The organism is Streptomyces sp. NPDC047706 (assembly GCF_043204795.1).
GTDB lineage: Bacteria > Actinomycetota > Actinomycetes > Streptomycetales > Streptomycetaceae > Streptomyces.
This window is the reverse complement of the sequence record NZ_JBIDCW010000007.1, coordinates 225,424-281,804: the sequence shown is the minus strand read 5'-3', so window position 1 is coordinate 281,804 and position 56,381 is coordinate 225,424. Positions and strand designations below refer to the sequence as shown.

General features: G+C 71.1%; 50 protein-coding genes (1 of these 50 running past the window's edge). 17 read left to right on the top strand and 33 right to left on the bottom strand.

Annotation, left to right across the window (positions count from 1 at the left end):
- Nucleotides 1-665: 665 nt before the first annotated feature.
- The 9 genes from ACGF8A_RS11555 to ACGF8A_RS11515 all read right to left on the bottom strand — a co-directional run bounded on the left by ACGF8A_RS11555 (nt 666) and on the right by ACGF8A_RS11515 (nt 12,511).
- Nucleotides 666-1,544, bottom strand: a complete 879-nt coding sequence (locus tag ACGF8A_RS11555) for a phosphate ABC transporter ATP-binding protein (protein WP_393106742.1) — start codon at nt 1,542-1,544, stop codon at nt 666-668.
- Nucleotides 1,545-1,573: 29 nt separating this feature from the next.
- Complete coding sequence (locus ACGF8A_RS11550; RefSeq protein WP_393106701.1) at nt 1,574-2,515, bottom strand: sortase; 942 nt, start codon at nt 2,513-2,515, stop codon at nt 1,574-1,576.
- An 88-nt stretch (nt 2,516-2,603) separates the two neighbouring features.
- On the bottom strand, nt 2,604-4,058 hold the full coding sequence (locus ACGF8A_RS11545; protein WP_393106699.1) for an Ig-like domain-containing protein: 1,455 nt from the start codon (nt 4,056-4,058) through the stop codon (nt 2,604-2,606).
- A gap of 112 nt (nt 4,059-4,170) precedes the next feature.
- Complete coding sequence (locus ACGF8A_RS11540) at nt 4,171-5,214, bottom strand: hypothetical protein (protein WP_393106697.1); 1,044 nt, start codon at nt 5,212-5,214, stop codon at nt 4,171-4,173.
- Nucleotides 5,215-5,381: 167 nt separating this feature from the next.
- Nucleotides 5,382-7,814 (bottom strand): hypothetical protein, encoded by a 2,433-nt coding sequence (locus tag ACGF8A_RS11535; protein ID WP_393106695.1) that lies wholly within the window; start codon nt 7,812-7,814, stop codon nt 5,382-5,384.
- Nucleotides 7,811-9,562, bottom strand: a complete 1,752-nt coding sequence (locus ACGF8A_RS11530; RefSeq protein WP_393106693.1) for a phosphate ABC transporter substrate-binding protein PstS — start codon at nt 9,560-9,562, stop codon at nt 7,811-7,813. Before ACGF8A_RS11530 ends, ACGF8A_RS11535 begins: the two co-directional genes overlap by 4 nt.
- Nucleotides 9,559-10,860: a phosphate ABC transporter permease PstA gene (pstA, locus tag ACGF8A_RS11525; RefSeq protein WP_393106691.1), complete on the bottom strand. Its 1,302-nt coding sequence runs from the start codon at nt 10,858-10,860 to the stop codon at nt 9,559-9,561. The genes ACGF8A_RS11530 and pstA overlap by 4 nt, the downstream gene beginning before the upstream one ends.
- A gap of 14 nt (nt 10,861-10,874) precedes the next feature.
- Complete coding sequence (gene pstC / locus ACGF8A_RS11520; RefSeq protein WP_393106689.1) at nt 10,875-11,864, bottom strand: phosphate ABC transporter permease subunit PstC; 990 nt, start codon at nt 11,862-11,864, stop codon at nt 10,875-10,877.
- A gap of 260 nt (nt 11,865-12,124) precedes the next feature.
- Nucleotides 12,125-12,511 carry a hypothetical protein gene (locus ACGF8A_RS11515; protein WP_393106687.1) on the bottom strand — a complete coding sequence of 129 codons (387 nt, stop codon included), beginning with the start codon at nt 12,509-12,511 and terminating at the stop codon, nt 12,125-12,127.
- Between the two features lie 497 nt (nt 12,512-13,008).
- Between ACGF8A_RS11515 and ACGF8A_RS11510 the strand changes: the two genes are divergently transcribed.
- Nucleotides 13,009-13,767, top strand: coding sequence for a DUF5707 domain-containing protein (locus tag ACGF8A_RS11510; RefSeq protein ID WP_393106685.1), 759 nt, complete (start codon nt 13,009-13,011; stop codon nt 13,765-13,767).
- A gap of 85 nt (nt 13,768-13,852) precedes the next feature.
- On the opposite strand, the gene ACGF8A_RS11505 is transcribed toward ACGF8A_RS11510, so the two are convergent.
- Genes ACGF8A_RS11505 through deoC form a run of 3 tightly spaced genes read right to left on the bottom strand, consistent with a single transcriptional unit; the run spans nt 13,853 to nt 17,122 of the window.
- The gene (locus tag ACGF8A_RS11505; RefSeq protein WP_393106683.1) at nt 13,853-14,740 is read right to left on the bottom strand and encodes an aldehyde dehydrogenase family protein; all 888 of its coding nucleotides are present in this window, start codon (nt 14,738-14,740) and stop codon (nt 13,853-13,855) included.
- On the bottom strand, nt 14,733-16,169 hold the full coding sequence (locus ACGF8A_RS11500) for an aldehyde dehydrogenase family protein (protein ID WP_393106681.1): 1,437 nt from the start codon (nt 16,167-16,169) through the stop codon (nt 14,733-14,735). Before ACGF8A_RS11500 ends, ACGF8A_RS11505 begins: the two co-directional genes overlap by 8 nt.
- A 5-nt stretch (nt 16,170-16,174) precedes the next feature.
- The gene (gene deoC / locus ACGF8A_RS11495) at nt 16,175-17,122 is read right to left on the bottom strand and encodes a deoxyribose-phosphate aldolase (RefSeq protein WP_393106740.1); all 948 of its coding nucleotides are present in this window, start codon (nt 17,120-17,122) and stop codon (nt 16,175-16,177) included.
- A 157-nt stretch (nt 17,123-17,279) separates the two neighbouring features.
- On the opposite strand from deoC, the gene ACGF8A_RS11490 reads away from it, so the two are divergent.
- From ACGF8A_RS11490 to ACGF8A_RS11480, 3 genes are all read left to right on the top strand, one after another.
- On the top strand, nt 17,280-17,954 hold the full coding sequence (locus ACGF8A_RS11490; RefSeq protein WP_393106679.1) for a PH domain-containing protein: 675 nt from the start codon (nt 17,280-17,282) through the stop codon (nt 17,952-17,954).
- Between the two features lie 174 nt (nt 17,955-18,128).
- Nucleotides 18,129-18,626 (top strand): DUF2975 domain-containing protein, encoded by a 498-nt coding sequence (locus tag ACGF8A_RS11485; RefSeq protein WP_393106677.1) that lies wholly within the window; start codon nt 18,129-18,131, stop codon nt 18,624-18,626.
- The gene (locus tag ACGF8A_RS11480; protein ID WP_393106675.1) at nt 18,626-18,880 is read left to right on the top strand and encodes a helix-turn-helix domain-containing protein; all 255 of its coding nucleotides are present in this window, start codon (nt 18,626-18,628) and stop codon (nt 18,878-18,880) included. The genes ACGF8A_RS11485 and ACGF8A_RS11480 overlap by 1 nt, the downstream gene beginning before the upstream one ends.
- Before the next feature lie 267 nt (nt 18,881-19,147).
- Here ACGF8A_RS11480 and ACGF8A_RS11475 read toward each other — a convergent pair whose 3' ends face one another.
- Together ACGF8A_RS11475 and ACGF8A_RS11470 are read right to left on the bottom strand one after the other, a co-directional pair.
- Nucleotides 19,148-19,546: a hypothetical protein gene (locus tag ACGF8A_RS11475; protein ID WP_393106673.1), complete on the bottom strand. Its 399-nt coding sequence runs from the start codon at nt 19,544-19,546 to the stop codon at nt 19,148-19,150.
- A gap of 76 nt (nt 19,547-19,622) precedes the next feature.
- Nucleotides 19,623-21,026: an FAD-binding oxidoreductase gene (locus ACGF8A_RS11470; protein ID WP_393106671.1), complete on the bottom strand. Its 1,404-nt coding sequence runs from the start codon at nt 21,024-21,026 to the stop codon at nt 19,623-19,625.
- Between the two features lie 706 nt (nt 21,027-21,732).
- Between ACGF8A_RS11470 and ACGF8A_RS11465 the strand changes: the two genes are divergently transcribed.
- The gene (locus ACGF8A_RS11465) at nt 21,733-22,425 is read left to right on the top strand and encodes a uridine kinase (protein ID WP_393106669.1); all 693 of its coding nucleotides are present in this window, start codon (nt 21,733-21,735) and stop codon (nt 22,423-22,425) included.
- 175 nt (nt 22,426-22,600) lie between these two features.
- Here the strand turns inward: ACGF8A_RS11465 and ACGF8A_RS11460 are convergent, their stop codons facing one another.
- Nucleotides 22,601-23,344 (bottom strand): SigE family RNA polymerase sigma factor, encoded by a 744-nt coding sequence (locus ACGF8A_RS11460; protein WP_393106667.1) that lies wholly within the window; start codon nt 23,342-23,344, stop codon nt 22,601-22,603.
- Between the two features lie 242 nt (nt 23,345-23,586).
- On the opposite strand from ACGF8A_RS11460, the gene afsQ1 reads away from it, so the two are divergent.
- From afsQ1 to ACGF8A_RS11435, 5 genes are all read left to right on the top strand, one after another.
- Nucleotides 23,587-24,264, top strand: a complete 678-nt coding sequence (gene afsQ1, locus ACGF8A_RS11455; protein WP_393106665.1) for a two-component system response regulator AfsQ1 — start codon at nt 23,587-23,589, stop codon at nt 24,262-24,264.
- Entirely contained in the window at nt 24,261-25,826 is a 1,566-nt protein-coding gene (locus tag ACGF8A_RS11450) for an ATP-binding protein (protein WP_393106663.1), read from the top strand. The genes afsQ1 and ACGF8A_RS11450 overlap by 4 nt, the downstream gene beginning before the upstream one ends.
- Nucleotides 25,827-25,840: 14 nt before the next feature.
- The gene (locus ACGF8A_RS11445; protein WP_393106661.1) at nt 25,841-26,443 is read left to right on the top strand and encodes a hypothetical protein; all 603 of its coding nucleotides are present in this window, start codon (nt 25,841-25,843) and stop codon (nt 26,441-26,443) included.
- 129 nt (nt 26,444-26,572) lie between these two features.
- Nucleotides 26,573-27,160 (top strand): VanZ family protein, encoded by a 588-nt coding sequence (locus tag ACGF8A_RS11440; protein WP_393106659.1) that lies wholly within the window; start codon nt 26,573-26,575, stop codon nt 27,158-27,160.
- Between the two features lie 82 nt (nt 27,161-27,242).
- Nucleotides 27,243-27,446, top strand: coding sequence for a PspC domain-containing protein (locus ACGF8A_RS11435; RefSeq protein WP_393106657.1), 204 nt, complete (start codon nt 27,243-27,245; stop codon nt 27,444-27,446).
- 93 nt (nt 27,447-27,539) lie between these two features.
- Here the strand turns inward: ACGF8A_RS11435 and ACGF8A_RS11430 are convergent, their stop codons facing one another.
- A complete protein-coding gene (locus ACGF8A_RS11430) occupies nt 27,540-27,893 on the bottom strand; it encodes an ATP-binding protein (protein ID WP_393106655.1) in 354 nt (117 codons plus the stop codon).
- A gap of 154 nt (nt 27,894-28,047) precedes the next feature.
- Complete coding sequence (locus ACGF8A_RS11425; protein WP_393106652.1) at nt 28,048-29,211, bottom strand: adenosine deaminase; 1,164 nt, start codon at nt 29,209-29,211, stop codon at nt 28,048-28,050.
- A 113-nt stretch (nt 29,212-29,324) separates the two neighbouring features.
- Here ACGF8A_RS11425 and ACGF8A_RS11420 point away from each other — a divergent pair, with 113 nt between their 5' ends.
- Nucleotides 29,325-30,086: an alpha/beta hydrolase gene (locus tag ACGF8A_RS11420; RefSeq protein ID WP_393106650.1), complete on the top strand. Its 762-nt coding sequence runs from the start codon at nt 29,325-29,327 to the stop codon at nt 30,084-30,086.
- A gap of 80 nt (nt 30,087-30,166) precedes the next feature.
- On the opposite strand, the gene ACGF8A_RS11415 is transcribed toward ACGF8A_RS11420, so the two are convergent.
- The gene (locus ACGF8A_RS11415) at nt 30,167-31,120 is read right to left on the bottom strand and encodes a LysR family transcriptional regulator (protein WP_393106648.1); all 954 of its coding nucleotides are present in this window, start codon (nt 31,118-31,120) and stop codon (nt 30,167-30,169) included.
- 63 nt (nt 31,121-31,183) lie between these two features.
- Here ACGF8A_RS11415 and ACGF8A_RS11410 point away from each other — a divergent pair, with 63 nt between their 5' ends.
- Complete coding sequence (locus ACGF8A_RS11410; RefSeq protein ID WP_393106646.1) at nt 31,184-32,449, top strand: MFS transporter; 1,266 nt, start codon at nt 31,184-31,186, stop codon at nt 32,447-32,449.
- Between the two features lie 280 nt (nt 32,450-32,729).
- Nucleotides 32,730-33,746 carry a sigma-70 family RNA polymerase sigma factor gene (locus tag ACGF8A_RS11405; protein ID WP_393106644.1) on the top strand — a complete coding sequence of 339 codons (1,017 nt, stop codon included), beginning with the start codon at nt 32,730-32,732 and terminating at the stop codon, nt 33,744-33,746.
- On the opposite strand, the gene ACGF8A_RS11400 is transcribed toward ACGF8A_RS11405, so the two are convergent.
- The 9 genes from ACGF8A_RS11400 to ACGF8A_RS11360 all read right to left on the bottom strand — a co-directional run bounded on the left by ACGF8A_RS11400 (nt 33,630) and on the right by ACGF8A_RS11360 (nt 44,049).
- Nucleotides 33,630-33,974, bottom strand: coding sequence for an STAS domain-containing protein (locus ACGF8A_RS11400; RefSeq protein ID WP_393106642.1), 345 nt, complete (start codon nt 33,972-33,974; stop codon nt 33,630-33,632). The two genes, ACGF8A_RS11405 and ACGF8A_RS11400, sit on opposite strands and share 117 nt — an antisense overlap.
- Before the next feature lie 204 nt (nt 33,975-34,178).
- Nucleotides 34,179-35,462, bottom strand: coding sequence for a thymidine phosphorylase (locus ACGF8A_RS11395; RefSeq protein ID WP_393106640.1), 1,284 nt, complete (start codon nt 35,460-35,462; stop codon nt 34,179-34,181).
- 69 nt (nt 35,463-35,531) lie between these two features.
- Nucleotides 35,532-35,933: a cytidine deaminase gene (locus ACGF8A_RS11390; protein ID WP_393106638.1), complete on the bottom strand. Its 402-nt coding sequence runs from the start codon at nt 35,931-35,933 to the stop codon at nt 35,532-35,534.
- Nucleotides 35,930-37,195: an ABC transporter permease gene (locus ACGF8A_RS11385; RefSeq protein WP_393106636.1), complete on the bottom strand. Its 1,266-nt coding sequence runs from the start codon at nt 37,193-37,195 to the stop codon at nt 35,930-35,932. The genes ACGF8A_RS11390 and ACGF8A_RS11385 overlap by 4 nt, the downstream gene beginning before the upstream one ends.
- A complete protein-coding gene (locus tag ACGF8A_RS11380) occupies nt 37,192-38,310 on the bottom strand; it encodes an ABC transporter permease (RefSeq protein ID WP_393106634.1) in 1,119 nt (372 codons plus the stop codon). Before ACGF8A_RS11380 ends, ACGF8A_RS11385 begins: the two co-directional genes overlap by 4 nt.
- Nucleotides 38,310-39,953, bottom strand: a complete 1,644-nt coding sequence (locus ACGF8A_RS11375) for an ABC transporter ATP-binding protein (RefSeq protein ID WP_393106738.1) — start codon at nt 39,951-39,953, stop codon at nt 38,310-38,312. Before ACGF8A_RS11375 ends, ACGF8A_RS11380 begins: the two co-directional genes overlap by 1 nt.
- A 161-nt stretch (nt 39,954-40,114) precedes the next feature.
- Nucleotides 40,115-41,164, bottom strand: coding sequence for a BMP family protein (locus ACGF8A_RS11370; protein WP_393106632.1), 1,050 nt, complete (start codon nt 41,162-41,164; stop codon nt 40,115-40,117).
- Nucleotides 41,165-41,493: 329 nt separating this feature from the next.
- Nucleotides 41,494-42,546 (bottom strand): BMP family protein, encoded by a 1,053-nt coding sequence (locus ACGF8A_RS11365; protein ID WP_393106630.1) that lies wholly within the window; start codon nt 42,544-42,546, stop codon nt 41,494-41,496.
- Between the two features lie 255 nt (nt 42,547-42,801).
- On the bottom strand, nt 42,802-44,049 hold the full coding sequence (locus tag ACGF8A_RS11360) for an amidohydrolase (protein ID WP_393106736.1): 1,248 nt from the start codon (nt 44,047-44,049) through the stop codon (nt 42,802-42,804).
- A gap of 266 nt (nt 44,050-44,315) precedes the next feature.
- On the opposite strand from ACGF8A_RS11360, the gene ACGF8A_RS11355 reads away from it, so the two are divergent.
- Nucleotides 44,316-44,978, top strand: coding sequence for a class I SAM-dependent methyltransferase (locus tag ACGF8A_RS11355; RefSeq protein WP_393106627.1), 663 nt, complete (start codon nt 44,316-44,318; stop codon nt 44,976-44,978).
- Nucleotides 44,979-44,982: 4 nt separating this feature from the next.
- Here ACGF8A_RS11355 and ACGF8A_RS11350 read toward each other — a convergent pair whose 3' ends face one another.
- From ACGF8A_RS11350 to ACGF8A_RS11335, 4 genes are read right to left on the bottom strand one after another with little or no spacing between them, the layout of a single operon-like run.
- Entirely contained in the window at nt 44,983-46,047 is a 1,065-nt protein-coding gene (locus ACGF8A_RS11350) for a hypothetical protein (protein WP_393106625.1), read from the bottom strand.
- Nucleotides 46,048-46,104: 57 nt separating this feature from the next.
- A complete protein-coding gene (locus ACGF8A_RS11345) occupies nt 46,105-47,043 on the bottom strand; it encodes an N-acetylneuraminate synthase family protein (protein ID WP_393106623.1) in 939 nt (312 codons plus the stop codon).
- Nucleotides 47,044-47,057: 14 nt separating this feature from the next.
- A complete protein-coding gene (locus tag ACGF8A_RS11340) occupies nt 47,058-48,338 on the bottom strand; it encodes a cytidylyltransferase domain-containing protein (RefSeq protein ID WP_393106621.1) in 1,281 nt (426 codons plus the stop codon).
- A 32-nt stretch (nt 48,339-48,370) separates the two neighbouring features.
- Nucleotides 48,371-49,720 carry a DUF6716 putative glycosyltransferase gene (locus ACGF8A_RS11335; RefSeq protein ID WP_393106619.1) on the bottom strand — a complete coding sequence of 450 codons (1,350 nt, stop codon included), beginning with the start codon at nt 49,718-49,720 and terminating at the stop codon, nt 48,371-48,373.
- Between the two features lie 198 nt (nt 49,721-49,918).
- On the opposite strand from ACGF8A_RS11335, the gene ACGF8A_RS11330 reads away from it, so the two are divergent.
- From ACGF8A_RS11330 to ACGF8A_RS11320, 3 genes are all read left to right on the top strand, one after another.
- Nucleotides 49,919-50,905, top strand: a complete 987-nt coding sequence (locus ACGF8A_RS11330) for a glycosyltransferase family 2 protein (RefSeq protein WP_393106617.1) — start codon at nt 49,919-49,921, stop codon at nt 50,903-50,905.
- Entirely contained in the window at nt 50,905-52,236 is a 1,332-nt protein-coding gene (locus ACGF8A_RS11325) for an alpha-2,8-polysialyltransferase family protein (RefSeq protein ID WP_393106615.1), read from the top strand. The genes ACGF8A_RS11330 and ACGF8A_RS11325 overlap by 1 nt, the downstream gene beginning before the upstream one ends.
- 186 nt (nt 52,237-52,422) lie before the next feature.
- A complete protein-coding gene (locus ACGF8A_RS11320) occupies nt 52,423-53,274 on the top strand; it encodes an FkbM family methyltransferase (RefSeq protein ID WP_393106613.1) in 852 nt (283 codons plus the stop codon).
- A gap of 312 nt (nt 53,275-53,586) precedes the next feature.
- On the opposite strand, the gene ACGF8A_RS11315 is transcribed toward ACGF8A_RS11320, so the two are convergent.
- Nucleotides 53,587-55,923, bottom strand: a complete 2,337-nt coding sequence (locus ACGF8A_RS11315; RefSeq protein WP_393106611.1) for a glycosyltransferase — start codon at nt 55,921-55,923, stop codon at nt 53,587-53,589.
- Nucleotides 55,920-56,381, bottom strand: the 3' end of a protein-coding gene (locus tag ACGF8A_RS11310; protein WP_393106609.1) for a glycosyltransferase family 29 protein. Its footprint extends 1,044 nt past the window's final position; the window shows 462 of its 1,506 coding nt (coding positions 1,045-1,506); its start codon lies off the right edge, out of view; it ends in the stop codon at nt 55,920-55,922. Before ACGF8A_RS11310 ends, ACGF8A_RS11315 begins: the two co-directional genes overlap by 4 nt.

Here is a 56,381-nt window from a genome sequence, read left to right as displayed (position 1 = left end):
GTGCCGGGCCCCGTGTGCCCCCGTCCGCCCCGTCGGCCCCGTGTCCGCCCGGTGCCGGTCCGTGCGCGGTCCGCTCAGCCGGGTACCGGGGCGGTGGTGTCCGACGAGGTGGGCTCAGGGCTCCCGGTGGTCCCGCCGGGTGAGGGGGACGCCGGGGTCTCGGTGGACGGCTCGGGGTCCGGGCCGTCTCCGACGGGACGGACGGCCCGGTGGCGGGGTCCGACGGGGTCTGCGACGGGCTCTCGCCGGGAGTCGGCGCGACGGTGTCGCTCGGCGTCCCGGTGGGCGTCGGCTCGTCACTCGGGCCGCCGCCCGGTTCAGGCTGGGAAATGAGGAGGGCGGCGTGGGCCCCGAGCCCTGGCCCGCCGGCGGGGGCGACGCGGCGCCGTCCGCCGGCGTCTGGGCCGGACGGGGCGCGGCGGGAGCCTCGGCGACCACGGGCTCCCCGGGCTCCCCGCCCCCGGCGCGCACGGCCTGCCCGGCCGCCGGGGCGGACGCGGGCGGGTTCGCGAGCGGCTCGTCCTCAAGGCCCGGGTCGGCACAGCCGGCGAGGGCCACAGCGGCGGTGACGGTCAGGAGTGCCGCCGTGACGGGCACCGCGCGGCCCGCTCGTCCCGGGGGCATTGCGCGGAGGGTGCCATCCATCGCCTGGATCCGTTCGGTGGTCAGCCGAAGCGCCCGTTCACGTAGTCCGTGGTCCGGGGGTCCTGCGGGCTGTTGAACATCGCGTCCGTGGTGCCGTGTTCGACGATCACGCCCGGGGTGCCCTGCTCCGCGAGGAAGAAGGCGCACTGGTCGGAGACGCGGGCCGCCTGCTGCATGTTGTGGGTGACGATCACGATCGTCACCTCTTCCTTGAGTTCGTGGATGGTTTCCTCGATGCGACGCGTCGACGTCGGGTCCAGGGCCGAGCAGGGCTCGTCCATCAGCAGTACGCGCGGGCGTACCGCGAGCGAGCGCGCGATGCACAGGCGCTGCTGCTGGCCGCCCGACAGGGCGCCGCCGGGCTGGCGGAGGCGGTCGCGGACCTCCTTCCACAGGCCCGCCTTGGTCAGGCACTCCTCGACCAGCCAGTCCTTGTCGTCGCGGCCGGCCTTGATGCCGCCGAGCTTGAGGCCCGCGGTGACGTTGTCGTAGATCGACATCGCCGGGAAGGGGTTCGGCTTCTGGAAGACCATGCCGATGTGGCGGCGGGCGTGCGTGATGCGGCGGCCGCGGTCGTAGATGTCGTCGCCGTCGAGGAGCACCCGGCCGGACAGGGAGGCGGAGCCGACCAGTTCGTGCATGCGGTTGAGGATCCGCAGGAACGTCGACTTGCCGCATCCGGACGGGCCGATGAGCGCCGTCACCCTGCGCGCCGGCATCGTCAGCGAGACGCGCTCCAGGACCTTGTGGTTGCCGAACCACGCCGAGATGGCGTCGGCCTCCAGGGTGGCGGGGTCGCTCTCCGCCGTCGCCGCGCCCGGCTTGCGCGGCTTCACCGCGGTCAGCTTCTGCGTCGGGGCGAGGGTCTCGTCGACGAGGGTGGAGGTGGTGTCGGTCATGTCGGTCATGGGGCTGAACTCCTCGTCGGTCAGAGCAGGTTGGGCAGCAGACGCGCGGCGGCGCCGGAGACTGCGAGGCCGAAGGCGGCCAGGACGGGCACGCCGACGATCCACGTCTGCCAGCGGCCCCAGGCGCGGTAGGCGGCCATGGTGAGCAGCGCGGCCATCAGCAGGCCCTGCGACCACAGGAAGACCGACAGCCAGGCCGCGCCTTCCGTGCCCATGGCCTGCTCGGACTCGTCGGTCCAGCCGGGCGCCGGCGGGCGCGGCGGGGCGGGCATCACGTCGCTGGTCAGCTCCGCGTCGACGCGGAGTGTGCCGGACGGGGTGTAGGGCCCGCCCTCGGCGGTGATGAGGGTGAGCCTGCCCTCGCCCTCCTCGAGGGCGGGCGGCAGCGGATCGCCCTCACGGCGGACGGCCGAGACCTCGTAGGTGGCCGTGCCCTGCCCCGTGGTCACCCGGATCTCCGTGCCGGGCGGCAGCTGGTGCAGGTCGTTGAACGGGCTGCCGTACGCCCACTGGCGGCCCATGATCACGCTGGTGCCGGCCTGTCCCGGCAGCGGGGTGTCCCGGCGGTGGCCGGGGCCCGACATCAGCACGCCGGAGGTGGTTCCCTCGGCGACGACCTCCTTCAGGCCCAGCGTGGGGATACGCAGGAGCGCCACCGGTGCGCCGGGCTCCAGCAGCTCGCCCTCGTAGGTCTGCTGGCCCACCGGGGCGACGCCGAGCGCGAGTTGGCGGCGGAGCTCGTCGTACGCCGTCTGCTGGTCGCGGGCGTGCTGGAGGTGGCCGACGATCGTCAGGTTGGCGGCGAAGCCGAGCAGCAGCGCGGCGAGCAGGCACAGCGCGACCCCGGCGAACGCGAAGCCGGCGCGTTCGGCCCGCGGCGGCCCGGCGGCGGGCTCGGGCTCGGGTGAGGACGCCGCTGCCGGCGGCGCCACGGCCGGCGGGGGCGGGGACAGCACGGTCACTGGGTGCGCTCCTGTGAAGAGGTGTCGGGGGTGGGGACGGAGGCGCGGGCGGCGGGGTGTTGTCCCGCCGCCCGTGCTCCGGGTGCCGTCAGGCCCTGGGCTCGCCGAAGCTCAGCAGCCCGTTGCGGCGGCCGAGGCGCACCGCGAGGACGCCGGCCGCGACGAGGACCACCGCGCCGATGCCGGAGAACAGCGCGATCTGGCTGCCGGTGGAGGCGAGGCCGCCCTGCGGGGAGTTGCCGCCGGTGGAACCGCCGCCGGTACCGCCGCTGTCACCGCCGGTCGTGCCGGACGTGGTCCCGGACGTGGTCCCGGAGGTGTCGCCCGACGGGTCGTCGGTCGGGTCGTCGGTCGGATCGTCGGCCGGGTCGTCCGTGGGGTCGTCGGTCGGGTCGTCCGAGGGCTCGCCGCTGGGGTCGCCGGAGGGCTCGGAGAGGGTGAAGGACGCCTGGGCGTTCGCTCCCCCGTCGCACGCCGGGGTCCACTTCCAGGCGTTGTCACCGGCGACCGCGTCCTCCGGCACGGTGAGGGATGCCCAGGTCACCGTGCCGCTCGGGTCGGCTGTCGCGCTGGGGAAGTCGGCCTCGTGCTTGTCGAGGGACAGCGTGTACTCCTCGTTGGCCGTGCAGCGCCGGACGATGAGCTCGACCTGCTGACCGCGCTCCAGCTCCGGGACATCCGGCAGCCGCTCGCCCTGGGCGTTGTGGAGCTCCACCCGGGGCAGCTGGACGACCAGCCTGACCGGCTCGGACTCGGAGGCGCCCCACTCGGCGGTGTCCGCCGGGACGAAGCGGGCGGTGAAGTCGTGCTGCCCCTCGTCCAGAGCGGGAGTGGTGAGTTCGGCCTTGCCGTTCGCGATCGCGGCCTCACCGAGCGGGGTGCCGCCGTCCAGGAAGGTCACGTTCCCGGCCGCCTCGGACGGGGTGACGGTCGCGGTGAGTTCCACCGTCTGACCGGGCTCGACCTCGGAGGGGCTGTACGTCAGCTCGGTGCTGGTCGCCTCCGCGCCCTCGCCCAGCGCCCACGTGTCACCGGCGACGGTGATCTTCTGGGTCCAGTACGGGTTGCCGGGGACGATCTCCTCGGAGGGCTTGGCGAAGTCGTAGTTGTCGACGCAGAAGGCACGCAACTCGTAGGTGCCGTCACTGGTGACGATGTCGGCGAGGCTGTTCACCTCCATGCCGGGGTTGTCCGCCGGGGTCAGCGAGATCGACGGGGTCGCCTGGGTGTACGGCCCGCCGTTGCTGATGCCCTTCAGCACCGTGACCTCGGTGCCGTCCGCCTTGACGAGGTAGAGGTTGAGGTGGCTGTTCCAGTTGATGTCCTCGATCGTGATGTCGGGACACGCGGCGGGAATCCCCAGGGTCGGGCCGAGCGGCTCGGGATCGCTCAGGTCGCCGCCGGACGCCATGGTGAAGTCCCCGACGGACGCCGCCCGGGCAGGCTGGGACTGGGACGCGACCAGGGCCACGACGCCCGAGACGAGCACGGCGCAGGCGGCCAGGATCGCGGCCGCCCTTCGGAAGGGTTGGAGCACTGTCATTGCGGAGGCCCCCCGGGGGACTGTTGGCTGCACGGACTCGTGGACAGCGCGTGGGGCCGGGCACCTGGTCGGTGCCCGGCCGTCACGCGGTGGTTCGGTTGACGATCAGCGGTTACCGGTTGCCGGTGGTGCTGGTGTCACCGCAGTTGGACGGCGCGGAGTCGGCGCTCAGGTCACCGAAGCCGTAGTTCTTGATGGTGTTGATGTTCTGGCAGACCTGGGAGTTGGCACCGACGAAGGCGCGCGCGATGTTCGCGTCACCGAGCTTGGCGGTCGGGACGACGTTGTAGACGTCGCGGGCGAAGGTGAAGTTCGGGTTCAGGGCCAGCGCGCTGCCCGAACCAGTGGTCGGAGCCACACCGGCGATGCTGCGCAGACGCGACTCACCGCGGCGGTTCGGGACGTCGGCGAAGCCCTTGCCCTGGGCGATCCACTGGGCGACCGAGTACGGCATGATCTGGGTGCCGTTGGCGAGGGCCGTGCCGTCGTGCTCCTGGATCGTGTCGTCGACGCAGCCGGCGTTCTTGGCCGTGGTGATCTCCGCCTCGGTGACACCGATGGACGACAGCCAGTAGGCGCGGGTACCGGAACCGGCCTGCGGCAGCAGCGCCTTCGACACGGTCTTGGTGACGCCCCCGTCCACGAAGGTGCAGTTGCGGTAGATGGACTGCAGCTGCGCGACGGACAGGTTGGTCGGCAGGGTGCTGCCCAGGTCGGTCGCGTAGGTGACCGCGTCCTTGCCGAACGGGATGAAGGTCAGGGTCGAGCCCACGGTCGACGGGCCCCGCGACGAACGGGCGAAGTCGGCGCAGTCGGACTGGGACGTGTTGTTGATGTCGGCGAGCAGTCTGTCGATACCGGCCGAAGAGCCGTTCGGGCGGGCGATGTTCGCGCAGTGCGCGTCGGCCTTCGGGGTGATCGTGGCGGAACCGGTGGCGTTCCAGGAACCGACGAGCTTGGTGGTGCCGTCGGTGCCCACCACGACCTCGCCAAGGCCGTTCATCACGTACTGCGTCGTGTCGGAACCGACACCCGCCAGCGGGCGGAACGGCGGAGTGGTGTAGTCCGCCGACGCCGGGGTGGACATGATGCCGACACCGATGACCGCGGCACCGAGAACCGCGGCGCCGGCCTTGGCGCGAGACTTGACGTTCACTTCTGATCTCCTTGTTTCGGATTTCGAAGGCTGGACGTTCAAGCTGAATCCGGATTGTCGTGCTGCCGACCCGTCGATCGGCCACCGCATACAATTCCAACTTTTCCAGGCAATGGCCACCAATTCCCAGCGAGGGAAAGGTTACGAGCAGGCTTCCTAGGTGTCTCCTAGGGAGTCCGCCGATGGGCGAGTCGCAGCATTACCGGGCCCGAAAGCCCGGCCGCTCCACCGAGGACGAGAACGCCGACAAGAACCCATCGAATGACTCCCATAATCTCCCCGGGAGTGAATCCACCCCTGGTTTCCGCGACGTTTTGCTGAGGCCCCGGGGAAGGCGCCGCCGAAGCGTTCACGGCGGCCGGCCCAGACGCCGACGGCTCCGCGCTGCCGCCGGCTTCGCCACCCGCTCCCGATGCCGTTCCTCCAGTACCGGCACCGGAGGAGTCCCCTGCGGCACCGTCGGCGAGACCTGTCCCGCCACCGTCCGGATCGTCCGGGTCCGGTTCGCCGGAAGGGGTGTCGGAGACGGCTCCGCGCTCCAGGTCGTCGGCGGCGGCTTCGGCGCGCGTGCGCAGCTCGGCGGGCAGCGGAGCGTAGCCGTGGGGCAGTTCTCCGGCCGACAGGCCCGGCGTCTGGCCCGGACCGGCGGCATACCTGATGAACTCCGCGTAGGCCTCGCGGGCCCCGGCGTCCTGGTCGACGGACGCGGCGGCGTAGGTCACCGCGGTCAGCGGATAGGCCTCGCCCTTGGCACGTGCCGGATCGGGCTCGAGCACACCGGCGTCGAGGGACGACGGCTGCATGGTGTCGACGCCGGCCAGGAGAGTGTCCGTCGACGGCTTGACGAACTCCCCGTCCGCGTTGCGCAGACCGGCCACGGGCAGTCCGTAGCGTTCCGCCGAGGGGACGTCGACGATCGCCATGACCGCGCGGCTACCGGGCAACGGGGGGTCGTTGACGAGTTTGTCGGGTGTGCCGTTCCCTCCCGCCTGCCACTGGATCGTCCTGTTGTTGTTCCCGCGGCGAGCCCGCACCGCCCCGTCGTGCAGGTCGGCCGTGTAGGGGGCGATGTCCAGGAGGGTGTAGGGCAGGCTGGCGCCTCCGAAGCCCGTCGCGATTCCCTCGCTCGGGTCCACCTTCGGGTACTCGTTGAAAGTGGAGTTCTCGTCGAGTTCCAGTTCACCGAAATAGGGGTTCACTTTCATCCCGTTCGGGTCCGCCTTTCCCGCCAGAAAGTCACGGGCCTCCGGGTCCGACTGAAGCCAGTTCCATATCAGCCGCGCCGTGTCGGAGTTCCCGATGGGCGCCATCAAACTCATGGGGGACCCGGGAACCGGGGGAAAATCAGGATTCAGCTCTGTGAACTCCGGATCCTCGGTGTAGTCAAGTGGATTGTCCTTGATGTGCTCCGGACTGGGAGCCAGGGAAACATCGTTCCGATAGGAATGGGTGAGCATCTTGGCCACAAGCCGCGGTGTGAGCCGCATGTCGCGGACCACACCGTCCGGCCCCTCGACGAAGAACGCGAAGGCCAGCCCGGAGACGGCGACCGGCGCGTGGACGATCGCCGGCCCGCCCTCCGCCTGCTCCACGGGATCGACGGTGAAGCCCAGCGTGGGCGTCTCGGCCGACGTGCTCAGCACCTGGCTCCTGGTCTGCTCCTCGGCGGCCGAGGTGAAGCCGAACGTGCTGTCCGTCGAGGTGCACAGCCGCGGCTGCCAGGACGTGACCGCGTCGGTCATCAGCTCGGAGCCGACCGTCGGCTGTTCCGGCTGACCCTCGGGGCAGAACTGGTCGACCTGGAGGAAGTCCAGGGGGAAGACGATCCTGTGAGCCCAGTTCGTGGCGGAGAGCGGGGAGGTGAGGAGTCTGCTGTTCGTGGGCTGGGTGATTTCCTGGCCGTTCGCCTCGTGGGAACCACGCGGCACGACCACCAGCCAGCAAGGGCGCGGAGCAGCCGGCCTCCCCTCGGGTGCCGTGTTCACACCGCATCCGAGGTAGTCGGCCTGGATGCCGTCCTGCATCTCGAACACCGTCTCGCCGGTTCCGTTCGCGAACGTCAGGTTGGCCTGCTGCTCGTTGGTGTCCAGCGGCCCGAAGTAGGTGTAGTCGAAGGCCTCCGTCGTGGCGGGTCCACCGTTGGCCGGCCGGAACGGCACGAAGCTCCTGGACTCCTCGGCCGGATCCAGTGCCGGGTTGAGCACCCGGCCCTGTCCGTCCGCCACCACGGCCCCGGACCCGCCGTACACACACTGCTCGGGCTCCGGGCCGGCAGGATCGTCGCCCCAGCACTGCATGATCTGCACATAGTTGATGTTGAACTGACCGCCGCCCGGCAGGGTCTGCCCGCCGCCCTCCCAGCTGACCCTCACTCCCTGAGACCGGAGCCCCTCGGTCTGGTCGACCGTCACCTTCAGGTCGGAGAAGTCGTCGTACTTCCCCTTCGCCCCCGACTTGGTCACCGCCGAGGAGTCCCTTTCCGCCGCGACCGCCGGCTGGGTGCCCGGAGGCACCGGCAGCAAGGCCACCACCAGCGCGGCCAGCAGACACCCCGCCGCGATCAGAATCCGCGGCCGACGCCGCGTCAGTACGGCGGTCATGCCGAACCCCCCTTCCGGCGAGCCCTGCCGCCCATGGCCCGCGCGAGCACCGGAGGCCCGACCACCACACCGATCAGCAGCGCCGCGGACAGTGCCATCAGAGCCGTCCGCAGGCCCAGCAAGTCCCCGGTGCCCAGGGACACCGGGCTGGCCGCCACGGAGCTGTCTCCGGCCGTCTGGTCGGCGCCGAGGACCTCACCGGTGTCCGGGTCGACGACCGTGCCGCCGGTCGACCCGGTCGTCCCGGCCGTGCCGCCGGTGCCGCCGCCGTCGGAGCCGCCCGTGGCACCGCCCGAGCCCGTCGAGCCGGACCCGCCCGTCGCGCCGGACCCGCCCGTCGCGCCGGACCCGCCGGTCGCGCCGCTGCCGCCGGTCGGGCCTCCGCTGCCGCCCGTGCTGGAGCCACCGCTGGAGGTGCCGCCGGTCTGCGTGGTGGGCTGCGGGGCGCCGCCGGTACCGGTGGCGCACTGGTCCGAGCCCTTCTTGTCACAGTCCTTCGGATAGGGCGCGTTCTCGATCAGCGTGTTGCGTCCGCCGGAGAACGTCGGGTTGTTGCACCTGTTGATGTCGATGTTGCCGGTCTCGGCGCCGGGGATCTTCCGCGTCTGCTCCATGCCGGCCTCGACCAGGTTCTTCGGCAGCGGCGAGTAGCCGAGCCGGTCGGCCTGCTGCTGGCCCTCGCAGAGGAAGTAGTTGTTGAAGGCGCTCAGCGTCCGGCCCTTGGCCTTGGTGAAGCCCGCCTCCTCCCTGGTGGGGATGATCATGTAGCTGTAGCTGGAGAGGGGGTACGTGCGGCGGTCGCCGAACGTGTACACGCTGTCCAGGTTCTGGGTCAGATAGGTCGCCGAGCGCGGGTCGTTGTTGATCCTCGCCTTGGTCAGCGCCACCGCCACGCTGGAGGCGGTCGGCTCGACGTAGTAGCCCGACCTGTTCAGGACCTTGACCACGGGGAAGCCGGCGTTGCGCGCGTAGGAGTACTCGACGTACGTGATCGCGCCCTCGGCCTGCGGCTGGCGGGTGTAGCCCGCGACGCCGAGCGAGGTGGACTGGGAGACGAAACCGGAGCCCGGGATGTTCGGGAAGTACGACGTCAGGCCGCAGGGCGTCTGCTTGCCGGCGCGGCGGCAGTAGTCGTTCCACAGCGAGCCGTACTGCTTCGACATCCACAGCGTGAACTGCGCGGTCGTACCCGAGCCGTCGGAGCGGACCACGGGGACGATGCGGCGGGCCGGCAGGTTCAGCTCGGGGTTGTCGGTCCTGATCTCCGGCGCGTTCCACATCGTGATCCTGCCGGTGAAGATCTTGGTGATGACGTCGCCCGACAGCCGGAGGTTGGTGACCCGCCGGCCGCCGATCTTCAGGTTGTACATGAACGAGGTGCCACCGGCGACGATCGGCATGTACGCGTACTTGCGCGACGGCGGCGAGTCGACGTTGCCGAGGTCGTTCAGGCCGTAGGGGATCTCGGAGACACCGAAGTCGGAGGTGCCGTCGCGGAACTGGTTGCGGCCGATCGTCGAGCCGACCGACGCGTAGTTCACCGTCATGCCCTGCTGGCGGACGTTGCGGCGCCACTGCTCGATGGCGTTGGCGCTCCACGTCGAGCCGGAGCCGCTGATCTTGGTGTAGGTGGCGGCCTCCGCCTTCGGCGGGTCGAGGGCCGGCAGCGCGCAGACCAAGGCGACGAACAGCGCCAGCGCCTGGTACACGCGCAGGGCGCGTGGACGTCGGACAGGTGCGGATTTCACGGGGTGCTCCTCGTCGGTGCGTTACCGGCTGACGGCGGGACGGAGGTGGTGTGGGCGTACGAGGCGAAGCGCCTGGCGTCGCGGCGGGAGGCCCGGACGCGGCGGTGTTCCTGGCGGCGGGTCAGACGGCCCGGCCCGCGGCCGCCGAAGAAGCGGGCGAGGACGAACAGGATCAGCACCAGCACCAGCAGGACCGCCGCGGTGCCGAAGCCGCGGGCGATGTAGCTCGCTTCGGGGGACTTGACGAGTTCGAAGGCCGCGAGCGGCAGCGAGACCATCGGGTCCTGGAGCGGGTTGGTGTTCAGCTCGGCGGTGTAACCGGCCGTCAGCAGCACCGGCGAGGTCTCGCCCACACCGCGCGCCGTGCCGAGGATGACCGCCGTCGTCAGACCGGAGCGGGAGGTCGGCAGCACCACGTGCCAGACCGTGCGCCAGCGCGAGGTGCCGAGCGCGTACGACGCCTCCCGCAGCGTGCCGGGGACCAGCCGGATCACCACGTCCGCGGCGCGGATGATGATCGGCAGCATCATCACGGAGATGGCGAGCGCGGCGGCGAGGCCGGAGCGGTCGAAGCCGAGGGCCAGGATGAAGGTCGCGTAGATGAACAGGCCGGCCACGATGGACGGCAGCGCGGTCATCGCCTCGACGATGGTGCGCACGAACCAGCTGAAGCGGCCCGGGATCTCGTTCAGGAAGACCGCGCAGACGAGCCCGGCCGGGATGCAGATCACCAGCGCGATGCCGATCTGCCACAGTGTGCCGACGATGGCGTGCAGGATGCCGCCCACGCCGAGCGGCTCCAGCGGTCCCGCGGCCGCCATCGACTCCGTGTAGAAGTTCAGGTGCGGCAGCGCCTCGCGGCCCTCCCAGAGGGTGTAGACGACCACGAAGGCCAGTGCCGCCAGCATCACCACGCCGAGGCTCTGGATGACGGCCGCGGCCACCCGGTCCCGTACGGCCGGGCCGTCCTCGTCGAAGGAGACCACCAGCGCGTAGAGGCCGGTGAACAGCGCGTAGGCGATGACGACGAAGCCGAGCGCGCCGTTGAAGGGCAGCAGCCGGTCGAACATCAGCCAGGTGAGCGCGAGCGACGCGGCGCCGGCGCCCAGCATCGCGTAGACGTCCGTGGCGCGCAGCGTGGACAGGTTCCTGCGGGACTCGGACAGGGGCGTACGGCCGCCGGTACGGCGTCCGGGCAGGATCGTGCCCGGGCCGGGGGGCTGCCCCGGCGCCGACGGGCTCGGCCCGCCCTGCGGCTCCTGGTCGCTCGGCGGGCTCTGTGGCGTGGTGACGGTCATCAGGCTCGGTCTCCTCAGGAGTCGCTCGTCGCGCCGGAACGGCTGCGGGCGACGATCGAGGACGCGGCGAAGTTCACGACGAGGGTCATCAGGAAGAGCGCGAGGCCGGCGGCCATCAGCGCGGACATGCCGAACTCGGTCGCCTCGCCGTAGCGCAGGGCGATGAGCGAGGAGACGGAGTTGGTGCCGTTCTGCAGGATGTGCGGCTGGATCTCGAAGACCGGCGAGATGATCAGGTAGACGGCGATGGTCTCGCCGAGCGCGCGGCCGAGGCCCAGCATGGTGCCGCCGATCATGCCCCCCTTGCCGAAGGGCAGCACGACGGAGCGGATCATGCCCCAGCGGTTGGCGCCGAGCGCGTAGGCGCCCTCCCGCTCGCCGACGGGGGCCTGCGAGAACACCTCGCGCATCACCGAGCAGATGATCGGCGCGACCATCAGGGACACCACCATGCCCGCGATGAACGTGGACGACGTGAAGACCGTCGCGGTGGCGAGCGGGTCCGTGGGGTCGGCGCCGTCGACCTTGAAGACCGGGATCCAGCCGAAGTACGTGGAGATCCAGCGGGACACCGTGACGACGTGTCCCTGGAAGAAGAACAGGCCCCACAGGCCGTAGACCACGGACGGCACGGCGGCCATCAGGTCGACGACGCTGATGAGCGTCTGTCTGACGCGGGCGGGGGCGTACTCGGAGATGTACAGCGCCGTGCCGAGCGCCAGCGGGACCGCGAAGACGATGGCGACGAGGGCGATCAGGATCGTGCCGACCAGCACCGCGGCGATACCGAAGTTGCGGCCTTCCGGCTCCCACGCCTCGGTGGTGACGAAGTCCCACTGCGCGACCTCCAGCGCCTGCCAGGCCCGGTAAGTGAGAAAGCCGCCGACGAGCAGCATGATCGCGAGCACCAGGGAGCCGCCGCCGCGCAGCACGCCGCGGAAGATCCGGTCGGGCACGCCGGGGTCGACGTGGAGGCGTCTCGGGGGGTCGTCCGCCGGGACCACTGGCCGCTCATCTCTTCGCGTCGTCACATGTGTTGACGCTCCAGAGAAACGGTGGACGCACGCGCACACGAATGTGAACTAGGCACCCCCGAGGGGCAACTTCGAGGGTTGACGTGAACGCGGCGATGACAGAGGCCGTACGGGGTACGGGCCCGGAGAACGCGTCGGGGCCCGGACCCGCCGGGGCGGCGGGTCCGGGCCCCGTTGCCTCACATGCCGAGCCGCCGGCCCGGCGCCGAAGTCAGCCGCTCAGCCGGCGCTCACTCCGTGTCGTCCCACGGGATCGCTCCGCCCGCGCCGAGTTCGGTCAACAGCGCCCGGAAGCGCTCATAGGCGGCCTGGCACGTGGAGTGCCGCTCGTAGGCGCGCGACGACACGGCCACGGCGCCCCCGGCGCGGTCCCGCAGCCGCCAGACCCAGCCGCTCCCCTCGGACGTGTGGTGCACGGCACCCGGTAAATACCTGACCTCGGCACACAGCCGCTCGAACGCCGCACGGCATTCGTCGTACCCCTGGTACGTCACCGCGGCCATGGCGATCACCCGGCCGTTCGTGGCGGTCAGGCGCCACGCGTGGGTTCCGTCCGCCCCTATGTCTATGTGACAGCGCGTGCCCGGCACTGCAGCGCCGCCCTTTCTTCTCGCCATCCATCCCCACCCCTGTGTTTCCCCTGTTCCCGGTATCAGGAAGCCACACGAGCCGACGCTGGTTCGCCGACGGCGCGGCAGAGGCAGATTAGTGAGGCGGGAGTGATACGCGATCGTCGGCGGTAACTGCATTCGGCATGCTTCATGCGAACGTTGCCCCTCGTTCATGAGTGCGCCCGATGGCCCCGTCAGCCGGGATCGGGGTCCAGCCGGGTGGCCGGAACCCGGTGCGCGCGCCGCCGGCCCGGGCCCCGGTACGCGTAGGTGGGCGCCAGGTCCGCTGAAATTCGGACCGAATTTCCCCGCCGGCTTTCCACGGAATCATCGAAGCGGATATTCCGCGCGCATTCTTCGCCGGGAAATCCGCAGCACGGTGGATGAGCTCCATGAAAACGTTCCGAAATCTCCACGGAATGAGTACGCTGCACACGTCAATTCGGGCCCGCCAAGGGATTAGGGACGGGCCGCGGCATTTACATTGGGGAATTCGCATGCGCATGAGCTCAGCTGTCGCCGCTGCGTGCGGCGCCGTCGCCCTGTCCGCCCTCGCCGTTCCGGCCGCGCACGCGGACGAGCAGTTCGGCGACACCGAGGTCACCGGCGTCGTCGTCAACGACGGCAACCCCGTCGTCGTCGGTACGACCGCGAGAACCGTGACCGTCGAGGTCACCGCCACCGACCCGTCCGGTCTGGAGCAGATCAACGCCACCCTGTACCACGGCTCGATCGAGGCCCCGGACGCCACGGTGCCCTCGACCGCGGCCTGCGGTCCGACCGCCGACACGACCAGCACCTGCACCCTGACCTTCGAACTCACCCCGGGCACGGCCCCGGCGGACGACGCGCAGGCCGGCACCTGGAAGGTCAGCGCCTTCGCGATCGCCCCGGACAGCGACGCCCACTTCCTCGACACCGCCGCCACCTTCACGATGCTGCGCCAGACCCACGTCACCGCCGACGCCACCCCCGAGCCCGTGAAGTGGGGCAAGAACCTCACCGTCAAGGGCGGTGTGCAGCACGCCGGCTGGGCGACCGGCACGAACGTGGCCGCCGAGGCCGGCCAGGCGGTGAAGCTGCAGTTCCGCCCGGAGGGCTGCAAGGAGTTCAAGACCGTGAAGACGGTCCTGACGGGCGCCGACGGCTCGCTGTCCACCACCGTCCGCGCGTACCACGACGGCACCTACCGCTGGTCCTACGCCGGTTCGTCCGGCACGGCGGCCGCGGTGTCCGCGGGCGACTTCGTCGACGTGCGCTGACCCTGCGCAACGGCACCCTGGAACAACGGCGCCGGGCTGCCCGCGGGGGCGGTCCGGCGCCGTCAGGCTCATTCGCCGCGCAGGCTCAGTACGACGACCCCGACGCCCCGAGCGAACCCGTCGGGTGCCACACCGTCTTGGTCTCCAGGAAGGCCGTCATCCGGTCCGTCCCCGCAGTCGCGGACCAGTCGTCCACAGGCTGTGGACGCAGCACCCGCTTGAGGTTGTCCGCCGCGGCGATCTCGAGCTCCTTCGCCAGCGCCTCGTCCGCGCCCGCCAGGTCGATCGCGTTGACGTCCTGGTGCGCGGCCAGCGGCGCGGCGATCTCCGCCGTACGGCCGGACAGGACGTTCACCACGCCGCCGGGGACGTCGGAGGTCGCCAGCACCTCGCCCAGGGACAGGGCGGGCAGCGGGGCCTTCTCGGAGGCCACCACGACCGCCGTGTTGCCCGTCGCGATCACCGGGGCGAGCACCGAGACCAGGCCCAGGAAGGACGACTCCTGGGGCGCGACCACTGCCACCACGCCCGTCGGCTCGGGTGAGGACAGGTTGAAGTACGGGCCCGCGACCGGGTTCCCGCCGCCCACCACCTGAGCGATCTTGTCGGTCCAGCCCGCGTACCAGACCCAGCGGTCGATCGTCGCGTCGACCTGCTCGCCGGCCTTGGACTTCGACAGCCCCTCGGCGTCCGCGACCTCGTGGACGAACTGGCTCCTGCGGCCCTCCAGCATCTCCGCCACGCGGTAGAGGACCTGGCCCCGGTTGTACGCCGTCGCCCCGGACCAGCCGCCGAACGCCTTGCGGGCGGCGACGACCGCGTCACGGGCGTCCTTGCGGGAGGACTGCGGCGCGTTGGCCAGCCACTTGCCCTTGGAGTCCGACACCTCGTACACCCGGCCGCTCTCCGAACGCGGGAACTTCCCGCCGACGTACAGCTTGTAGGTCTTGAACACACTGAGTCGGTCAGACATCGAGGTACGCCTCCAGGCCGTGGCGACCGCCCTCGCGGCCGAAGCCCGACTCCTTGTAGCCGCCGAACGGCGAGGTGGGGTCGAACTTGTTGAACGTGTTGGACCAGACGACGCCCGCGCGCAGCTTGTTCGCGACCGCCAGGATCCGCGAGCCCTTCTCCGTCCAGATGCCCGCCGAGAGGCCGTACGGGGTGTTGTTCGCCTTGGCGACGGCCTCGTCCGGCGTACGGAAGGTGAGGACCGACAGGACCGGGCCGAAGATCTCGTCGCGGGCCACCGTGTGCGCCTGGGTGACGTTCGTGAAGAGCGTCGGGGCGAACCAGTAGCCGGACGACGGCAGCTCGCAGGCCGGAGACCAGCGCTCGGCGCCCTCCGCCTCGCCCTGTTCGGCGAGCGCGGTGATCCGGGCCAGCTGCTCGGCGGAGTTGATCGCGCCGATGTCCGTGTTCTTGTCGAGCGGGTCGCCCAGGCGCAGCGTCGACAGCCGGCGTTTCAGCGACTCCAGCAGCTCGTCCTGGATCGACTCCTGCACCAGCAGCCGGCTGCCCGCGCAGCAGACCTGGCCCTGGTTGAAGAAGATGCCGGTGACGATGCCCTCGACGGCCTGGTCGATCGGGGCGTCGTCGAAGACGATGTTGGCGCCCTTGCCGCCCAGTTCGAGGGTGAGCTTCTTGCTCGTCCCCGCGACGGTGCGCGCGATCTCCTTGCCGACGGCGGTGGAGCCGGTGAAGGCGACCTTGTCCACGTCCGGGTGGGCGACGAGCGCGGCGCCCGCGTCGCCGTACCCGGGAAGGATGTTGACGACGCCCCTGGGCAGGCCCGCCTGGCGGCAGATGTCCGCGAAGAACAGGGCCGACAGCGGGGTCGTCTCGGCGGGCTTGAGCACGACCGTGTTGCCGGTCGCCAGCGCCGGGGCGATCTTCCACGCCAGCATCAGCAGCGGGAAGTTCCACGGGATGACCTGGCCGGCCACGCCCAGCGGCTTCGGCGAAGGCCCGAAGCCGGCGTGGCCGAGCTTGTCGGCCCAGCCCGCGTAGTAGAAGAAGTGCGCCGCCACCAGGGGCAGGTCGGCGTCCCGCGTCTCCTTGATGGGCTTGCCGTTGTCCAGCGTCTCGAGGACCGCGAGCTCGCGGGAGCGCTCCTGGATGATGCGGGCGATGCGGAACAGGTACTTGGCCCGCTCGGCGCCGGGCAGCGCCGACCACTTCTCGAAGGCCTTGCGCGCGGCCTTCACGGCACGGTCGACGTCCGCCTCGCCCGCCTGGGCGACCTCGGAGAGGACCTCCTCGGTGGCCGGGGAGACCGTCTTGAACACCCTGCCGTCGGCCGCCTCGGCGAACTCGCCGTCGACGAACAGGCCGTAGGACGGGGCGATGTCGACGACCGAGCGGGACTCGGGCGCCGGTGCGTACTCGAATACGGAAGCCATGATGATCAGTCCACCGTCACGTAGTCGGGGCCGGAGTAGCGGCCGGTGGCCAGCTTCTGGCGCTGCATCAGCAGATCGTTCAGCAGCGAGGAGGCGCCGAAGCGGAACCAGTGGTTGTCCAGCCAGTCCGCACCGGCCGTCTCGTTGACCAGGACGAGGAACTTGACGGCGTCCTTGGTGGTGCGGATGCCGCCGGCCGGCTTCACACCGACCTGGACCCCGGTCTGGGCGCGGAAGTCCCGCACCGCCTCCAGCATCAGAAGGGTGTTCGCGGGCGTCGCGTTCACCGCCACCTTGCCGGTCGAGGTCTTGATGAAGTCGGCCCCGGCCAGCATGCCGAGCCAGCTGGCGCGGCGGATGTTGTCGTACGTCGACAGCTCACCGGTCTCGAAGATGACCTTGAGGCGGGCCGCCCCGCAGGCCTCCTTCACGGCGACGATCTCCTCGTACACCTGCATGTACCGGCCGGCCAGGAAGGCCCCGCGGTCGATGACCATGTCGATCTCGTCCGCACCGGCGGCGACCGCCTCGCGCACGTCCGCCAGCTTCACGGAGAGCGGGGCGCGGCCGGCCGGGAAGGCGGTGGCGACGGAGGCGACCTTGACGGCGGAACCGGCGACGGCCTCCTTGGCGGTGGCCACCATGTCGGGGTAGACGCAGACCGCGGCGGTCGCCGGAGTCGCACGGTCCGTCGGGTCCGGGTGGACCGCCTTGGCGCCGAGCGCCCGGACCTTGCCCGGGGTGTCCGCGCCTTCGAGCGTCGTCAGGTCGACCATCGAGATCGCGAGGTCGATGGCGTACGCCTTCGCCGTGGTCTTGATGGAACGGGTGCCGAGGGAGGCGGCGCGTGCCTCCAGGCCGACCGCGTCGACGCCGGGCAGCCCGTGCAGGAAGCGGCGCAGCGTCGCGTCGGAGGCCGCCACGTCCGTGAGCGTGTGTGCAGTGGTGGGCATGGTCACCAGACGAGCATATCTACGCGCGTAGCGGCTGTACACCCCCCGTCGTTCTTCGCGGAGACGTCCTGCCGGCGGTCGGCGCGGTGCCGGTCCGCCGGGCGGCGGTGACCCACCGCGCATGGGCGCCCTCGGCGGCGTCGGGCAGAATCGAGGCATGACGACCCCGGACCAGCAGTCATCAGCGCCGCAGCCTTCGCGCCCCACGACCCGGGACCGGATCTACCGGTCACCCATGGGTCTCGTCGGCGGCATCCTGCTGCTCGCCCTCGCCGGCTGGCTCGGCATCGACGCGATCGTCGCGGGCGAGGGCGGCAGACCGTGGCTTGCACTCGCCTCGCTCCTCCTCGTGGTGCCGCTGGTCGTCGCCTTCACCGTGCGCCCCGCCGTGTACGCCGGGGAGGACCGCCTGCGCGTGCGCAACCCGTTCCGCGTGATCGTGCTGCCCTGGGGCGAGGTCGCCTCCCTGCGCTCCGGGTACACCAACGAGGTCGTCAGCAAGGCCGGCGACAAGTACCAGCTGTGGGCCGTACCCGTCTCCCTGCGCGCCCGTAAGCGGGCCGCGCGCAAGGAGGCGCGGCGCACGTCGCAGTCCGCCGGCGGCGGCAGGTCCCGTCCCCGCGGCCTCGGCGGGCTCATGGACGCCGGCGTCCACGACGGCCCCGTCCGCGCCGAGAGCGACCAGATCATCCACGACCTGCGCCAGACGCTGGAGGCCAGGGAGAAGGCGAAGACCGCGCAGGGCGAGGTGACCGTGCGCTGGGCGTACGAGATCGCGGCACCGGCGGTGGCCGGAGCGGTGCTGCTGGCGATCCTGCTCGCACTGGGATAGCGAGCCACGGGCCGCACCCGGCTGCGCGTCCCTCCTCGCCGGTTCGGCCCGACCCCGCACCCGGCGACCGGGAGGTCATGCCTGCGGTCCCTGCCCCCGGACTTCGGGAGGGCCACTTGCCCCACCTATCGACTATCGATAGATTCTTATCGTGGGTCGATCGAGGGAGAGGATATGGGACAGATGACGACGCTCGCTCTGCGGGCCGTGCTGGTGGCGTTGCTGGCCGGGTCGGTGTTCGTGCAGGCCGTCATGGTGCCGTTGATCGGGGCCGACCTGGAGGAAGGGGCCTCCGAACTGGCGTATCCGCGGGCCGCGTTCCTCGTCGTGCTGGTGCTCGGCGTGGTCACCGTCCAGGTCGTACTCGTCTGCGTGTGGCGGCTGGTGACCATGGTGCGAAGGGGCACGGTGTTCTCGCACGCCGCCTTCCGGTACGTCGACGTCGTTCTCTGGGCGATCGCCGCGGCCGCCGTTCTCCTGAGCGCTTTCGGGTACATGATCGCGCCGGGGGAGGCCGTCGCCCCGGGTGTCGTCCTGCTGATCGGCGGGGTGGTCGTCGCGGCGCTGGGCGTCGCGCTCATCGTGCTCGTACTGCGGATGCTGCTCGCGCAGGCCGTCGCGCGTGACGTGGAGGCGGCACGGCTGGAGGCCGAGCTGCAGGGGGTGATCTGATGCCGATCGCCGTCGACATCGACGTCATGCTGGCCAGACGGAAGCTGTCCGTGGGCGAACTCGCCGAACGCGTCGGGATCACACCCGCCAACCTGGCGGTGCTCAAGAACGGCCGCGCGAAGGCCGTACGGTTCTCGACGCTCGCCGCTCTGTGCGAGGTGCTGGAGTGCCAGCCGGGAGACCTGCTGCGATGGGAGGCCGGGGAGGAGCATGCGACGACGGGGGCGGAGAAGGAGGGCACCCCCGCAACCTGAGGTGCGCTGCCGTCCCGCCATCCGTGAGCGTTGTCCGTTTCCGTGGAGTTCCCCGCCCCCGCATCCGTTTCCGGTGCCCGACCCGCATCAACGCGCGCGGTCCGCACGGCATCCGTTCCGCATCCGTACGACAGCCGCACCCCGTGCGCACCAGCTGCGCACCCACTGCCCGTGTGAAACACCAGGGCCGCGCCTCCCCCTCGGGAAGCGCGGCCTCCGTGGTCCGGAGCCTCGCCCGCCAGGCGGCCGGGGACCCGTGGGGACGGCTCAGATCAGCAAGCCCGTCACCGTCCCCACCCCGGGCACGCTGCCGATCGACTCCGCCTGCGCCACGGGGCGCGTGACCGCCTGGGACGTCAGAGGCTTGAAGTCGGCGAGCTTGGTGCCGACGCCGTTGTCGAGGGGGTCGACGCCCGTGCCCGCAAGGGGGTTGGGCTTGAGACCGGCGGCGGGGCCCGCGACGTAGCGGACGGAACCGGTGAGGGCCGCCGTCCCCGCCTCCGGGTCGATGTTGCCGAGGGAGGTGGGCCGGGTGTGGACCATGCCCAGGAACGACTCGGTGTCCGCGGCGGCCGGCGCCACGGACGCGCTCAGGGCCGCTCCCGCCGTCGCGAGCACGGCGAGGGCACGCCGGGTGGGCTGGGGGGAGGAGTCATTTCGGGCCATCGCTGATGCCACCTTGTGAACGCGCTGAGTAATCGGGTCAGCACGTAGGGTAGTTGACGGAGGGTGTGGGCTTCAATCAGCGACCCGGTCCCGGCGTCCCGCCGCCCGTCTCCCCCGGCAGTACCGCCCCGGGATTGAGCAACCCGCCCGGATCCAGCGCCGCCTTCACCGACCGCATCACCGCGATCTCCGCCTCCGACCGGCTCAGGTGCAGATGGCGGGCCTTGGCACGGCCCACGCCGTGTTCCGCACTGATGCTCCCGCCCACGGCCGCGACCCGCTCCAGCACCGCGCCGGTGACCGCGTCCTCGTCCTCCGCCGCCACCTCCAGCAGATTGACGTGCAGATTGCCCTCGGCCAGATGCCCGAAGAGATACGGCCGCCCGCGCCCCGCCAGCACGCCGGGCAGGTCCGCGACGAAGCCCGCCAGTCCTCCGAGCGGGACCGTCACGTCGAGCTTCAGCGGAACGCCCACCGCGTTGATCGACTCGGTGTGCCGTTCCCGGTAGGCGGCCAGCCGCCGCCGGTCCGGGTCCGCCGACGCCACCGCCGTCTCCCCCATGTCCACCGCCTGCTCCGCCGCCTGCAGCACCTCGGCCAGTTCCCCGGCCGGATCACGCCTGGCCGCGCACTCCACCAGCAGATACACCGGGTACGACGTCCGGAACGGAGCGGGCAGCCCGCTCGTCCGCAGCACCAGCGCCAGCCCCTCGGCCATGAAGAACTCGGCCAGCTCCAGCGAGTCCAGCACCCGCAGCCGAGCCACCACGTCGAGCGCCGCCTCCAGGGAGCCGAGCCCCACCAGCGCGGTCACCCGCTCCGGCGGCAGCGGAACGAGGCGCAACCGGGCCCGCGTCACGACCGCCAGCGTCCCCTCGCTGCCGATCAGCAGGCCGGTCAGGTCGTACCCGGTGTTGTCCTTGGGCAGCCCGGCCAGCCGGTCCAGTACGGACCCGTCGGCCAGCACGGCCTCCAGCCCGGTCACGTTGGCTCGCGTGGTGCCGTACCGCACGACCCGCTCACCGCCCGCGTTGGTCGCGATCATGCCGCCGAGGGTCGCGGAGTCCCGGGCGGCCAGGTCGACGCCGAACTGGAGCCCCGACGAGGCGACATGGCGGTGCAGGCCGGACAGCACCACACCGGCGCCCACGGTCACCTGCCCCACGGCCGGGTCGACCTCCCCGATGCCGTCCAGCCGCCGCAGCGACAGCACGACCTCGCCGCCGTCCGGCGTGGGCACCGACGCGCCGACCAGGCCCGTGTTGCCGCCCTGCGGCACGACCGGCGCCCCGGCCGCACGGCACAGCCGCAGTACCTCGGCCACCTGGGCGGTGTCCCCGGGCCGCACCACCAGCCGCGCCCGGCCCCGGTAGCGGCCGGTGAAGTCGGTCTCGTACGAGGCGCACAGCGCGGGGTCGGTCAGCACATGGGCCGGGCCGGCCACGGCGGACAGTTGCCGGGCGAGACGGTCGGTATCCACGGTGGCCGGCCACTCCTCGTCGTACGTCGGAAACCCTGGCCGGGGAACGCGGGCGCGCACGCCGACCGCCCGAATCCTACGGAGCCCCGAGCAGGGACTCGGCGAACGACGTCCGCGCGTACGGCGCGAACCGCCCGTGCCCGGCGTCCCGCGACGCCTTGAGCTGCCGGCACACCCCGGCCGGGGAAACGCCGGCCCGCCGGACCGGTTCCGCGGCCGAGGCGGGGCCCGCAACTCGCCCGGCAGCAGGGTGCGCGAGCGCCCGAGCACGAGGGCCAGGGCGCCGCCCCGGGTACCGGCCGCGGCTCCCGCAGGGCGCGCTCCCCTGGCCTGGCCGGCGATCTGTGGCGGCTCGGGCCGCTGCCCGGTGCGCAGGGCGCACCCCGCGAAGGCCGACGGGCAGCACGAACCCGGAGCCCGCCGCCGTCCGGTTGAGCCGGCACGGACGCATCAGCCGCAGCCCGTTGTCGTTCCAGCCCGTCGCGTCGTGCAGTTGCCAGGGCACCTTCAACGGCCTTGGGGCATCGCCCGGTTCTCCGCGCTGACCGATCGGCACCGCCGTCCACACGCACGCCGGACCCGCCGCCGCCGGCGTACGGCCGCCGCCCGGGAGCCCGCGGCCGCATCGGACAGCGCACCGGACACCGGTCCGGTCGCGTCCTGACGGCGGGCTCCGGGGCCGGACGGCGGCAGGGATAATGACGGGATGCGCGCGGACGGAAGCCTCGTCCGCGCGGCCCCGAGACCGCCGGAGGACAACACCTTGGGTTCCCATCCGCCCATACCCACCCGGGTCGTGCTGCTGTGCGGCCCGTCCGGCTCCGGCAAGTCCCTGCTCTCCGCCCGCTCCGGCCTGCCGGTCCTGCGGCTCGACGACTTCTACAAGGAAGGCACCGACCCGACGCTGCCGCTGGTCGACGGCAGCTCCGACATCGACTGGGACCACCCGGCCTCGTGGGACGCGGACGCGGCCGTCGCCGCGATCGAGGACCTGTGCCGCGCGGGCCGTACGGACCTCCCCGTCTACGACATCTCGCTCAGCGCCCGCACCGGCGCCGAGACGCTCGACATCGGGCGGACCCCGCTGTTCATCGCGGAGGGCATCTTCGCCGCCGAGATCGTCACCCGCTGCCGTGAGCTGGGGCTGTTGGCCGACGCGCTGTGCCTGAGCCGCGGCCCGGTGCGCACCTTCCGCCGTCGCTTCGTGCGCGATCTGAAGGAAGGCCGCAAGTCGGTGCCGTTCCTGCTGCGCCGCGGCTGGCGTCTGATGCGCGCCGAGCGTTCCATCGTCGCCCGCCAGACCGCGCTCGGCGCGTACGCCTGCGACCGGGACGAGGCGATGGGCCGCCTGGCCGCCGCGGCGGCGGGACGCTGCACGACGGCACGTACGGCCGTGTAGCACCACCCCCGGCACCCGGGCCCCGACCACGCGGAACGGCGCACACACGGAGGCGGGACTGGACGGACCCCCCGGCCCTCCAGCCCCGCTCCCCGTGCTCCCCCGTGCTCCCCCGTGCTCCCCCGTTTCCCCCCCGGCCCCGTACTCCCCGTACTCCCCTCCTGGGGCCGGACCTTCAGGCGACAAGCTCCCCGAAGGCGTGCTGCTCGTCACGGCCGAAGCTCAGGACCTCGTCCTCGCGCAGCCGGCGCAAGGAACGCCAGATGCTGGACTTCACCGTGCCGACACTGATGTCGAGTATCTCCGCGATCTCCGGGTCGGTGCGGCCCTCGTAGTAGCGCAGGACCAGCATGGTGCGCTGGAGTTCGGGCAGCCGGGCCAGCGCCTGCCACAGGACCGCGCGCAGTTCGGTGCCACGCATCGCGTCCGTGTCGCCGGCCGTCTCCGGCAGCTCCTCTGTCGGGTACTCGTTGAGTTTGCGGCGCCGCCAGGCGCTGATGTGCAGGTTGGTCATGGTCCGGCGCAGATAGCCGCCGACCGCCGCCTTGTCACTGATCCGGTCCCACGCCCGGTACGTCGAGAACAGCGCGCTCTGCAGCAGGTCCTCGGCCTCGAAACGGTCACCGGTGAGGTGGTAGGCGGTCGCGTACAGGGAGGCGCGGCGTTCCTGGACGTAGGCGGTGAACTCCGCCTCCGTCAGTGAGCGACGCTCCCCCGGTTCCTCCCCGTACGCGGCTCCCCCGTGCGTTTCCCCCGTGAAACCGTCAACCACCGTCATGTAGGCGGTGTGCTGACGCCCGGCGCCGCGAGCGCACCCCCGCCCGCTCACCGCGCCGGACCTCTCGGAACCCCGGCCCGCGTGCACGTCGTGCAGACGCGTGACCACTGCGCTGGTGCTGGTGCCGTGCAGCGTGTTCATCTCGCGCCCCCCGTCGTGGACTTGCCGGTGTCCGGCCCTGCTCGTCCTGCTTCCTTGCCTGTGCCGAGAAGCTTGCCGAGCCGACTTCATCGGTGTGTCCGCCGACTGTCACAGACGTGTCACAGGGGCGGGCCCGAACGTCCTTCGCGGAGCACCGCGGCCATGGTCACGGAGAAGAGCGGTACGGCTACGCAGCCGCCCGAGTGTCGAAACGCCGGCCCACCATGGGTCAGAATGAGCCCGTGCCTTCCCTGTTGCTGATCGAGGACGACGACGCCATCCGCACGGCCCTGGAGCTCTCGCTGACGCGCCAGGGACACCGCGTGGCGACCGCTGCCAGCGGTGAGGACGGTCTGAAGCTGCTGCGCGAGCAGCGGCCGGATCTGATCGTGCTGGATGTGATGCTGCCCGGTATCGACGGGTTCGAGGTGTGCCGGCGCATCCGGCGCACCGACCAGCTGCCGATCATCCTGCTGACCGCCCGCAACGACGACATCGACGTGGTCGTCGGGCTGGAGTCCGGTGCCGACGACTATGTCGTCAAACCGGTGCAGGGCCGCGTGCTGGACGCACGCATCCGGGCCGTGCTGCGGCGCGGCGAGCGGGAGGCGAACGACGCGGCGGCCTTCGGCAGCCTCGTCATCGACCGCGCGGCGATGACCGTGACGAAGAACGGCGAGGACCTCCAGCTCACCCCGACCGAGCTGCGGCTGCTGCTCGAGCTGAGCCGGCGGCCCGGTCAGGCGCTGTCCCGGCAGCAGTTGCTGCGGCTGGTGTGGGAGCACGACTACCTCGGTGACTCCCGGCTGGTGGACGCGTGTGTCCAGCGGCTGCGCGCGAAGGTCGAGGACGTGCCGTCGTCGCCGACCCTGATCCGTACCGTGCGAGGTGTCGGTTACCGGCTGGATCCGCCTCAGTGACCGACGCGCAAGAGGGTCTCCGCGGCTGGGCCGCGGCACGCAAGGGAGCTCTGTCGACGCTGCGTTTCACCAGTCTGCGGCTGCGGCTCGTCGTCGTGTTCGGGCTGGTGGCGCTGACCGCCGCGGTGTCCGCGTCCGGGATCGCGTACTGGCTCAACCGCGAGGCCGTGCTGACCCGCGCCCAGGACGCGGTGCTGCGCGACTTCGAGCAGGAGATGCAGAACCGGGCCGGCGCCCTGCCCGCCCACCCCACCCAGGACGAACTCCAGCGCACCGCCGCTCAGATGGCCGGCAGCAGCCAGCGTTTCAGTGTGCTCCTGGTCGCCGAGGACGCGTCGGGCAAGGCGGTCCACGGCAGTTCCGGCGGCCTGAACGACGGCTTCGCGCTGACCGACGTACCGGAGTCGCTGCGCGCGGCCGTGAACAAGGAGCAGCCGCTCACCTCGAACAACAGATCGCCGTACCACCTGTACTGGCAGCGGATCGTGGACGGCGGCACGCCGTATCTGGTGGCCGGCACGCGGGTGATCGGCGGTGGGCCGACCGGCTACATGGTCAAGTCGCTGGAGCCGGAGGCCAAGGACCTCAACTCGCTGGCCTGGTCGCTCGGTATCGCCACCGGCCTCGCGCTGATCGGCTCGGCGCTGCTCGCGCAGGCCGCCGCCACGACGGTGCTGAAACCCGTGCACCGGCTCGGTGTCGCCGCGCGGCGGCTCGGGGAGGGCAAGCTGGACACCCGGCTCAGGGAGTCCGGCACCGACGAACTGGCCGATTTGTCACGGACGTTCAACAGGACCGCGGAGGCGCTGGAGAAGCGGGTCGCGGACATGGCCGCGCGGGACGAGGCGTCCCGGCGGTTCGTGGCGGACATGAGCCACGAGCTGCGGACACCGCTCACCGCGATCACGGCCGTGACCGAGGTGCTGGAGGAGGAGCTGGACTCCGAGAGCGGCGGCCTCGACCCGATGATCGAGCCGGCGGTACGGCTGGTGGTGAGCGAGACCCGGCGGCTGAACGACCTGGTCGAGAACCTGATGGAGGTCACCCGCTTCGACGCGGGCACCGCCCGCCTGGTCCTCGACGACGTCGACGTCGCCGACCAGATCACCGCCTGCATCGACGCCCGCGCCTGGCTGGACGCGGTCGAGCTGGACGCGGCACGCGGCATCCACGCCCGCCTCGACCCCCGCCGCCTGGACGTCATACTCGCCAACCTCATCGGAAACGCGCTCAAGCACGGCGGTTCGCCGGTGCGGGTGGCCGTGCGCGAGGAGGACAGCGAAGTCGTCATCCAGGTGCGGGACCACGGCCCCGGCATTCCCGAGGACGTCCTGCCGCACGTCTTCGACCGCTTCTACAAGGCCAGCGCCTCCCGCCCGCGCTCCGAGGGCAGCGGCCTCGGCCTGTCCATCGCCCTGGAGAACGCCCACATCCACGGCGGCGACATCACCGCCGCCAACTCCCCCGATGGCGGCGCGGTGTTCACGCTGCGGCTGCCGCGGGACGCGTCGGACGTGGTCCGGGCGGCGCAGGAGCAGGGCTCGGAGAAGGAAGACACGTGAGGAAGGGCGGACGCGTGCGCAACGCTCGTCTCCTGGTGGTGCCGGTGTTCACCGCGCTGCTCGCGGGCTGCGGCATCCGGGCCACCGAGGTGCCGACGGACTTCGGCCCGGCGCCCTCGCGGGCGCACTGTTCACTTGCCGGGTCCCCGGTCACGACGCAGTCCACGGCGGGGATGCCGGTGCAGGTTTTCCTGCTCTGCGGTTCGTCGCTGGTCACCGTCGACCGGGCCGTGCGGGTGCCCGAGGGCGCGGAGGACGCCAAGCGCCGGGTGCTGGTGGCGCAGGGCCTGCTGGACGAACTCGCCGAAACGCCCTCGGCGGCCGAGAGGCAGGCCGGGTACTCCACGGATGTACGCACGGGTACGACGGTGAGCGGCCCCGGGCCGCGGGACCCGGAGGACACCCTGCGGCTGACGGCCGCCCCCGCATCGCTGACCTCCTACGCCCTCGCGCAGATCGTGTGCACGTTCTCCGACTCGGCGGCGGCCGAGGGTGACGGCTCGGTGATCCTCGGCGGCCCCGGAACCGCGCCGCCCCGCCGCTACGAGTGCACGGACGACGTCCGTGCCCGTCCGGGCGCGGTGGAACCGCCGTCGGCCGAGGTCAAGGTCGGCTGACGGCCGGTCCGGCGCGGCGGCCGGCGGCCGGTTCACGGGCGGCCGGCGGGACGGGTGTGGCGCAGACCTCACCGGGGTGGGGGGTCCCGCACCGGAACCGATCGTGCCGGAGCCCGCGTCTTGGGGGGCGTGCAGCGTCAAGGCTCCAGGGGCGGCAGCGCCGCGATCCACATGCGCGTGACGGGGGGTGTCCTCCTCGCCGCGTACCTCGCCCTCGTCGCCTGGTACACGCTGCGTCCGCTGGACGTGCCCTGGGTGTTGCCCGCCAACCTGCGTCCGCTCGCCGGTATCCGCGCCGACCTCGCGCTGGGCTGGCCGGAGGCGGCGCGCGGTATCGGGGGCGGACTCGGGCTGCTCGCGCCGCTGGGCGCGCTGCTGCCGCTGGCCGGCGGCAGACTGCGGGCCTCGCCGCTCGGCTCCCTGGTCCGCACGGTCACCGCCGGGGCACTGATCTCGCTCGGCATAGAGCTGCTCCAGACCGGCGTGCCCGGGCAGCAGGTGGACGTCGACTCGCTGCTGCTGAACACCACGGGGGTCGCCCTCACTCATGTCGCCCTCGTCCCGGCCGGCCGCCACTGGCTGCGCCGCAGGGCCCGGGTCCGGCGCCGGACGTCGCCGGCGCCACCGAGGGAGGACGTCTCTCAGGGTCGGACCCCGACGATTCCCAGGGTCGGGATCGCCCCATGGAGCGACGCTTTGCCCCCTTCGTCGCCGTAGCGTGGTTCTTGTCGGACGGGGCAGGCGGAAGAAGCCCCGGAAAGACGCACCTCGACGAGTTCGAAGAGACGAAGGAGCCCCGATGAGCCGCCTTGCCCGCCCCACCAGTGGTCGGATGATCGGCGGAGTGTGCGCAGCGCTGGCACGGCGCTTCGGCACCTCCGCGACCACGATGCGAGTGATCTTCCTTGTGTCCTGCTTGCTGCCCGGCCCCCAGTTCCTGCTGTACATCGCGCTGTGGATCCTGCTGCCGGCGGAAGACAAGGCCACCCGCACGGCCTGGTGACAGCCACCTGACCCGCCCTCCCTCAGGGGCACACGCCGATGGGGCGCAACCCTTCGAAGGGTGCGCCCCATCGGCACGTCCACAGGCCGTGGCTCAGCCCAGCGGGATGCCGTTCACCGGGGTGCCGTGCGTGGGCAGGCCCTGCACCGGCAGTCCGCCGAGCAGGCCGGCGGCCGGACCGCTGGGGCCCTTGGCGAGCACCGACTCGGCGGCCGGCTGGGCCGCCCGCAGGCCGGCGCCGAGCGCCGTCTGCCCCTGGGCCAGTGCCTCGGCGGAACCGGGCACCGTCTGGTTGAGGTTCTCCGCCGGCAGCGTCATCGCGACCGTGTCCAGCGTCTGGGCGGCGTCGGGGAGGGCGGCCGGAGCGGCCTCGGCGGCACCCGCACCGGCGGCGAAGGCGGCACCGAGGGCGGCGACACCGAGGGTCTTGGCAGCAGACTGCTTCATGGTGAATTGCGTCCTTGAGTGGCTTGAAAAGGGATGACGGGGAAAGACGGCTCAGGAGAGGAGCGGTTCAAGAACGTAGACACGCCCGAGCGCCCTCCGCAAACATCGAGATGCGGACGGATTGTGAACGCCCGCCCCCTTCCCCCGGTCACGTTCAGCCCTGAGAACCCGCGGAGTCCCTGGTGGAAGCGGTCTGCTGGAACAGCCATTCGGACTTCAGCTCGGCATAGCCGGGCTTGATCACGTCATTGATCATGGCCAGTCGTTCATCGAAAGGAATGAATGCTGACTTCATAGCATTGACTGAGAACCACTGCATGTCGTCGAGCGTGTAACCGAATGCCTCGACAAGGTGCTCGAATTCCCGGCTCATGCTGGTGTGCGACATCAGACGGTTGTCGGTGTTCACCGTGGCCCGGAAGTGCAGCCTCCGCAGCAGGCCGATGGGGTGGTCGGCGTACGAGGAGGCCGCGCCGGTCTGGAGGTTGGAGCTGGGGCACAGCTCCAGCGGGATGCGCTTGTCCCGGACGTAGGAGGCGAGCCGGCCGAGCTTCACACCGCCGTCCTCGGCGACCTCGATGTCGTCGATGATCCGCACCCCGTGCCCGAGCCGGTCGGCGCCGCACCACTGCAGGGCCTGCCAGATGGACGGCAGACCGAAGGCCTCACCGGCGTGGATGGTGAAGTGGTTGTTCTCGCGCTTGAGGTACTCGAACGCGTCGAGGTGCCGGGTGGGCGGGTAGCCGGCCTCGGCACCCGCGATGTCGAAGCCGACGACACCCATGTCCCGGTAGCGGTTGGCCAGTTCGGCGATCTCCAGGGCGCGGGCCGCGTGCCGCATGGCGGTGAGCAGGGCACCCACGCGGATGCGGTGGCCGCCCTCGCGAGCGATCCGTTCCCCTTCACGGAAGCCCTCGTTGACGGCCTCGACCACCTCTTCGAGGGTGAGGCCGCCCTCCAGGTGCTGTTCGGGGGCGTAGCGCACCTCGGCGTAGACGACGCCGTCCTCGGCGAGGTCCTCGGCGCACTCGGCGGCGACCCGGACCAGGGCCTCACGGGTCTGCATGACGCCGACGGTGTGCGAGAAGGTCTCCAGATACCGCTCCAGGGATCCGGAGTCGGCGGCCTCGCGGAACCACAGGCCGAGCTTGCCGGGGTCCGTGTCGGGGAGCTGATCGTAGCCGCTGCCGCGGGCGAGGTCGACGACGGTGCCGGGACGCAGCCCGCCGTCGAGGTGGTCGTGCAGCAGAACCTTGGGTGCCCGGCGGATCTGGTCCGGGCTCGGGGTGTGCCCCATCCGGTCAGTCTGGCTCGTCATTTTCGCACTCTAACTCCTACGCGCGTAGATCGCCGGGTGTACGTTTTCGCCGATACGTAACGGTGACCGTGCGGACGGGTGGCGTACACCGGTGCTTCTGACACTGTTCTGTCATGGCACAGCAAGCGACGCCGGTTCGCACGGCACGGCTGGGACGGGTGTTCGGTCCGGAACCGACGGCGGTGAGCGCGGTGGTGCTGCTGCTCCCCGGCGGCGAGGCGAGCTCCGCCCGCAGGCCCTCTCCTCTGCTCGCGGCCGCGTCCGTACGGGGGTTGGGACGGCGGCTGGTGCGCGCCGGGCGGGCGGAAGGGCTGGCCGCGCACGTCGTGCACTACCGCTTCCGGGGGTGGAACGGCAGCGAGGCACATCTCGCCCGGGACGCGTCCTGGGCCGCCGACGAGGCGGTACGGCGCTACGGCGACGTCCCCGTCTGCCTGGCCGGGATCGACATGGGCGGGCGCGCGGCGCTGCACGCGGGCGGGCACGAGGCGGTCAACTCCGTGCTGGCGCTCGCCCCTTGGCTGCCCGAGGACGACGTGGCGGCCTCACCCGAACCGGTGAAGCAGCTGGTGGGGCGGCGGGTGCTGATCGTGCACGGCACCAACGACGAGCGGACGGATCCCGAGCTGTCGTTCCGGTACGCGGCGCGGGCGAAGAAGGTCAACCGGGACGTGTGCCGGTTCGAAGTGCATTCGGATCGGCACGGGTTGCATCAGCACCGGGACGAAGTACTCGCTCTGGCCGAGGACTTCGTGATGGGCGTGCTCTTCGGGCGGGGGTTCTCACGGCCGGTGGAGGACGCGCTGGCGGCTCCGCCGCCGCTGGGGTTGCGGATGCCGTTGGCCGCGGGGTTCGGGCGGTCGTTGCGGCGGTGAGGCGGTTGCGGAGGCGGGCGGCTGGAGCGGTGGCCGGGGCCCGTCGCGTAGTTCCCTGCGGGACCTTGGGGGCTCCTGGGTCAGGCCGGGAGCAGGTTGCCTCTCCTGGAGAGCAGGAACTTCTTGAAGGCCGCCACCGGGGGTGTGTCCGGGTGACCCTCCAGCCAGGCCACGCCGATCTCGCGGGCCGCGCGCGGTGCCGTCACCGTCAGTTCCACCACGCCGGGGCGGGCCACCGCCGGGGGTGGGAGCAGCGCCACGCCCAGGCCCGCTGCCACCAGGCCGCGCAGGGTCTCCGCCTCCTCGCCCTCGAACGCGACACGTGGTTTGAAGCCGGCCTCGCGGCAGAGGTCGTCGGTGATGCGGCGGAGCCCGTAGCCGGGTTCCAAGGTCACGAAGGTCTCCTCGGCCGCCTCGGCGAGGCGGATGCGCCTGCGGGTGGCCAGGCGGTGGTCGGCCGGGACGACGAGGCGGAGCTTCTGCTCGTCGAGGCGGCGGGCCACCAGGTCGGGGGCGTCCGGTACCGGCGAGGTCAGGCAGAGGTCCAGTTCACCGGCGCGGAGGCGTTCGATCATGGCTTCGCCGTAGTTCTGGACCAGGCTGAACCGGACCCGCGGGTGATCCGCGCGGAAGGCGTGCAGGAGGCCAGGGACGGTCTCCGCCCCCATGGTGTGCAGAAAGCCGAACGCCACCTTGCCGGTGGTGGGGTCGGCGTCGGCGCGCACCTCGTCGGCGGCCCGCTCGATCTCGGCGAGGGCGCGGTCCACGGAAGCGAGGAAGGTGCGGCCGGCGGTGGTGAGGGAGAGGGTCCGGCCGCGGCGGGCGAACAGGTCGACGCCCAGGTCCTGTTCGAGGCGGACCATGGCACGGGAGAGGGTGGACTGAGGGACGTTCATCTCCTGCGCCGCCCGGGTGACGTGCTCGGTGCGCGCGACGCCGGCGAAGTACGCCAGGCGTGGGGCGAGCAGCGTGACGATGTCTTCTGTGTCACTGGTCGGTGACAGCCGGGGCTGTGAGCTTGGTTGATGCACCATGGGAACGATTATGACGATTCCATGCATTGGACGGATGAGCGGCGGCGTACGTAGCTTCGAAGCATGACTCCCGCCAGTACCGGGGCGTCCACCGTCGTGGGCGCCGTTCCTGCCGCTCCTGTCGACTCCCGAATGGCCCCGGGCGGCCCCGGCTACCGCCGGATGAGCTTCGCCCTCTTCCTCGCGGGTGTGGCCACCTTCGCGCTGCTGTACTCCACGCAGGCTCTGCTCCCCCTGATCTCGGGGGACCTCGGGGTGACGGCGAGCGCGGCCAGCTGGACCGTGGCGGCGGCGACAGGTGGTCTGGCGCTGTTCGTGATCCCGATGAGCGCGCTGTCCGAGCGGTTCGGACGCCGTACGGTCATGACGGTGTCGCTGGCGGTGGCGGTGGCCGTGGCGCTGCTGGTGCCGTTCGCCGGCTCGCTGACCACGCTGGTCGCGCTGCGGGCGGTGCAGGGCGCTGCGCTGGCCGGGCTCCCGGCCTCGGCGACGGCGTATCTGGCGGAGGAGGTCCGGCCCAGGGCGCTGGTGACGGCGATCGGGCTGTTCGTCGCGGGCAACAGCGTCGGCGGGATGAGCGGCCGGGTCATCACCGGGTGGGTCGCGCAGGAGTGGGGCTGGCGGGTGGCGGTCGGCGCGCTCGGTCTGCTCGCCGTGGGGTGCGCGGTCGCGTTCCGGCTGCTGCTGCCGGAGCCCCGGCACTTCGTCGCGGGGTCGCTGCGGCCGCGGGTGCTGCTCGGGACGGTGCGTGAGCATCTGGGCAATCCGCTGCTGCGTCGTCTGTACGCGATCGGCGCGCTGTTCATGACGGTGTTCGGCGGCGTGTACACGGTGATCGGGTACCGGCTGACGGAGGAGCCGTTCGGGCTGCCGCAGGGCGTGGTGGGCTCGATCTTCCTCGTCTATCTGGTGGGCACGGTGGCGGCGTCCACCGCCGGCCGGCTGGTGGGGCGGCTGGGGCGCAGGGGTGCGCTGTATCTGGGCGGTGGTACCACGGCGGTGGGGCTGCTGCTGTCGTCGGCCGACTCGCTGGCCCTGGTGCTGCTGGGGCTTGTGCTGATCACGGCGGGCTTCTTCGCGGGGCACGCGGTGGCCTCGTCGGCGGTCAGCAAGACGGCGACGCATGGGCGGGCGCAGGCGTCCGCCCTGTACCAGTCGGCGTACTACGTGGGGTCCAGCGCCGGAAGCACGGTGGGGGCCATGGCCTTCCACGCGGGGGGCTGGGGCGGGACCGTGGGGGTCGGGCTGCTGGCGGTGCTGGGGGTCGTGGGGATCACACTGGTCGGGTCGAGGGCGGCCCGGGTGGCTGCGGCGCGGGCGGCGGTGTAGGCGGATGCCTGCCTCCGGCCTGCGGCGGCCGGTCCCTGTCCGGTGCGGGGTGCTGTAGCGCCTGCGGTGCGTGTCCCGTCGGGACCACGTCCGGGGCGTGGTCGTCTTCTCGCCGTGCGGGGGTGCGGGTCCCGGGGGGCCTGTGCCGGTTTCCGTGGCCCCCTTCTGAACAGCCCCTTTTCCCACTCGGGGGGCCATTGTCAGTGGGCTGCGGTAGCTTCCGAAGTGCTGTGCGCAATGGTGCGCGGGCACAGGGAACGGCCACAGGGGTGGGTGGACGATGAGCAACGGCACGGCGACGACGACAGATCTCGACGCCACACTGGAGAAACACCGGGTCGAGCTGACGGGCTACTGCTATCGCATGCTCGGTTCCTCCTTCGAGGCCGAGGACGCGGTCCAGGACACGCTCGTGCGCGCCTGGCGCAGCTTCGACAAGTTCGAGGGCCGCTCCAGCATCCGGTCCTGGCTCTACCGCATCGCGACCAACGTCTGCCTGGACATGCTGAACGCGGGCAACAAGCGCGCCAGGCCGATGGACCTGTCGGAGTCCACCCCGCTCGCCCAGGCCGCGCTGTCGCCGCGCCCCGACCACACCTGGCTGGAGCCGATGCCGGACGCGCGTGTGCTGCCCTCGACCGCGGACCCGGCGGAGGCCGCGGTCGCCAAGGAGTCCGTGCGGCTGGCGTTCATGGCCGCCCTTCAGCAGCTGCCGCCCAAGCAGCGCGCCGTGCTGATCCTGCGTGAGGTGCTGGCCTGGAAGGCGAGCGAGGTCGCGGAGTTGCTCGGCACCTCGGTGGCATCGGTGAACAGCGCGTTGCAGCGCGCCCGCGCGACACTGGCTGAGCGGGACGACAAGGGAGCCGGCGCTTCGGTGTCGGATCCCCTGGACGAGGAGCAGCAAAAGCTCCTGGAGCGGTATGTCGCGGCCTTCGAGGGCTACGACATGACGGCGCTGACCGCCCTGCTCCACGAGGACGCCGTGATGACGATGCCGCCGTTCGACCTGTGGCTGCGCGGCCCGGCCGACATCACGGGCTTCATGACCACCCTCGGTTCCGCCTGCGCCGGCTCCCGGTTGCGGCACGTCGAGGTCAACGGCCTGCCGGGCTTCGCGCACTACAAGCCGGACCCGGAGTCGGGCGGCTTCACCCCGTGGGCGGTGCAGGTGCTGGAGATCTCAGAGGGCCGGATCACCGGGTTCCACTGCTTCCTCGACACCAAGCGGTGGTTCCCGCTGTTCGGGCTGCCCCTCCACCTCGAAGCGGAGGCCGACCAGGTCGAGGAGGGCGTGTAGCGCGGGGTGGGGGTCGCGGAGCCGGAGCCCGCTCCCGGCCCGCCTGGCCGTCAGCGCCAGCCGGGCCAGCAGGTCGACGGTCCCGAGACCTGGTGGCCCGAGGCCTGCGACGTCACATACGACCACCGGCGCCCCGGTGTCCTCCAGCAACGCCCGCACGTCATCGCAGAGCCCTGTCACCTCGTCCCGGGTGACGGGGCCGGCCAGCACGATTTCGGCAGGGGTCATGGCATCCACGAACCGGTAGACCCGCGGGGCCGCCGTAACTCATCGCCGGTGGGCTCCTCGTCGCGCCGCGAGGATCACATCGACCTGGGCGGGGCCGCCCCGGAGGGTTGGGTGCATGCTCCATGCATCTGCCTTCGGGGGTGTTCGTGGCGGTGGGTGGTGCCGGTCCACCGATCCCGTTCACCCGTGTGAGAAAGCCCCAGGTCAGGCGATACGTTCCAGCACCACCGGGGACGGCGTGAAGTCCGTGCCGGGGGCCGCGACGTCGTAGGAGCCGTCGAGGGCCTCCAGGGCGTAGTCGAAGCGCTCGGGGGTGTCGGTGTGCAGGGTCAGCAGGGGCTGGCCCTCGGTCACGTCGTCCCCGGGCTTGGCGTGGAGTTCGACGCCCGCGCCGGCCTGCACCGGGTCCTCCTTGCGGGCGCGGCCGGCACCCAGGCGCCAGGCGGCGATGCCGACGCCGTAGGCGTCGAGACGGGTGAGGACACCGGAGGACGGGGCCTTGACGACGTGCTGTTCGAGGGACGTGGGCAGCGCGGCGTCGGGGTCGCCGCCCTGGGCCGCGATCATCCGGCGCCAGACGTCCATCGCCGAGCCGTCGGCCAGCGCCTTCGCGGGGTCGGCGTCGCGGATGCCCGCCGCCTGGAGCATTTCGCGGGCCAGCGCGACGGTCAGCTCGACCACGTCGGCGGGGCCGCCGCCGGCCAGGACCTCCACCGACTCGCGGACCTCCAGCGCGTTGCCGGCCGTCAGGCCCAGCGGCGTCGACATGTCCGTCAGTAGGGCGACGGTCCGCACGCCGTGGTCCGTGCCCAGGCCCACCATGGTGGAGGCCAGTTCGCGGGCGTCGTCGAGGCTCTTCATGAAGGCGCCGGTGCCGGCCTTCACGTCCAGGACCAGCGAGCCGGTGCCCTCGGCGATCTTCTTGGACATGATGGAGGACGCGATCAGGGGGATCGCCTCGACCGTGCCCGTGACGTCCCGCAGTGCGTAGAGCTTCTTGTCGGCGGGGGCGAGGCCGTCGCCGGCCGCGCAGATCACCGCGCCGGTCGTGTCCAGGACGTTCAGCATCTCCTCGTTGGACAGCAGCGCGCGCCAGCCGGGGATGGACTCCAGCTTGTCCAGCGTGCCGCCGGTGTGGCCGAGGCCGCGGCCCGAGAGCTGGGGGACGGCCGCGCCGCAGGCCGCGACCAGGGGGGCCAGCGGGAGGGTGATCTTGTCGCCGACGCCGCCCGTGGAGTGCTTGTCCGCCGTGGGCCGGGACAGGGACGAGAAGTCCATGCGCTCGCCGGAGGCGATCATCGCCGCCGTCCAGCGGGCGATCTCGCGGCGGTTCATGCCGTTGAGCAGGATGGCCATGGCGAGCGCCGACATCTGCTCGTCGGCCACCTCGCCGCGCGTGTACGCGTCGACGACCCAGTCGATCTGCTCGTCGCTGAGCTCACCGCGGTCCCGCTTGGTGCGGATGACGGAGATGGCGTCCATGGCCATGCTGGCTTTCCTTCCGGGATTGCGAAAAGTACGGCCCCTGCGGAACAGGTCCCAGGGGCCGTACGGGAGTTACGAGGAGAGGTGCTCCGGCCCGAAGGCGTGGGGGAGCATCTCCGACAGCGGCAGGATGCCCGCCGGGGTGTCCAGCAGCAGTCCGCCGCCGCCGAACTCGTACAGCAGCTGGCGGCAGCGGCCGCACGGGACGAGCAGCTCGCCCCGGCCGTCGACGCAGGTGAAGTGCGTCAGCCGGCCGCCGCCGGTGCGGTGCAGCTCCGAGACCAGCCCGCACTCGGCGCACAGGGAGAGGCCGTACGAGGCGTTCTCGACGTTGCAGCCCGAGATTGTGCGTCCGTCGTCGACCAGGGCGGCGACGCCGACGGCGTAGCCGGAGTAGGGGGCGTACGCGTGGCTCATGGCCTCGCGGGCCACCGCGCGCAGCGCCTCCCAGTCGGCCTCGGCGGGCGGTGTCACTTGCCCTGTCCCTTCCGGTACGGCATACCGTCGGCCTTCGGCGGCCGCAGTCGCTGCGCCGAGAGCGCGAGGACGACCAGCGTGATGACGTACGGGGTGGCGGAGACGACCTGGTTGGGGACCTCGTCGGTGGTGGCGTACCAGGCGAAGACCAGGGCGCCGGCGACGAGGGTGATCACGGCGTTCACGTACTTCTTGCGGATCACCAGCCAGACGGCACCGATGATCAGCAGCAGCGCGCCGAGCAGCAGCAGGGCGTGGACGTTCTCGGAGCCGCCGCGCAGGTTGAGGCTGTCGGTGTAGCCGAACAGGCCCGCGCCGATGGCCAGTCCGCCCGGCATCCAGTTACCGAAGATCATCGCGGCGAGGCCGATGTAACCGCGGCCGCTGACCTGGCCCTCCAGGTAGAAGGGGTTGGCGACGATGGAGAGGAAGACGCCACCGAGGCCGGCCAGGCCGCCGGAGATGATCACGGCGATGTACTTGTACTTGTAGACGTTGACGCCGAGGGACTCGGCCGCGACCGGGTTCTCGCCGCAGGAGCGCAGCCGCAGGCCGAACGCGGTGCGCCACAGGATCCACCAGGTGGCGGGGACCAGCGCGATGGCCACCAGGGTCAGCCAGGAGACGCTGGTGACCAGGCCGCCCAGCAGCCCCGCGATGTCGGAGATCAGGAACCAGCCCTGGTTGTTGATCTCCCGTAGCCCGTCGGAGAGGCCCGGCACCGTGAAGTTGCCGAGGGACTCCACCGCCGGGGACTGCTTGGCGGAGCCGCCCGCGTGGCCCTCGAAGGCGAGGGGTGCCAGGTAGCGGGTGGCGCCGAGGGCGAGGATGTTGATGGCCACACCGGAGACGATGTGGTTGACGTTGAAGGTGACGGTGACGAAGGCGTGCAGCAGGCCGCCGAGGCAGCCGCCGATGATGCCGACCAGGACACCGGTCCAGGGGCCCCACTGGAAGCCGGCCCAGGCACCGAACCAGGTGCCGAGGATCATCATGCCCTCGAGGCCGATGTTGATCACGCCCGCCCGCTCGGCCCACAGACCGCCGAGACCGGCGAGGCCGATCGGCACGGCGAGCTGGAGGGCGGTGGACATCTGGCTGACGTTGGTGATGCCGTCCGCGCCGGTGATGATGCGGACGAGCGAGGTCAGCGCCAGGGCTCCGGCGATGACCAGCAGCAGGACGGGCCACGACAGGCGGCGGCCGGTGGGCGCCGCGGGCTGCAGCGTGGGCTGGTTGACGTCGGACGCGGTGGTCATCGGCCAGCCACCTCCTTCGTGTTGTGGGCGCCGAGGACGTGACCGGCGGCGAGTTCGGCGCCGACACGGCGCTGCTGGCGGCGCAGACCCCATTCGCGGACGGCCTCGTAGGAGACGACGACCGAGAGCACGATGAGGCCCTGCATGATGACCGCGATCTCCTTGTCGTAGCCGTAGAAGTCCAGCTCCGGCGATGCCTTGTCGAGCCAGGCCCACAGCAGGGCGGCGAGCGCGATGCCCACCGGGCTGTTACGGCCGAGCAGGGCGATGCCGATGCCCAGGAAGCCGATGCCGGTGGGGAAGTTGAGGCTGTAGGTGTGGGTGTCGCCCATCAGGATGGGCAGGCCCGCGAGTCCGGCGAGGGCGCCGGAGATCAGCATGGCGGTGAGCACCATGCGCTTGGGGTCGACACCGCTGGCCGCGGCGGCGGTCTCGGAGGCACCGGAGGCGCGCAGGTCGAAGCCGAAGCGGGTGCGGTTGAGGACGACCCAGTAGCCGATGCCGAGGAGCGCCGCGAGGACGACCAGGCCGTAGATCTCGCCGGCCGCGCCCATGTCGATGCCGGGCACCCAGCCGGAGGAGTGCATCTCGCCGGTGGTGTTGTTGTTGCCGACCTTGACGCCGAAGACGCTCGGGAGCCACAGGTAGCCGATGACGGAGGTGGCGATCGCGTTGAGCATGATCGTCGCGACCACCTCGCTGACGCCCCGGGTGACCTTCAGGACACCGGCGATACCGGCCCAGAAGGCGCCGGTGAACAGCGCGGTGAGGAGCAGCAGCGGAATCTGGATCGCGGCGGGCAGGTTCATGTGGGCGCCGACGACGGCGGCCATCATGGCGGCGAGCTGGTACTGGCCGTCGACACCGATGTTGAACAGGTTCATCCGGAAGCCGATGGCCACCGCGAGCGCCGCGATGTAGTACATCGAGGCCTGGTTGATGATCAGGACCTGGATGTCGGAGAAGCCGAGCTGTTCGAACATCACGGCGAACGGCTCGACCGGGTTCTTGCCCGAGGCGATCAGCACGATGGCGCTGAGCACGAAGGCCACGGCGAGCGCGATGACCGGTCCGGCCACGGCGAGGAGCACGCGCTCCTTGTCGAACTTCTTCATCAGCGGGCCTCGTCTTCCGGAGACTCGGGAGACTTGCGGATCTCGGGGGTCTCGGGGGTGTCTGCCGGGGTCTTCGGGGTCTCGTCGTGCTCCAGGTGGCCGCTCGCGGCTCCCGTCATGGCGGAGCCCAGCTCCTCCGGGGTGATGGTGGCGGGGTCGGCGTCGGCGACCAGCCGGCCGTTGTAGATCACCCGGAGCGTGTCGGACAGGCCGATCAGCTCGTCGAGGTCGGCGGAGATCAGCAGCACGGCCAGGCCCTCGCGGCGGGCCTGCCGGATGTGGTCCCAGATCGCGGCCTGGGCGCCGACGTCCACACCGCGCGTGGGGTGGGCGGCGATCAGGAAGCGCGGCTTGTGGCTCATCTCGCGGCCGACGATCAGCTTCTGCTGGTTGCCGCCGGAGAGCGAGGCGGCGGTGACGTCGATGCCGGGGGTGCGGACGTCGTACGCCTCGACGATCCGGCGCGTGTCGTCCTGCGCGGCCTTGGGGTCCAGCCAGACGCCCTTGGCGTTGGGCTTCTCGGTGACGTGGCCGAGGATGCGGTTCTCCCAGAGGGGGGCCTCCAGGAGCAGGCCGTGCCGGTGGCGGTCCTCGGGGATGTAGCCGACGCCCTGCTCGCGGCGCTTGCGGGTGGGCCAGGCGGTGATCTCCTCGTCGGCGAGGCTGATCGTGCCGGAGTCGGCGTGGCGCAGGCCGATCAGCGCGTCGACCAGCTCGGTCTGGCCGTTGCCCTCGACGCCGGCGATGCCCAGGACCTCGCCGGCGTGGATGGTGAAGGTGATGTCGTCCAGGAGGGCCTTGCCGCCGGGGGCGGTGAGGCGAAGCGTGTCGACGGTGAGGACCGGGCGGTCGGTGACCGTGGACTCGGCGGTCTCCGGGGTGGGCAGCTCGCTGCCGACCATCATCTCGGCGAGCTGGCGCGGGGTGGTCCCGGCGGGGACGGCCGTGCCGACGGTGGTACCGCGGCGGATCACGGTGATCTCGTCGGCGACGGAGAGGACCTCGCCCAGCTTGTGCGAGATGAAGATGACGGACAGGCCCTCGGACCTGAGTTCGCGCAGGTTGGCGAAGAGCGCGTCCACCTCCTGCGGCACGAGCACGGCGGTCGGCTCGTCGAGGATCAGCGTGGTGGCGCCGCGGTAGAGGACCTTGAGGATCTCCACGCGCTGGCGGGCGGCGACGCCGAGCTCCTCGACCAGGAGGTCGGGGCGGACGCCGAGGCCGTAGCGCTCGGAGATCTCCTTGATCCTGCGGCGGGCCTTGGCGCCGATGCCGTGCAGCTTCTCGCTGCCGAGGACCACGTTCTCCAGCACGGTGAGGTTGTCCGCCAGCATGAAGTGCTGGTGCACCATGCCGATGCCGCGCGAGATGGCGTCGGCCGGGCTGTGCAGGGTGACCTGCTCACCGTCGATGGTGATCGTGCCCTCGTCCGGCTTCTGCATGCCGTAGAGGATCTTCATCAGCGTCGACTTGCCGGCGCCGTTCTCACCGACGAGGGCGTGCACGGTGCCCTTGCGGACGCTGAGGTGGATGTCGTGGTTGGCCACGACACCCGGGAAACGCTTGGTGATCCCGGCGAGTTCGACGGCGGTCGCCTGACCGTGGACCGCCGCTCCGGCCGGAGGGCTGCTGGACGCGTGGATGGCGCACTCTCCTGGGGACGGGGGCCGTCTACGCGCGTAGCGCCCCTACGGCATGCGAAGCGGGGTGACGTTCCGGGACAACGGGGTACGGCGAGACCGGCTCCCCATACCCCGTTGCACGGACGTGACCCCGCGGTCACCGACTGCTCGGCAACGGCTTGTCAGCTGCTCTTGACCTTGATCTCGCCGCTGATGATCTTCTCCTTGGCCGCTTCGATGGCTTCCTGGAGCTCGGCGTCGTCCGCGAACTTCGGGTTGGAGTCCGCGAGGCCCACCTCGCCGCTCTTCAGATCGCCCCTGACGATACCGGTCTCCGGCTTGCCGTCCTCAACCGACTTCGCGAGGCTGTAGACGGCCTTGGCGACGTCCTTGGTGGCGGAGGTGAGGATCGAGTCCTTGTACTTCGCGAGGGCTTCCTGCTTGTACTGGTCGGAGTCGACGCCGATCGCCCACACCTTGTTGGCGGCGGCGGCCTCGATCACGCCCTGACCGGACAGACCGGCCGCCGCGTAGACGACGTCGGCCTTCTTCTCGATCTGGCCCTCGGCGGCCGTCTTGCCCTTGTCGGGGCTGGAGAAGCCACCCTCCTCCGCGGTCTGCGTGAGGTACTGGGAGAGGACCTTGACCTTCGGGTTCGTGTCCTTGACGCCCTGCTCGAAGCCCGCCTGGAACTTGTGGATCAGCGGGATGTCCACGCCACCGACGAAGCCGACCACGTTGTTCTTGGTGCTCTTGGCGGCGGCCACACCGGCCAGGTACGAGGCCTCCTCCTCGGAGAAGACCAGGTCGGCCACGTTCTCCGCCTGGACCTGGGAGTCGTCGACGATGCCGAAGGTGGTGTCGGGGTACTTGGCCGCGACCTCCTTCACGGCCGGAGCGTACGCGTAGCCGACGCCCACCACCGGGTTGTAGCCCTGCTTCGCCAGCGACGCGAGGCGCTGCGCCTTGTCGGCGTCCGTCTCGCCCTCGGTGGGCTCGATGTCGGCCGTCTCGTACTTGAACTCGCTCTTCGCCTGCTCCAGGCCCGCGTACGCGGCGTCGTTGAAGGACTGGTCGCCCTTGCCGCCGACGTCGTAGGCGATGGCGAGGCCCTTGTCGCCCTTCGACTCGGAGGAAGAGCTCTCGGTCGAGGTACCGCCACAGGCGGAGAGGGCGAGGGCGAGAGAGGCGGTCGCTGCGCCTGCGACCGCGATGCGGGAAACCCGGCGCATGTGTGGTGCTCCTGTCGTACTGGGGGGTCCGGAGTGTGCGGGTGCGTTCCCGCGTTGTTCAGTGCGTGCCCGCACTTCCCCGGGGCACAGCGCCGGACGGTTCAGCTTCGGCGCTGGCTTCGCCGCAGATTAACGCGCGTAGACCAGCCTGAAAACCCCTTCTGTCCACCTTGTTATCCGGCCGTGGCCAACAGCACTCGGGGCCAGGTCGGAGGCTTGCCACCCGCAAAGGGGGTGGGGGAGCCCGGGGACGGCGGAGCGGGCGGGTGCCCGTGGCACCCGCCCGCTCCGTACGGATCTGTACTTTTCGCCTGCTCAGCAGCCGGGCGCTACTCCGTCTTGACCTTGATCGAGCCGTCGATGATGCCCGCCTTGGCCTTCTCCACCGCGTCCTGGAGGCCCGCGATCTTCGCGTACTCCGGGTTGCTGTCGGACAGGCCCACGCCGTCCACCTTCAGGTCGAAGGTCTGGACGCCGGTCAGCGGCTTGCCGTCCTCGACGGACTTGGCCAGCTCGTACACCGCACCGCCGACGTCCTTGAGCGCGGAGGTGAGGATGTACTCCTTGTACGAGGCCAGCGCCTCCTGCTGGTACTGGTCGGAGTCCACGCCGATCGCCCAGACCTCGGCCTTGGCGGCGGCCTCGATCACGCCCTGCCCGGACAGGCCGGCCGCCTGGTAGACGACGTCCGCGTTCTTCTCGATCTGGCCCTCGGCGGCGGCCTTGCCCTTGTCGGGGCTGGAGAAGCCACCCTCCTCCGCGGTCTGCGTCAGATACTGCGAGACGACCTTGACCTTGCCACCGCCGGTCTCCGCGACGCCCTGCTTGAAGCCGGCCTCGAACTTGTGGATGAGCGGGATGTCCACACCGCCGATGAAGCCGACCGTGTCGGTCTTGGTGGCCTTGGCGGCCGCGACGCCGGCGAGGTAGGAGGCCTGCTCCTCGGCGAAGACGAGCGAGGCGACGTTCTTGCCCTCGACGACGGAGTCGACGATGCCGAAGGTGGTGTCCGGGTACTTCGCGGCGATCGCGGTCATCGCGGGGCCGTAGGCGAAGCCGACACCGATGACGGGGTTGTAGCCCTGCTTGGCGAGGGAGGCCAGGCGCTGTTCCTTGTCGGCGTCGGTCTCGCCCTCGGTGGGCTCGATGTCGGCGGTCTTGTAGCCGTACTCGTCCGCGGCCTTCTTCAGGCCGGCGTACGCGGCGTCGTTGAAGGACTGGTCGCCCTTGCCGCCGATGTCGTACGCGATGGCGAGGCCGAGGTCCTCCTTGGAGCCACCGTCTCCGCCGCTGTCACTGCTGGTTCCGCCGCATGCCGTGGCGGCGAGAGCGAGCGAGGCGACCCCCACCGCGACGCGGGTAAGTTTGGATATCCGACGCATCTGAAGTTCCCCATTCTCCAAAGCCCCGCAGTGGGCGCTCGGTTCGGCGCACATTAACGCGCGTAGACACTCCTGGGAACGGGGTTCTCCGTGGCCGTTATCCATTCGTGCCGGTGGCCGGTTACGTATGTGTGAACCACCGGCTCGAATGGGGTGCGCCTGGGGCGATCCCGGCGTGCTTCAGGGCAGGGCCGACCGCTACGGGCAACGCTGCCCCGGCCGCACCGGGGCCGCAACCGGAAGGTGCCGGCTCGGCTACCGGCCGGCGTCGAGCAGCGCCGCCGCCGTGAACAGCTCCACGCCTACCTTGATCGCGGACTCGTCCACGTCGAAGTCGCCCTGGTGGAGATCGCGGACCGTGCGCTCACCGGGGGTGCGGACGCCTAGGCGGGCCATGGCGCCGGGGACCTGCTCCAGGTACCAGGAGAAGTCCTCGCCGCCGAGGCTCTGGTCGGTGCCCTCGACCGAGCCGGGGCCGCGGCGGGCGGTCATGGCGTCGTCGAGCAGTTCGGTGACGCCGGGCTCGTTGACGACGGGCGGAACGCCACGGACGTAGTTGATCTCGGACTTGGCGCGGTGCAGGTTGGCCACCTCGTCGATCGCCGCGTGGACGATGTCGGGGGCGTCCCGCCACGCCACCATGTCCAGGCACCGCACGGTCCCGGAGAGCTCGGCGTGCTGCGGGATGACGTTCGGGGCGTGGCCGGACTCGATGCGCCCCCAGGTCACCGCCAGTCCGCTGCGGGTGTCCACGCGGCGGGCGACCAGCGCCGGCACGTCGGTGACCACGCGGGCGACGGCGGTGACGAGGTCGGTGGTCAGATGCGGCCGGGCGGTGTGGCCGCCGGGGCCGTCCAGGGCGATCTCCAGACGGTCGCAGGCCGAGGTGATGGGGCCCTCGCGCAGGCCGATCGTCCCGGCGTCCACCCGGGGGTCGCAGTGCACGGCGATGATCCGCTTGACCCCGTCGAGCACGCCGCAGTCGATGGCCTCGGCGGCACCGCCGGGCAGCACCTCCTCGGCGGGCTGGAAGACCAGCCGCACGGGCTGCGGCAGCAGGCCCTGCCGGTGCAGGTCGGCCAGGATCAGGCCGGCCCCCAGCACGACGGCCGTGTGCACGTCGTGGCCGCAGGCGTGCGCCCGGTCGGGGACGGTCGAGCGGTACGGGCACTCGGTCTTGGCGTCCGGGATGGGCAGGGCGTCGATGTCGGCCCGCATGGCGAGCATCCCGGTCCCGCCTTGCCACTGATCGCCTTCTACGCCGATGTCACAGACGAGCCCGGTGCCGGCGGCGAGGACGCGCGGCCGGAGGCCGGCCTTCTCCAGCCGGGCCTTGATCGCGGCGGTCGTACGGAACTCCTGGTTGCCGAGCTCCGGGTGCATGTGCAAGTCGCGTCGGAACGCGACGAGTTCGGCACGCAGCGGCTCGGGGAGCGTGCCGGGAAGGGCGGCTCCCGCCGCTCCGGCGGCTCCGAGAAGGTCGGCGTCGGACTCCAGTGACATCAGTTGCTTCACCCTCTGAAGGGTAGGACGCCCGGACGGCCAACTCACCCGAGATCAACAAAAGTTCAGCCCGTTAGGGGAAGAAAATCTGGCCGCCGAACGCATAGGTATCGGTTGGGGTGGGTAAACTCGCCCGCTTTCCTCCCGTCGGGTAGATCACGGGTACCACCTTGCCCTCCACGCATACCATGCCCGGCCCCACCCGCGCGCTTCCGTTCACCAGACGGACCACCGGGGCACGCGCCCGCGCGGTAGCGTGCGCGACCGTGACCGAACCGGATCCGGACTTCCTCGAGGCCACCCGCACCTCGTACGACGCCATCGCCGCCGACTACGCCGCCCGCTTCCCGGACGCGATGGGCGGCGTGCCCTTCGACCGTGCCCTGGTCAGCGCGTTCGCCGAGCTGGCCCGCGCCCACTCCCCCGCCCCGGTCGCCGACCTCGGCTCCGGTCCCGGGCATGTCACCGCGCTGCTGCACGACCTGGGCCTTGCGGCGTTCGGCGTGGATCTCTCGCCGCGGATGGTGGCCCTGGCCCGCCGCGCCCACCCCGGGCTGCGCTTCCACGTGGGCACGATGACCCGTCTGGACCTGCCGGACGCGACGCTGGGCGGCATCCTGGCGCTCTTCTCGCTCATCCATGTGCCCGACGACCACCTGCCGGTCGCGTTCGCCGAGTTCCACCGCGTGCTGCGGCCCGGCGCGCCCGCCCTGCTGGCCTTCCAGGCCCCGGACAGGGAGGACCGCCTGCACCTCACGGAGCGCTTCGGGCACGAGATCGCCCTGGACCATTACTGGCGTACGCCCGAAAAGGTGGCGCGGCTGCTGGGCAAGGCCGGTCTGGAACCGTACGCCCGGGTCCTGCGCGAGCCGCAGGACGCCGAGAAGTACCCGAAGGCCTTCGTCCTGGTCCGCAGGACCGTGTCGTAGGCGGTCAGACCGCCTGCACCGCCGACAGCCGGTGCACGTCCCGTGCCGTGCCCGTCACCCCGTCCAGGAAGCCCTGGGCCCGGGGTGAGGCCGTCCGGGTGAGCCAGTCGGGGTCGATGTCGCAGACGGCCACGCGGACGTCGGTGCCGGCCAGCGCGAGCGGCAGGGTGTGGACCACCGTCGAGGGGAAGCTGAGGATGGTGCGGCCCACCGGGCCGCGGCGGGCGATGAGCTCCAGCGGGAGGTCGGGACGGACCACCTCCAGGCCCGTCTCCACCGCCAGGCGGTGCAGCTTCTCGACGCTCTCGCGGCGGTGCGCGAAGTAGCGGCGGGCCCCGTGCGTCTCGGCCAGGGACCGCACGGCCTCCAGGTAGCGGTCGGCGTCCACGACGCCGGTCTCCACCAGCGACGTACCGACCATGTCGGCGCCCTTGGTGATGCGGGGCGGGCCGAAGCGGGCACGGGTCCAGGCGAAGTCGTTCACGGTGACCGTGACACCGTGAGGCGTCTCGTCTATCGGCATGGACGAGAACACCTCGACCCGGCGGTCCCGGCCAGGCGTCAGACGGCGCCGGGCGGAGGACGACACCGGGGCGAAGAGCAGATCACGCGGGCCGGGGCGGGCGCCCCGGCGGTGCCAGCGGACCAGGCGTTCGCCGCGGGCGAGCTGGGTGACGAACTCCATCGTCGCCGTCCCGTCGTCCACGACCACCAGTTCGCCCGCCCGCGTGATCGTGAGCAGCAGCTGCACATAGCGCGAGAACGGATCGCCCATCACGATCCGGTCCGCGCGGCGCAGCACCCCCATGAGCCCGCCGATCGTCCGCAAGGGTGCCGACGCGCCGCCGCGCGCCTCCTCCCAGCGGACCTCGTAGCCCTCCTCACGCGCCAGTTCCGCCATCCGCCGCAGCTGGCCGCGGGTCATCGGATCGACGGGCGAGAGGACGACGAGGGTGAGCCCCGCGCCGGGCGTGTGGACATGCGCCCACTCCAGCACGTTCAGGAGCTGTACCGGACTCTCGACGAAGGCGAGAGTGTGAGGGCCGGCATTCCCGGCGCGGGGGCTCATCGGCGTACGACCGTCCCGTGATAAGGCGTTGTGGGGTTGTAGCGGCTGACGTGGGTGTCAGACCTGGAGGGGCTCGCCGGCCGCGGCGGCGATCTCCGCCTCGGCGACGACACCCTGGACGCGGCGCAGCTTCTTCATCGGGCCGAGCTCGGACTCGTAGACCTTCTTGACGCCGTCACCGAGGGAGGCCTCGATGGTGCGGATGTCGCGCACCAGGCGCTGCAGGCCCTGCGGCTCCACGGAGGCGGCCTGGTCCGAGCCCCACATGGCGCGGTCGAGGGTGATGTGACGCTCGACGAAGGTGGCGCCGAGGGCGACGGCGGCGAGCGTGGTCTGCAGACCGGTCTCGTGGCCGGAGTAGCCGATCGGGACGTTCGGGTACTCCTTCTCCAGCGTGTTGATCACGCGGAGGTTGAGCTCCTCGGCCTTCGCCGGGTAGGTCGAGGTGGCGTGGCAGAGCAGGATGTTGTCGCTGCCCAGGACCTCGACGGCGTGGCGGATCTGCTTCGGCGTCGACATGCCGGTGGAGAGGATGACCGAACGGCCGGTGGCGCGCAGCGCCTTCAGCAGCTCGTCGTCGGTGAGGGACGCGGAGGCGACCTTGTGGGCGGGGACGCCGAACTTCTCCAGGAAGGCGACGGCCTCGGTGTCCCACGGGGAGGCGAACCAGTCGATGTTCTTCGACTTGCAGTACTCGTCGATCTGGCGGTACTCGTCCTCACCGAACTCCACGCGGTGGCGGTAGTCGATGTAGGTCATCCGGCCCCAGGGGGTGTCGCGCTCGATGTCCCACTGGTCGCGCGGGGTGCAGATCTCCGGGGTGCGCTTCTGGAACTTGACCGCGTCGCAGCCCGCCTCGGCGGCCACGTCGATGAGCTTGAAGGCGTTCTCCAGCTCACCGTTGTGGTTGATACCGATCTCGCCGCAGATGTAGACGGGCTTGCCGGGGCCGACCTCGCGGGAACCGAAGGTGCGCAGGCGGGAGTTGGTGCTCATGGCAGGAACTTTCCTTACTTGGTGGAGGGGTCGAGAGAGTCGAGAGAGGGTCCGAGGATCCAGCCGGCGATCTCTCGGATCGCGCCGGCACCACCGGGGACGGTGGTGACCGCGCGTGCGGCGCCGCGCACGACGTCGTGGGCGCTCGCGACCGCGACGGGCCAGCCGACGAGGGCGAAGCACGGCAGGTCGTTGACGTCGTTGCCGACGTAGAGCACGCGCTCCGGCGCGATGCCCTGCTCCTCGCACCACTGCTTCAGCGCGAGGTCCTTGCGGTCGACGCCGTGCAGCACCGGGATCTTCAGCTTCCGGGCCCGGGCGGCGACGACCGGGTTCTGCTCCGTGGACAGGATCAGCATCGTCAGGCCGCTGCGCCGCAGGGCCGCGATGCCGAGGCCGTCCCCGCGGTGCACGGAGACGAACTCCCGTCCATCGGCATCGATCAGCACCCTGTCGTCGGTCTGGGTGCCGTCGAAGTCGAGTACGACCGCGTCGATGTCGGCGGCGGCCGGAAGGGCGCCGGGGCGGTCCGCGTCGAACAGCGGGGCCAGGGCGCGGGCGCGGGCGAGGTCGTGCGGGTCGTCGATCTCCAGCACGCGCGCGGGGTCGGTGCGCACCAGCTCGGTGCGGCCGAAGAAGCGGTGCTTGTGCTCGCGGAAGCCGGCCGCGTCCATCGCGTAGGCGGCGCCGGTCTCCAGCAGGTCCTGGGGGCGGTCCTGGCGGCGCGGGCGGAACGACTTGTCGTGGTTGACGCCGTAGCCGCCGCCGGTGCTGCGGGAGTCGGCCGCGGTGACCACGTCGTCGGTGGCCGCCTCGGCGTCCGCGTCGCGCCAGATGAAGCCGTGGAAGGGCGCGACGGTCACGGCGGTGTCGGCGCCGTTCTCGACGACCGCGCCGGCCACCCCGTCGATGTCCTCGCGGATCACGAACGGGCTGGTGCACTGCACGAGCAGCACGGCGTCGACCGGGGAGCCGTGCAGCGCCTCGTGGGCGTCCATGGCGTGCAGGACGGCGGCCTCGGAGGTGGCGGTGTCCCCGGCGATGGCGGCGGGGCGCAGCACGACCTCGGCGCCGGCCGAGCGGGCGGCGGCGGCGATGGCCTGGTCGTCGGTGGAGACGACGACGTCGGTCACCAGCCGGGAGGCCAGGCATTCGCGGACCGCGCGGGCCACCAGCGGTACGCCGCCGACCGGGGCGAGGTTCTTCGCGGGCACGCCCTTGGAGCCGCCGCGCGCGGGGATCACCGCGAGCACGCGGCGCACCGTCGCGCCGTGGCCCGCTTCCGGGTGGGACATGGGAAGTACTCCTTGACCAGGGTTGGTGCGGCTCACAGCTCCCCCATCCGCCGGATGACGGGCGCGACCCGCTGGACGCCGTGCCGGTAGGCGCCGCGGGCGGCACGGCGCACGATCTGCCGCACCGGTCCGGGCTCCTTGTCGTGCGCGGGGGCGCCGGGCAGCGGGGTGCCGTCGGGGCCGAGGTGGTGCCGGGCGAGGATGCCGGGCAGATAGCCGGGGGCGGTCACCGGCGTGTAGTACGGCGCCAGGGCCGGCAGCCCGCCGGGCTGCCGGAGCAGCTTGGCGATCCGCTCCCGGGCCGCGTCGAAGGCGGTCTCGTACGAGCCGTCGGCGGCGACGCCCTGCCGGGCGACCCAGTCGGCGTCCGGCGTGGGCCGGTGCCCGGCGTCGAGCTGGTCCCAGGAGGCCAGGCAGCCGGAGCCGACGAAGTGGTGGTTGCCGAGCACCTCGCGCACGCCGAGGTCGGAGAGGACGACGGTGGGGATCCGGCGGTGGAGCGACTCCAGCGCGGCCGTCGAGCTGACCGTGACGAGCAGGTCCGTGCGGTCCAGGACCTCGCCCATGTTGCCGTAGACGAGCTGGAAGTTGGGGGGCAGCTCGCCGGCCCTCTGCGCCAGCTTCTGGTACGGCAGTTCCTCGATGTGGGTGGTGTGCTCACCGGGCCTGGAGCGCAGCTTGAGCAGCACCTGGCGCTCCGGGTGCAGCCGCGCGTGCTGGACCAGGCGGTTCAGCAGGTACGTACGGTCCTTGCGGTTCTCCGGGACGGACGGCTGCGCCGCGAACACCACCGTGTACGGATCGTGTTCACCCGTGTACTTGGCGCCACCCAGGAACGGGAGTGCGACCTCGGTGACCGCCGCGGAGTCGGCGCCGACCCCGTCGTACACCGCGCGGAAGCGCTCGGCGTCCTGGCGGGAGTTGGCGAGGACGAGGTCCGCGCCGTGCCGCAGCAGCAGTCCGTCGGCGAGCTTCTCGTAGACGACGCCCACGTAGCCGGTGACGACGACGGGCCGCTTCCCACGGTCCCGCCACACCTGCCGCAGCCCGTGCAGCATCGCCTGCACACCGCCGCCGACCAGGGAGAGGACCACCACGTCGTACGACTCCCGCGCCATGGCGCGCAGAAACTCGACGGCCGTCACCTCCGTGAGCGAGTCGGCGCGCACGCCCACTTCCGCGAGCTGGCGGGGCGTGGGGGTGGCCCGGCCGCGCAGCAGAAATCCGTCCAGGGCGGGGGCGACTTGCGCCTCGCCTGGCGGTCCGGCTTCCATGGACGGGCCCGGAGCGATACGGCTCGCCGTCAGCGCACCCCATTTCCAGCGGGTGTCCGAGTCGGCGAGTACTGCGATCCGCGTGGGCTTCGTTGTACTTGGTGGCACGCCCCAGACGCTAGGAAGCAATTTCTAGTTGCCGGCCAACCTCGCCTCAACGAAAAGTTAACAGCAACCCACCGAGAGCCGAACTGGCTCGCCGAAGCCCAGGAAGTACACGGGATGCACCGTTCCGACACATTGAGTTCACCCCCCGTACCCTCACCGGAAAGTTCCCCAGCCGGGCCGCCTCCTAGGCTTTTGCCCGTGCCAAAGCTCTCCGTGATCGTGCCGTTCTACAACGTGCAGCAATACGCCCCGGACAACCTGAGAAGCCTTCGCGCGAACGCCCGGCAGGACTTCGAGTTCATCCTGGTCGACGACAAGTCGAAGGACGAAACGCCGGCCATTCTCGAACGCGCGGCCGAAGAACTCTCCGCGGTCGCCCAGGTGCGCTATATCCGCAGGGAGGAAAACGGAGGGCTGGCCACCGCTCGGAACTCCGGCCTCGACGTCGCGACCGGTGAGTACATCACCTTCCTGGACGGTGACGACTGGCTCGCCCCCGGCTACTACAGCCGGCTGGTCGCGGCCATCGAGGAACTGGGCTGCGACTTCGTGCGCACCGACCACATCCAGGCCACCCACCGCGCCCGCACCGTGCACCGCGCCCCCGTCGGGCGCCGTGACGAGGTGATGAACCCCCGCGACGCCATCCTGCCCGCCGACCGCACGACCTCCGTGGACTACCCCTACGCCTGGGCCGGCGCCTTCCACCGCCGGCTCCTGGACAAGGGTGTCCTGCGCTTCACCGACGGGCTGCGCACGGCCGAGGACCGGCCGTGGATCTGGAAGCTGCACCGCGAGGCGGAGTCCTTCGCCGTGGTGAGCCTGCTCGGCGTGTTCTACCGGCGCGGTGTCGCCGGCTCCCTCACCCAGATCGGCGACGTCCGCCAGCTCGACTTCATCCGCGCCTTCGACCAGGTGGTCGAGGAGACGGCGGCGGACCCCGACGCCGACCGGCTGCTGCCCAAGGCCGTGCGCACCTACTGCGCGATCATCGCCCACCACCTGTCGGAGATCGACAAGTTCGAACCGTCCGTGGCCAAGCAGCTGCGGATCATGAGCGCCGCGGCCATAAAGCGCATGCCGCAGGACGCCCTCGGCGACGTACTCGACACCATGGACCTGCGGCGCGCCTCCAAGCTGCGGCGGCTGCGGCGCCGGATCACCACAGCGAAGGCGGCTGCCTGATGTCCCGCACCACCCAGATCTTCTGCGTCTCCACGCTGTACGGCGCGGCGACGCTGGCCGCCGCGATCGAGTCCGACTGCTTCGAGGAAGCCGACCGGCGGGTGCTGCTGGTCTTCAACAACTCGGCGACCCCGGAGACCACCCCGGCCGTCGACGAGATGCCTGGCTTCGGCACGCTGCGGGACCACTTCGACGACGTGGTGTCCTTCAACGAGGCGATCCGGCCCTTCCACCCCGGCGCCTGGCAGCCGCGTCCCGACGACATGCCGCTGTTCGAGCGCTATCTGCGGCTGCTGTGGGGACTGGGCGACGACCGGGTCGAGCTGGTCATGGAGTCCATCCAGGTCAACCCGGCGCTCGCGCTGGCGCAGATCTTCACCGGCGCCCCGGTCCACGTCTACGCCGACGGCCTGATGAGCTACGGCCCGACCCGCAACAAGCTCGACCCGCTGGTCGGCACCCGCGTCCGGCGCCTGCTGCACCTGGACCTCGTACCCGGCCTCACCCCGCTGCTGCTGACCGAGTTCGACGTCCCGGCGCAGCTGGTGCCGACGGACGCCTTCCTCAAGGTCATGAGCGGCCTCACCGGCGTCGCCGGGGACCTGCCCGACCTGCCCGACAACGCCGCCCTGCTGCTCGGCCAGTACCTGTCCGCGCTGAACATCCTCTCCCCCGCCGAGGAGGAGAACCTGCACGTGCGGATGGTGCGCGGGGCGGTGCAGCGCGGGCACCGCGCGATCGTCTTCAAGCCGCACCCCACCGCGCCGGCCCGCTACAGCCGTGCCCTGGAGACGGAGGCCGAGAAGCTGGGCGTCGAGCTCACGGTGCTGGACTCCCCCGTCCTCGCAGAGGTGCTGTTCGCCAAGGCGCGGCCCGCGCTGGTCGTGGGGTGCTTCTCGACCGCGCTGTTCACCGCGTCCGCGTTCTACGACCTGCCGGTCGCCCGCATCGGCACCGAGCCGCTGCTGGACCGGCTGACGCCGTACCAGAACAGCAACCGGCTGCCGGTCACCCTGGCGGACGCGCTGCTGCCCGACCTGGAGAACCGCGGGAGCGAGGAGCCGGTCGCGGACGAGCTGCTCACCGGGCTGGTCACCGCGGTCGGCTTCACCATGCAGCCGCAGATCCAGTCGGGCCTGCGGCCCGCCGCGGAGCGGTTCCTCTCCCAGCACCTCGGCCCGCGCACCCAGCGCTACTTCAAGAAGCGCCGGCTCACCTCGCTGGGCCTGCCCGGCGGCATCCCGGAGCGGCTGTCCTTCCTGCCCCGCAACTCCACGGCACGCCGGGTGGTACGCCGGGCGCGGGCGTTGAAGAAGGCAGTGAAGCGCTAGATGAAGAGGGCGTGAACGGGGCGCGAAAAGCCAGGGGCCGCAAAAAGGGAATCTCCGGCGCGGCGGTTTTCCGGATTCCTCATCCGGAAAACCGCCGTAGCCGCTGACCAGCGGTTACGTGGAATTCCGCAAGGAATACCTCCCAAACCTTCAACTGGCAATGATCTCAGGCCTACGATCGCGGCCATGCGTATCTCCGAGGTCGAGGCCGCCAACGCCCGGACGCTGGCCCACGCCCCCTCCGTCCGTCCGGTCGCCACGAGCGACATCATCCGCACGCACCGCAAGAAGCACCCGTACCGGGGCCTTGCAGAGATCGACTCGCCGTACTGCCCGCCGTTCGTCATGTTCTGCGTGAACGACGACGCGGTCGCCCTGGACACCTTGTGGAACGGCAGATTCCAGTACGAGCCCGGCAGCCTTTCCACCTGGTCACGACTGGCCGCCAAGAGCGCGACCATAGCCGACGTCGGTGCGCACGTCGGCTATTTCTCGATGATCGCCGCACTCGCCAACCCCAAGGCCAAGGTGCACGCCTTCGAGCCGGTGGACCAGGTGCACGCCCGCCTGGCGGTGAACATCCGGATGAACAACGTGCAGAACGTACGCCGTTACCAGGCGGGCGTCTCCAGCGAGCCGGGCTGGGCCGACATCAGCGTCCGCTTCGCCGGGAACCTGCTGTCGACGGGCTCCACGCTGGAACACGCGGCCGGTGACGCCGAGCTCAAGCGGATCCGGTTGCTCACGCTGGACGAGGTGTTCGCCGGCACCAAGCTCGACCTGATCAAGATCGACGTCGAGGGCCATGAGATGCCGGTCCTGGAGGGAGCCCGTCAGGTGCTGAAGCGGGACCGGCCGGCCGTGATGCTGGAGACGCTGGTGGGCGCCCCGCTGGACCCGGTGCTCGCCGAGTTCGAGCCGCTGGGCTACGAGGCCCACTGGGTGGCCGAGGAGGCCGAGGGGCCGGACACGCTCATCCCCGCGGACCGTCCCCGCCCGGACGGCACGCGCAACCTCCTGTTCGCACCGCGCCGTTAGCCGGTTCTCCCGGCGCCGCCCGCCCAGGCCATGGCTCCGGCACCGCTCACCCCGGACGAGCCGCAACGGCCCGGGGGCGTCAGCTCATCGCGTACGTGCCGCCGGTCCACGACGAGAGCCGGCGAAGAACGACGGGCGGGTCCGGGTGATCGATTTCGCCCGCAAGGTCAGCCTGCAGTTCGCCGGCGCCTGGCGGGAGGGCGCGCGGATCGTGCACGCCAGGCGCCGTACGCGGCATGGCCGCGCGGCGGTGAGCACGCTCCCGGGGCCGCGCGGCCCCGGGAGCGTCGCCGACCGTGAGGTCGTGATGGATCAGCCGCCGAGGACGGTCCGCAGTTCCGCGGCGTTCGCCTGGGTGACCTTCCACAGCTCCTGCTGCCGGCCGTGCACGTCGGCCACCGTCCTGGCGTGGTCGGCGAGCAGGTCGCGGGAGCGCTCGACGAGCACCTCGGCGAGGTTGCGGTCGTGCACGGAGACACCCCACTCGGGGCGCTCGATGTCGCGCAGGAAGTACGCCATCTTCGGGTGCGAGATCAGGCTGATGATGGGCGTGCCGCAGCCGAACGGGATCATGCCCGCGTGGCCTCGCATGCCGATGACCAGCTTGGTGCGCGCGTACAGGTCGCGGATCTCGTCGTTCTCGAAGTCGTACATCGGGATGACGGGCATCGACACACCGTGCTCGCGGCGCAGGTCGAAGGCGATCCGCTCGTCGTCGAGCGAGTGCGCCACGCACTGCACCTCGGCGAGGTCGCCGAGGTCCCGCACGGCCTTGGCCATCTGCGCCAGGAAGTAGTCGTAGTCGTGGCCGAAGCGCAGCGCGGCACGGTCGTAGGCGGCGTTGACGAGGATGGTGTCGTCGCGCTCGGCCGGGTCCTGCCAGTCGGCGACGAGCTGGCGGGTGACCGTGGTCGGGCACGGCTGGAAGCGCACCTTGTCGTGCAGGTGCGCCGGGATCATGGCCCGGACCTTCTCGATCGAGCCGTGGTTGCGCAGCCCGAAGAAGGCGGACTTCTCCACCAGCAGCCGCAGCGACTCGCGGAACCGCTGAGCGCGGTAGCTCTGCCCGTCGAAGGCGTTGAAGCCGACGGCGTAGACCGCGATGGGGACGTCGATGCGCTTGAGCAGCTCGTCGGGGACGTTCCACTGCCAGGCGCTGTTGCCGTTCGGCATGGTGTCCGGGATGAACAGGCCGCCGCCGCCGATGACCATGCCACGGCGGGCGTTGACGCGCTCCAGCGCAGCCTCGTCGAACAGACGGTGGGCGTGCACGGAGTGGAAGCGGCGGTTCGTGGTGTCGGCGTCGAAGGCCAGGCGGACGCTCTCCGGGAGCAGCTTGTCACCGGCGTTGCCCTGCCGGTCCATGTAGAACGCGACGTGCGCGAGCTGCTCGGCGGGGCTGCCGGACTGCTGGGCCGGGACGCTGACCGTGCGCTGGTGCCAGATGCGGCTGGCCCGGTGCGTCGGGTCGACGGTCAGGCCCTGCTGGGCGTACTTGTGCGAGGCCGCGTCATCGCCGTGCACCCAGGAGATCAGGGCGAGACGGGCGAAGGCGGTGGCGGCGCGGTTGGGCGCGGCCGTCGCCAGCAGCAGCTGCGCCTTGGCCTCCTCGTAGCGGGAGACGGCCAGCAGCGCGTGCCCGTAGACCTCGTGCGGCCAGGCCTCGTCCACGGGGATGTGGACGCGTTCCATGATGTCGACCGCGGCCTGGTAGTCACCCGCGCCGATGTGCGCGAGGGCGACCCGGCGGGCGGTGTCGACGTCCCCGGTGCGCTCGACGTAGGGGGTGCCGAAGTGCACGAGCAGGTCGCGGTGCGTGGTGCCGCCCGCGGCCACGTACGCCGCGTGCAGCTCGGCGTCCGTCATGTCGAACTCGCGCCAGCGTTCCTGCGCCTTGTCGTAGCCCGCCTCGCCGCCCTGCCAGGGCTTGTGCCGGCCGGTGAAGTGCAGGATCGCGGTGTCGTCGGGGACCGCGAGGTCGCCGGAGAGCCGCCGCTTGACGAAGTTGTACTTCGGGTCGAGGCGGACGAAGTCACCGTCCAGGACCGCGTTGAGGATGCCCTGGTCGTGCTTGTCGAGCTCGTAGGCGCCGGTGCGGCCGACGTGGTCGATCCTCGCGTAGAACTCGTCGCTCAGGTACTCCTTCTGAATGACGAGCAGACCGCTGTTGAGCTTGTGCTGGCCGTAGAAGAACTGCGGTACGGCGGCGAGGCCCTCGCGCAGCGACAGCAGCTCGGAGAGCGAACCCAGGACCACCATGTCGGTGTCCAGGGTGATCACGGTGTCGTAGTCGCGGATCTTGAAGACGTCGAGGATGAAGTACGCCTTGCGGACCAGGTAGTTGTCCTGGTCGCCCTTGGCGTAGGAGTCGTAGTGGCCGGCGTCCACACGGCGGAAGCTGACGCGCGGGTGCAGGGCGCGGATGCGGGCGACGGAGGACGGCTTGAGATCGTCGTGCAGGACGATGAAGTCCTCGCACACGCCCGGGTTGGACAGCGCGAGCGACCGCAGCAGGGCCAGGAAGCCGGGCAGGTAGTTCTCGTCGACGAAGCTGGCGAAGGCGATGCGGCGCTTGCCGGTGAGCACGCGGGCATCGGTGGCCGGGGCCGCGGTGTGAGCTTCGGCGGGGGATATGTGGGTCGCGGTCATCGCAGGGAAATCCTCATGCCGGAGACGCTCTGGGCCCGTTCCATGACCCACGCCTTCTCGCTGGTGTATTCGTGAACGGACGTGATGGGCATCTTCATCGCCGCGTCGATGCGGTACGCACCGCTCTCGTAGAAGTCGAAGCCGATCAGGTCGATGGTGGGGCTGACGTCGAGGAAGTCGAGCAGCCAGAGCATGTTGAAGCCGGAGGTGGGGATCGACGGCCACCTGTCCGTGCCCCACTTGCCGATGTTGCGCACGGGCCAGCGCAGCGACTCGTCGCCGAGGTACTTCTGCGCGCCGGGCACCAGGCGGTTGCGCAGCGAGTACTTCCAGTCACCCGAGATCCCGCCGAAGACCAGCCGCGTGTCGACCTGCTGGTCCCAGTTGAAGCCGTGCTTGTGGATGGTGACGTGGATGTCGGTCCGCTTGCCGGTGTTCGCCGCGTCGATCTTGTACGA

Coding starts and splice junctions, on each gene's coding strand:
- ACGF8A_RS11325 (WP_393106615.1), top strand. CDS start 50,905: ATGTCCCGCACCACCCAGATCTTCTGCGTCTCCACGCTGTACGGCGCG.
- ACGF8A_RS11490 (WP_393106679.1), top strand. CDS start 17,280: ATGACGACCCCGGACCAGCAGTCATCAGCGCCGCAGCCTTCGCGCCCC.
- ACGF8A_RS11480 (WP_393106675.1), top strand. CDS start 18,626: ATGCCGATCGCCGTCGACATCGACGTCATGCTGGCCAGACGGAAGCTG.
- ACGF8A_RS11405 (WP_393106644.1), top strand. CDS start 32,730: ATGAGCAACGGCACGGCGACGACGACAGATCTCGACGCCACACTGGAG.
- ACGF8A_RS11485 (WP_393106677.1), top strand. CDS start 18,129: ATGGGACAGATGACGACGCTCGCTCTGCGGGCCGTGCTGGTGGCGTTG.
- ACGF8A_RS11435 (WP_393106657.1), top strand. CDS start 27,243: ATGAGCCGCCTTGCCCGCCCCACCAGTGGTCGGATGATCGGCGGAGTG.
- ACGF8A_RS11460 (WP_393106667.1), bottom strand. CDS start 23,344: ATGAACACGCTGCACGGCACCAGCACCAGCGCAGTGGTCACGCGTCTG.
- ACGF8A_RS11380 (WP_393106634.1), bottom strand. CDS start 38,310: ATGAAGAAGTTCGACAAGGAGCGCGTGCTCCTCGCCGTGGCCGGACCG.
- ACGF8A_RS11345 (WP_393106623.1), bottom strand. CDS start 47,043: ATGAGCACCAACTCCCGCCTGCGCACCTTCGGTTCCCGCGAGGTCGGC.
- ACGF8A_RS11420 (WP_393106650.1), top strand. CDS start 29,325: ATGGCACAGCAAGCGACGCCGGTTCGCACGGCACGGCTGGGACGGGTG.
- ACGF8A_RS11555 (WP_393106742.1), bottom strand. CDS start 1,544: ATGACCGACACCACCTCCACCCTCGTCGACGAGACCCTCGCCCCGACG.
- ACGF8A_RS11425 (WP_393106652.1), bottom strand. CDS start 29,211: ATGACGAGCCAGACTGACCGGATGGGGCACACCCCGAGCCCGGACCAG.
- deoC (WP_393106740.1), bottom strand. CDS start 17,122: ATGCCCACCACTGCACACACGCTCACGGACGTGGCGGCCTCCGACGCG.
- ACGF8A_RS11430 (WP_393106655.1), bottom strand. CDS start 27,893: ATGAAGCAGTCTGCTGCCAAGACCCTCGGTGTCGCCGCCCTCGGTGCC.
- ACGF8A_RS11465 (WP_393106669.1), top strand. CDS start 21,733: ATGCGCGCGGACGGAAGCCTCGTCCGCGCGGCCCCGAGACCGCCGGAG.
- ACGF8A_RS11475 (WP_393106673.1), bottom strand. CDS start 19,546: ATGGCCCGAAATGACTCCTCCCCCCAGCCCACCCGGCGTGCCCTCGCC.
- ACGF8A_RS11505 (WP_393106683.1), bottom strand. CDS start 14,740: ATGTCTGACCGACTCAGTGTGTTCAAGACCTACAAGCTGTACGTCGGC.
- ACGF8A_RS11510 (WP_393106685.1), top strand. CDS start 13,009: ATGAGCTCAGCTGTCGCCGCTGCGTGCGGCGCCGTCGCCCTGTCCGCC.
- ACGF8A_RS11410 (WP_393106646.1), top strand. CDS start 31,184: ATGACTCCCGCCAGTACCGGGGCGTCCACCGTCGTGGGCGCCGTTCCT.
- ACGF8A_RS11370 (WP_393106632.1), bottom strand. CDS start 41,164: ATGCGCCGGGTTTCCCGCATCGCGGTCGCAGGCGCAGCGACCGCCTCT.
- ACGF8A_RS11360 (WP_393106736.1), bottom strand. CDS start 44,049: ATGTCACTGGAGTCCGACGCCGACCTTCTCGGAGCCGCCGGAGCGGCG.
- ACGF8A_RS11545 (WP_393106699.1), bottom strand. CDS start 4,058: ATGACAGTGCTCCAACCCTTCCGAAGGGCGGCCGCGATCCTGGCCGCC.
- ACGF8A_RS11400 (WP_393106642.1), bottom strand. CDS start 33,974: ATGACCCCTGCCGAAATCGTGCTGGCCGGCCCCGTCACCCGGGACGAG.
- ACGF8A_RS11315 (WP_393106611.1), bottom strand. CDS start 55,923: ATGACCGCGACCCACATATCCCCCGCCGAAGCTCACACCGCGGCCCCG.
- ACGF8A_RS11320 (WP_393106613.1), top strand. CDS start 52,423: ATGCGTATCTCCGAGGTCGAGGCCGCCAACGCCCGGACGCTGGCCCAC.
- ACGF8A_RS11415 (WP_393106648.1), bottom strand. CDS start 31,120: ATGGTGCATCAACCAAGCTCACAGCCCCGGCTGTCACCGACCAGTGAC.
- ACGF8A_RS11385 (WP_393106636.1), bottom strand. CDS start 37,195: ATGACCACCGCGTCCGACGTCAACCAGCCCACGCTGCAGCCCGCGGCG.
- ACGF8A_RS11350 (WP_393106625.1), bottom strand. CDS start 46,047: ATGAGCCCCCGCGCCGGGAATGCCGGCCCTCACACTCTCGCCTTCGTC.
- ACGF8A_RS11365 (WP_393106630.1), bottom strand. CDS start 42,546: ATGCGTCGGATATCCAAACTTACCCGCGTCGCGGTGGGGGTCGCCTCG.
- ACGF8A_RS11395 (WP_393106640.1), bottom strand. CDS start 35,462: ATGGCCATGGACGCCATCTCCGTCATCCGCACCAAGCGGGACCGCGGT.
- ACGF8A_RS11340 (WP_393106621.1), bottom strand. CDS start 48,338: ATGTCCCACCCGGAAGCGGGCCACGGCGCGACGGTGCGCCGCGTGCTC.
- pstA (WP_393106691.1), bottom strand. CDS start 10,860: ATGACCGTCACCACGCCACAGAGCCCGCCGAGCGACCAGGAGCCGCAG.
- ACGF8A_RS11515 (WP_393106687.1), bottom strand. CDS start 12,511: ATGGCGAGAAGAAAGGGCGGCGCTGCAGTGCCGGGCACGCGCTGTCAC.
- ACGF8A_RS11535 (WP_393106695.1), bottom strand. CDS start 7,814: ATGACCGCCGTACTGACGCGGCGTCGGCCGCGGATTCTGATCGCGGCG.
- ACGF8A_RS11500 (WP_393106681.1), bottom strand. CDS start 16,169: ATGGCTTCCGTATTCGAGTACGCACCGGCGCCCGAGTCCCGCTCGGTC.